This window comes from Serratia sp. ASV30, assembly GCF_016428815.1.
GTDB lineage: Bacteria > Pseudomonadota > Gammaproteobacteria > Enterobacterales > Enterobacteriaceae > Chania > Chania fonticola_C.
On record NZ_JAELTL010000040.1, the window covers coordinates 1 to 53,184 of the forward strand.

The following is a 53,184-nucleotide window of genomic DNA, read 5'->3' on the forward strand; positions in this document are numbered from 1 at the left end:
CCCCCCCCCCCCCCCCCCCCCCCCCCCCCCCCCCCCCCCCCCCCCCCCCCCCTTTTTAGATGTGTATAAGAGACAGGTATAGCAACATAAAGTACGCCTATGCGATTATGAGCAAACGCAATCCTGCCGATTTTGCCATAATTTCCAACAGAACAGAATGGTTTGAATTTTATACCGCCAATAACTATCAATTTATCGATCCGGTCCTCATTACCGCTTCCCACCGGGTAACCCCTTTTTCCTGGGATGAGAATATCGTGATCCGATCCGGGTTAAAGTTGCCCAAGATTTTTGATATGGCCAAAAACTATAATGTCATCAATGGCTATACGTTAGTACTTCACGATCACAATAATAACTTAGTGGTACTATCATTGATCATGGATGACTCCTGTGATGAAAATATCGAAGAGTCGATCAAAGAAAACCAACATAAGCTGCAGATGCTGCTGATCACCGCCCACGATAAATTAACCGCGCTGTATCACGAGTTAAATAACACCAGTGATTTTGACAAGGTCAGCCAAAAAGAGCTGTTCTCCAAACGCGAAAATGAGATCCTTTACTGGGCAAGCATGGGGAAATCCTATCAGGAAATCGCGCTTATCTTAGGGATCAAGCTCACCACAGTAAAATATCATATTGGCAACGTGGTCAAAAAATTAGGCGTTACCAACGCCAAGCATGCCATCAGGCTTGGCGTCGAGCTGAAGCTCATCAGACCGGTGCTTCCCGATCGGGAATGACAGTGGCCAGTTGTTTAAGGCAGCGTTACGGCCTGGTGATTTCTGATTGATGCGGTCGGTCATGATTTGCTGATTATGGCTATCTACCGGCATATAAATCAGATAAATATTCTGTTTCTTTTCCGACAGACCGGTTTCAACAATGGAAATCTGCCAGCCAGAGCGTTGGAAAATGATCATCATCGGATGGCTGACAATCGCATAGATACCTTCATAGCCACGATTTCGTGCGTAGTTAATCATCGACAAGAACAGCATTGAGCTAATCGGGTATTGCCGTAACTGTAGTTCTTGTATCCGCGACTTATCAATGAATAAACGGCTGGCTTCGATAAAGTTGCCATCGGGCAGGTTTAACTTAGGGAAATAAGGTTTGAACGTGTCGATGATCATCGTTGGGTATTGGGTTTCTATAAACCGCAGGCTACAGACGATCAGCCCCTGATAAACACCAAATAGATAGGTGGTGTTTTTATTATCGTAAGCATCAAACTCCATATTTCTTTCGCAGTTTACAATCCAATTTAGGCGATCTTTAAAGGTGGTCTTTCTGAGGGAGAATAATTCATTGGATCTATTATCTGGCAATAAATTATAATCCACATCAAAGAACTCTATCATTTTCATCTTTCCCTAATAAATTTTTAAACTTTACTTTACATGATGCCATTATCTTTGCTCTGCGGACGATCGTATCAGAGCCAATTCAAGAAGCAATGAATAATGCCTGGCTGGAAAATCATCATGATTTCAGGTAAGGGTTATAAGCATTTGGTCTGGAATAACGGTGTTTAATACCACTATACCCGAAGCCTGAGGCAGGTGGAGAGGCATGCAGGTTAGCAACCGTTGGGCTTATGGATGCGCGATTGCGAGCTCCACGGACGGATTTACGGCGTTTCGGCGTTCTGCATGACTCCCACCTGTTGTACTATTCGCCACAGCCATTTAGGCAGGCTATCAACCCGATCTCTTCCTAACTGGCCGCGAAGCGCGCTTTTTTCACGAAGATTGACACTTGCTGCGGGATTCTGGCTGTATATCTTACGGTCAACGGGTATACTGACCCATTCTGTTAAATCCACTTGTATCGCGTGCGAAATCAACATGCAAAAGTTTGATACCAAGACCTTTCAGGGTCTGATCCTGACACTACAGGACTATTGGGCGCGCCAGGGCTGCACCATCGTGCAACCGCTGGACATGGAAGTTGGCGCGGGGACATCCCACCCGATGACCTGCCTGCGTGCACTGGGCCCGGAGCCAATGGCCACCGCCTATGTGCAACCTTCACGCCGCCCAACCGACGGCCGTTACGGGGAAAACCCGAACCGCCTGCAGCATTACTACCAATTCCAGGTGGTGATTAAGCCATCGCCAGAAAACATTCAGGAACTCTACCTGGGTTCCTTGAAGGAACTGGGTCTGGATCCGACCATCCACGATATCCGCTTTGTGGAAGACAACTGGGAAAACCCGACGCTCGGCGCCTGGGGTCTGGGTTGGGAAGTGTGGTTAAACGGCATGGAAGTCACGCAGTTTACCTATTTCCAGCAGGTTGGCGGTATGGAGTGCAAACCGGTCACCGGTGAGATCACCTACGGTCTGGAACGCCTGGCGATGTATATCCAGGGCGTGGACAGCGTCTACGATCTGGTGTGGAGCAACGGCCCGTTGGGCGTTACCACCTACGGCGACGTGTTCCATCAGAACGAAGTGGAGCAGTCCACCTATAACTTCGAATACGCCGATGTCGATTTCCTGTTCTCCTGCTTCGAGCAGTATGAGAAGGAAGCGCAAACGCTGCTGGCATTGGAGAAACCGCTGCCGCTGCCGGCTTATGAACGTATCCTCAAGGCTGCTCATACTTTCAACCTGTTGGATGCACGCAAGGCGATCTCGGTTACCGAGCGTCAGCGCTATATTCTGCGTATTCGCACGCTGACCAAAGCCGTTGCCGAGGCCTACTACGCTTCCCGCGAAGCGCTGGGCTTCCCAATGTGTAACAAGAAGTAGAGGCAGCTATGACACAACAGACTTTCCTGGTGGAAATCGGCACGGAAGAGCTGCCGCCGAAGGCTCTTCGCTCACTGGCAGAAGCCTTTGCTGCCAACTTTACCGCTGAGCTGGACAACGCTGGCCTGGAACATGGCGAAGTGAAGTGGTTTGCCGCTCCGCGCCGCCTGGCGTTGAAAGTGGCGGATTTGAGTGCTGCGCAGGCCGATCGTGAAGTTGAAAAACGTGGTCCAGCCATTGCTCAGGCGTTCGATGCCGAAGGCAAACCGAGCAAAGCGGCCGAAGGTTGGGCGCGTGGCTGTGGTATTACCGTCGATCAGGCCGAGCGCCTGGTGACCGATAAAGGCGAATGGCTGCTGTATCGCGCCCATGTGCCAGGCCAATCTGCCCAGCAACTGCTGGCCGGTATGGTGAGCACCGCGCTGTCCAAACTGCCAATCCCGAAACTGATGCGCTGGGGCGATAAAGAAACCCAGTTCGTCCGCCCTGTGCATACCGTGACCATGCTGCTGGGTGCAGAACTGATCCCTGGTACCGTGCTGGGTATCGACTCAGCCCGCACTATTCGCGGCCACCGCTTTATGGGTGAAGCCGAATTCACCATCGATAACGCCGATCAATACCCGCAGATCCTGTTGGAGCGCGGCAAAGTGGTGGCGGATTATCAAACCCGTAAAGCGTTGATCAAGCGCGATGCCGAGTTGGCTGCACAACAGATTGGCGGTAAAGCCGATCTGAGCGAGAGCCTGCTGGAAGAGGTTACCTCGTTGGTCGAATGGCCAGTGGTGCTGACCGCCAAGTTCGAAGAGAAATTCCTGGCGGTGCCTGCGGAAGCGCTGGTGTACACCATGAAGGGCGATCAGAAGTATTTCCCGGTGTATGACGCCGCGGGCAAACTGCTGCCAAACTTTATCTTCGTCGCCAATATCGAGTCGAAAGATCCGCAGCAAATCATCTCCGGTAACGAGAAGGTGGTGCGCCCACGTCTGGCAGATGCCGAATTCTTCTTCAATACCGACCGCAAGCAACGTCTGGAAGACAACCTGCCGCGTCTGGAAACCGTGCTGTTCCAACAGCAACTGGGCACCCTGCGCGCCAAGACCGACCGTATTCAGGCCATGGCGGGCTGGATCGCCGGCCAGATCGGGGCTGATGTCAACCACGCTACGCGTGCGGGGCTACTGTCTAAGTGCGATCTGATGACCAACATGGTGTTCGAATTCACCGACACCCAAGGCGTCATGGGCATGCACTATGCGCGCCACGACGGTGAAGCCGAAGACGTGGCAGTGGCGTTGAACGAACAGTACCAGCCACGCTTTGCCGGTGATGAACTGCCGCAATCGTTGGTGGCCTGCTCGTTGGCGATTGCCGACAAGATGGACACTCTGGCCGGGATCTTCGGCATCGGGCAACATCCAAAAGGTGATAAAGACCCGTTCGCACTGCGCCGTGCTGCGCTGGGCGTGCTGCGTATTATCGTTGAGAAAAACCTGCCGCTGGATCTGCAAACCCTGACCGAAGAAGCTGTCCGCCTGTATGGTGACAAGCTGACCAACGCCAAGGTGGTGGACGAGGTTGTCGACTTTATGCTGGGCCGTTTCCGCGCCTGGTATCAGGAAGAAGGCCATGCGGTGGATACCATCCAGGCCGTATTGGCACGTCGTCCAACCAAGCCAGCCGACTTCGATGCGCGGGTAAAAGCGGTGACGCATTTCCGTACGCTGGAAGCAGCAGCGGCATTGGCGGCGGCCAACAAGCGCGTTTCCAATATCCTGGCCAAATCCAACGATACGCTGCTGGACCAGGTCCACGCTTCGGTATTGAAAGAACCGGCCGAGCTGAAGTTGGCAACCCACTTGGTGGTGCTGCGCGATAAGCTGCAACCGTTCTTCGCCGAAGGCCGCTACCAGGAAGCGCTGGTAGAACTGGCCGCACTGCGTGAAACCGTGGATGCGTTCTTCGACAGCGTGATGGTGATGGCAGAAGATGAAGCGGTGCGCGTGAACCGCCTGACGTTGCTGAGCAAGCTGCGTGAGCTGTTCCTGCAGGTCGCGGATATCTCCGTGCTGCAATAATGGTGTAAAGCCCAAGAAAAAGCGCCTGCGGGCGCTTTTTCATCTCTGATGGCGGCAGCGAAACGATAGGTTATTCTGAGTACCTCGCATAATCACATTTCGTATCGCTGGCAGTTGATCTATTCTTTAGACGCACGGAGGGCGGCAGACGGCATGGAATCTGATAAAAGACACGTTTATAACAGGAGTTATGTCACATGGCTGTAGGGATCCAGAGCAGAAGTTTCGCGCGTTGGCTGGCACCGGTGTTGGCATTGTTGGTGGTTATGCAACTGACCGCCTGCGGCGATAAAGAGCCGGAGCAGCGCAAGGCATTCGTTGATTACTTACAGAATACGGTCATGCGCAGTGGCGTACATATCCCGACGTTGAGCGAAGATCAGAAACAGAAATTCGGTGCTTATACCGGCGATTACGCCATTCTGGTGGGTTTTTCCCAGCAGTTGACGAAGTCGGTGGACGCCAGCCTGACCCCAGCGCTGGAGCAGGTTAATCAGATCCGCACCGCGCAGGACTACATGAGCAAGCGCGATAGCCTGCAACAGTCAATTGGCGCGTTAAACCTGCTGGGCCAGCAGATCCAGACTGCCAAGGCGCAGGCAGATACCGCTCGTGCGGCGCTGAAACAGCCGGACGATTTGAAAGCGGTATACAACCAGGTGTATGACAAGATCGTTACTGCACCGGCCAATGCGCTGATGCCAGCGATCCCAACCACCGCCGGTTTTGTCCAGGATCTGGTACAGGTAGGGGATTTCCTACAGGCACAGGGCAATCAGGTCAGCTTCAACAACGGCGGCGTGCAGTTCCGTACCCAACAGCAGGCGACGCAGTACAACACCATGATGTCCAATCTGGTGGCCAAACAGCAGGACTTGCTGAACGCACAGAAAACCGTGCAGGCGGTAATGCAGTAACCTTCGTTCTAAACAATGTATGTGGGCCAGCGTTTGGTACCACATACATTATTCCGCTTTTTTCCAACTCCTTGCCCCTCCCTCCCCCACGTATTTTCTGTACTACACTTCACTTATTCATCACATCTCTTAATGTAGTTTTCTTTCATCCACGTCATGGTTATTTCCCGACGGTGTGGATGCCCACAGGGAAGATGCCATTTCAGGCCACGGCACGATGGTCGGATGTAAAATAAATTGTGATGTTTGTCACATTTCAAAAACAAACAGCAGAGATGAAAGTGTGATTAAATTCACGTTTTTGTCGCATTTTGCCGGTATATCTTCTCGTTGTATTTTTTTTACACCGGATAAATGTGATGAATGTCACTAAATTCACCGGGGTATAGGGGCAATGTTAGTGATGGCGATCACAAAAATTCCGTGAAGTTCGCGTAGTAAAAAGAGCGTGGTAGAGTCCGTTTCGCAAACAGCATCAACAGGGCTAGAACGTTACAACAATTATCGCGCGCTCTTATTGTCAGCGCGTAACAATAGGGGTGTGTTTATGTTTTCACCAGACATCAAGGTTAAAGTGCAAAACTTTGGCCGTTTCCTGAGTAATATGGTGATGCCCAACATTGGCGCATTCATCGCCTGGGGTATCATCACTGCGCTATTCATTCCTACCGGCTGGCTGCCAAACGAGACGTTAGCCAAGCTGGTTGGGCCAATGATCACCTACCTGCTGCCACTGCTGATCGGTTATACCGGCGGTAAACTGGTGGGCGGTGAGCGTGGCGGCGTGGTCGGTGCCATCACCACCATGGGCGTGATCGTCGGTGCAGACATGCCGATGTTCCTGGGCTCCATGATTGCAGGCCCGTTGGGCGGCTGGGCGATCAAGCATTTTGACCGTTGGGTCGACGGCAAGATCAAGAGCGGCTTCGAGATGTTGGTCAACAACTTCTCCGCTGGCATCATCGGTATGCTGTTGGCAATCCTGGCCTTTATGGGTATCGGGCCATTGGTCGAAGCGATATCCAAAGTGCTGGCGGCTGGCGTGCATATCATGGTGGTCAACAACCTGCTGCCATTGACCTCGATCTTCGTTGAACCGGCGAAAATCCTGTTCCTGAACAACGCCATCAACCACGGCATCTTCTCACCGCTGGGTATCCAGCAGGCGACGGAAACCGGTAAATCGATCTTCTTCCTGATCGAAGCCAACCCAGGCCCAGGTTTGGGCGTGCTGATGGCCTATATGTTCTTCGGCCGTGGCAGTGCCAAGCAGTCTGCTGGCGGTGCGGCGATCATCCACTTCTTGGGTGGTATCCACGAAATCTACTTCCCATACGTGCTGATGAATCCTCGCCTGATCCTGGCGGTTATTCTGGGCGGTATGACCGGTGTATTCACCCTGACTCTGCTGAACGGCGGTCTGGTATCTCCTGCTTCCCCTGGTTCTATTCTGGCAGTGCTGGCAATGACGCCAAAAGGTGCCTACTTCGCCAACCTGGCGGCGGTATTTGCGGCGTTCCTGGTCTCCTTCGTGGTCTCATCTTTCCTGTTGAAAACCTCAAAAGTGAAAGAGGAAGACGATCTGGAAGAGGCGACCCGCCGTATCCAGGACATGAAAGCCCAGTCTAAAGGTGGTGCCGCGGTAAACGCAGCGGTAGACGGCGATCTGAGCACCGTGCGTAAAATCATCGTAGCTTGCGATGCGGGTATGGGCTCCAGCGCCATGGGTGCCGGCGTGCTGCGCAAGAAAGTGGCGGACGCGGGGCTGAAGAATATCTCCGTAACCAATAGCGCGATCAACAGCCTGCCGGAAGATGTGGATCTGGTGATCACTCACCGCGATCTGACCGAGCGTGCGATGCGCCATGCGCCGCAGGCCCAGCACATCTCGCTGACCAACTTCCTGGACAGCCATCTGTACAGTGATTTGACCGCCCGTCTGGTGGCCGCTAACAAGACCAGCGAAACCGAGCAGAAGGTTATCTCCACCCTGGATGACAGCTTTGACGCCAGCGAACAGAACCTGTTCAAACTGGGTGAAAGCAACGTGTTCCTCGGCTTGCAGGCCATTGATAAAGAGCAGGCCATTCGCTTTGCCGGTGAGCAACTGGTGAAGGGCGGCTATGTCGAGCCAGAATATGTTCCGGCCATGTTGGAACGTGAAAAACTGACCTCTACCTATCTGGGCGAATCCATTGCCGTGCCGCATGGCACCATTGAAGCCAAAGACCGCGTACTGCGCACCGGCGTAGTGTTCTGCCAGTATCCGCAGGGCGTACGTTTCGGTGACGAAGAGGATGAAGTTGCACGCCTGGTTATCGGTATCGCGGCGCGTAACAACGAGCATATCCAGGTGATCACCAGCCTGACCAATGCGTTGGATGATGAAACCGTCATCGAGCGGCTGGCGAATACCACCAGCGTCCAGGAAGTGTTGGATTTGCTGGGCGGTAAGAAGGCCTGATAACAGAATTATTTTAAAGGGTGCAGCTTGCTGCACCTTTCTACATTTAAGAAAGGGTGGAATATGAAAGCATTACACTTCGGAGCCGGTAATATTGGCCGTGGCTTTATTGGCAAACTGCTTGCCGACGCGCACGCCGAACTGACTTTTGCTGACGTTAACCAGACGGTGCTGGACGCGTTGAACCAACGCAAAAGCTACCAGGTGCATGTGGTGGGTGAGCAGGCGCGCGTTGAAGAGGTGAATAACGTCAGTGCTGTTAACAGCGGTAGCGAAGAGGCGGTGGCCCTGATTGCCCAGGCCGATATCGTCACGACCGCCGTTGGTCCGCAGATCCTCGCCAGAATCGCCGGGACTATCGCCAAAGGCCTGACCCTGCGCCATCAGCAAGGCAATACTCAGCCGCTGAATATCATCGCCTGTGAAAACATGGTGCGTGGCACCAGCCAGCTCAAACAGCACGTATTCGACGCACTGCCACAGGATGAACAGGCCTGGGTTGAGCAGCATATCGGTTTTGTCGATTCCGCTGTAGACCGTATCGTGCCGCCAGCCGAGGCGGGCAGCAACGATCCGCTGGAAGTGACGGTGGAAACCTTCAGCGAGTGGATCGTCGATCAGACCCAATTCAAGGGTCAACCGCCAGCCATCGCCGGCATGGAACTGACCGACAACCTGATGGCGTTTGTTGAGCGTAAGCTGTTCACCCTCAATACCGGCCATGCGATCACCGCCTACCTGGGCCAGCGCGCCAAGCTGCTGACCATTCGTGATGCGATCCTCGATCCGGTCATCCGCCAGGTGGTCAAAGGGGCAATGGAAGAGAGCGGTGCGGTGCTGATCAAGCGCTACGGTTTTGACGCCGACAAGCATGCAGCCTATATCAACAAAATCCTGTCCCGCTTCGAAAACCCGTATCTGCACGATGACGTAGAGCGCGTAGGCCGTCAGCCGTTGCGCAAACTGAGTGCGGGCGATCGCCTGATCAAGCCGCTGTTGGGCACGTTGGAATACGGCTTGCCGCACGCCAACCTGATCAAGGGGATTGCCGCCGCCATGAGCTACCGCAGCGAGCAGGACCCACAGGCACAAGAACTGGTAGACTTACTGACAAAGCTGGGTCCAAAAGCCGCGCTGGCGCAAATTTCCGGTTTACCGGCCGACAGCAAGGTTGTGGAAGAGGCGGTTGCTGTGTATAACGCCTTGCAGTAAACGCTGTGATATCAAACCAGTGTAAGCAAACTCATTCCCTTTCCCCACGGATAAGGGGTAGGGTGAGGGGGCAAGGCGTCTTTGCCCCCCATTCGGGCTCACTCCCTGCGGTTAACGGGGAGCGCCCGAGTGACCACACCACCCACGCGATTCGAAAAGCGAAGATGATCGAGACACAGGCATTCGAAAACAAGGTTCTGGAAAAGCTGAACGCTGGCAAGACGGTGCGCAGTTTTCTGATTGCAGCGGTCGAGCTGTTGGCAGAAGCGCTTAACGTCCTGGTGGTGCAGGTTTTCCGTAAAGATGACTATGCGGTGAAATATGCCGTCGAACCTCTGTTGTCCGGTGCCGGGCCGCTTGGTGAACTTTCGGTTCGTCTGAAGCTGATGTACGGGCTGGGGGTGATTTCCCGCCACGAATACGAAGATGCCGAACTGCTGATGGCGATGCGTGAAGAGCTGAACCACGACGGTTCGGAATATCGCTTTATTGATGATGAGATACTCGGCCCCTTCGGTGAGCTCCACTGCGTCAGCGCTTTGCCGCCGGTTCCCACTTTTCTACAGCCCGGCGAGGCGGATGAATCGTTGATCGCCATGCAACACCAGCGTTACCAGCAGATGGTACGCTCCACCATGGTGCTGTCGATTACCGAACTGCTGGCGGAAATCGGCGCCAAACAGCCCTCTCGGCTCTCCCCGCTCGGTGCTCAAAAGCCTTAAGCCATCAGCGTCCGCCATTCGTCAAACAGCAGCCATAACGCGGTTGCTGCCATTAAGCCCGCCATCACGCCGTTAAATAACCGCAGTTTCCAGGTCACACGCAGAGCGTGGCGTAGCCGATCGCCCATCAACGCCCAAATCAAGATGCAGGGGATATTCACCGCGGTGAAGCCTGCAATGGTTAAAAGCGTTTGATGTAGCGACGCTCCCTCATGAGGCGTGAACAGGATTGCCACGTTGATAGCCATCAGCCAGGCTTTCGGGTTGACCGCCTGGAACAAGGCTCCGCCAATAAAGTGCATTGGCCGCGTCTGCTGTTTTGCATCCGGTGAGGCCGCCTTATACAGTTTCCACGATAGCCACAGCAGGTACGCACAGCCCATTACCGCCAGCGGAAAGCGGATGGTATCGGCCCAGTTAAGGATCAGCGCCAGCAATAGCGTGGTGAGGGCTAACTGTGTTGCACAGCCCAGGCTGATACCAAACACCATCGGCAGGGTACGCCGCAGGCCGAAATTGACGCCGGACGAGGCGAGCAGCAGGTTATTGGGGCCAGGAGTAATCGACATCACGGTCACGTAACTGATAAAAGCAGAGTCCAGCATAAGGTTTTTCCATACATGATTGGGGGGTGATCATCAGCATAAGGGCTATGGGGTGATGGTGACAGAACCAGAAATAAGCTATTGTCATGGTTACAGTTACGCTTATTTATAACTGTACCCATTGCCTGGAGAGAAATTGTGACCCTGCTCGACGAGATCCCGGAAACCCGCTACCTGCAACTGGCGGAGACATTATCTGCCGCTATCCACCGTGGCACTTTACCGCCCGGTAGCCGCCTGCCTTCGGTGCGCCGCTGCGCACAGAGCCACAGCGTCAGCATCAATACCGTGGTGGCAGCCTATCGCCAGTTGGAAGACCGGGGGCTGATCGAGGCACGGCCACAGTCTGGTTTTTACGTGCGGGCGACCTTGCCTGCGTTGAAAACGGCGTCGGCACCCAGCAACCGGGTAGAGCAACCGGCGGATGATGTGCTGGCCCTGATCGATACGGTTTTCGCCGCCCAGCAGAACCCGGCCTTCACCAATTTGTCGCTCGCCTGCCCGCAAACCGTGGATTTTTATCCCGGTGGCAAGCTGGGGCGGATGTTGTCATCGCAGTTACGCCGCCAGCCTAATCTGATTGGTCAATACGCTTTGCCGCCGGGCAGTCTGCGGTTGCGTCAACAGATCGTCCGGCGCTCGATGACGTTGGGCATGTTGCTGGAGCCGAATGACATCACGCTGACGCACGGTTGCATGGAAGCCTTGCAGCTGGCGCTCAGGGTGACCACCAAGCCGGGCGACTGCGTGGGGTTGGAGTCGCCTACCTATTTTTACCTGTTGCCGCTGCTCGCCAGCCTGGGGTTGAAAGCGCTGGAAATCCCCACCGACCCGCAGCATGGCCTGTCGCTGGATGCGCTGGAGTTGCTGCTGCAGGAGAAACGGCTGAATGCGGTCATCGCCATGCCGACGATACAGAATCCGCTGGGCTGCACCATGCCGCTGGCGTCGAAAAAACGGCTGGCACGCTTGATGAACGATCATCAAGTGCCGCTGATCGAAGATGGGCTGTATGCCGAGCTGCAATTTGGCAGCGCGCTCAGCCCGGCGGTGAAGGCGTTCGATAGCGACGGCTGGGTACTGTTTTGCTCCAGCTTCACTAAAACGCTGGCACCGGATTTCCGCATCGGCTGGGTGGTCGGCGGGCGGTTCAGTGATGCGCTGCGCAAGCTGAAGGCGGTGTCTTCGATGTCGGAGTCGCACTTGTTGTCAGAGACGCTGGCCATGTTCCTGGAGGCGGGGGGATACGATCATCATCTGCGCAATTTGCGCAAACGCTATGCGGCGCAGGTGGAAGAGGCCAGGGCGCTGATTGCCCGCCATTTCCCGTGCGGGACAAGAGCTACCCAGCCTGCCGGTGGGTTTGTGTTCTGGGTGGAGTTCCCACCAGGGGTGGACACGGTGACGCTGTTCCATCAGTTGCTGGATGAGCAGATCTGTCTGACGCCCGGTACGCTATATTCTCCAAGCGGGCGTTATCATAACGGGCTGCGCCTCTCCTGCTGCTATCCATTTAACGCCCGTTATACCCAGGCGCTGGCGCGGGTGGGGGCAAAAGCCTGTGAGATGAGCGGCCTGCCTGCGGGAATTGCGCAAGGTGAGGAGTAACCTGCCGTGCATTTTGCTACACTAGCGAAATATTTTTTACGCCATAGAACAAAACAGGCCAGAGACGATGAAAGAGAAAGAAAAAGCCGAGATTAAGCGCCTGAGCGATTTGCTGGACGCACTGAACCACAAAGACACCGTGGTGATCCAGCAGGGTAACACCGACCTGATTGCGCAACATCTCAAAGAAAAAGAGAAGTTGAAGACCGAGATTGAGCGCCTGAAAAACGTGCGCGTGGAAAAACTGAGTGCGGAAGCGCAGAAGTTGAGCCAGCTGCCATTCAGCCGTGAGATCACCAAGAAAGAGCAGGCGGATATGGGCACGCTGAAGAAAAGCGCCCGTGGCCTGATCGTGGTGCACCCAATGACCGCACTTGGCCGCGAGATGGGCCTGAAAGTGGTTACCGGCTACGCCAAAAAAGCGTTCTGATAACCAGCCCCGGAGAACATCGTCTTAGCCTGACGAAGTTCTCCGGGTTGTTTTATCCGGCTTTAGTCGTAAAGAACGCGCAGGTCTGGTAAGGCACCGTGAGCGTTTCCTTCCCCCGCAGCTCCTCTTCCTCTGCCACCAGTTGGCGGATTTGTTCGATCACCTGTTCCTGCTGTCGTTGCGGCAACGCGGCGATAAAGCTGGTGGATCGCACACGGTTATAAATCACATCCTCCGGCGCTCCGCTATGCCCCAGCATAAACACCTGTTCCTGCAGCTGGGCAAAACCCGGGTAAGGAAACAGCCTGCGCCATTCACCGGTATAAAAACGCGGCGCATCCCCTTCGTGGCGATCGACTATCTGATTGAGTTTGCGTACCCAGCCAACCCGCGCATCGCGCATATTCCACACCAGGCCAAGTTTGCCGCCGGGTTTCAGCACGCGCTGAATTTCCGCCAGCGCCTGACGTGTGGCAAACCAGTGAAAGGACTGCGCGCACACCACGGCATCCACAGACTCATCCGGCAGCGGGAGTGATTCGGCGGTACCTGCCAGCGTTTTCACCTGAGGGAATGCCGCCGCCAGCTTTTCCAGCATCTGCGCCACCGGTTCAACGGCGATGACGTTGGCACCGGTCTCCAGTAGACGCGGAGTGAACTTGCCGGTGCCTGCACCCAGATCTATGACGGTCTTACCGGGCTGTAGCTCGAGTACCTCACGCAGCCAAACGGTGATTTCCGCCGGATAATCCGGGCGGCCTAAAACGTAGCGATCCGCATTGGCCTGATAGCCAGCCGCAGCCGCGTGATGAATGGAATGAGGTGATGTAGCCATAACGCAGCTCCCTAATCCAGGTCGATAGATGTCTTCTGCCTGGTGCCGATTAACGGCCAAGCAGACGGCGGTTGAGGTCTTCGATTTTGCCGCTGGTGATGCGCGTCAGCATGGTTTTGCTCCAGCTGGCCGACAGCCCCGCCACCGACAGTAAACGACGGTATTGCTCTTCATCGAACGGCATGTGCCAGGCAATGCTGATGGCTTCTGCGACGGAAACATCACTATTGCGGGTTACCAGCTCCAGTGGCTGATCACCACTGACCATCCCAGTTGATACCACGCGATACAGCCAGCCGCAGCGACCGGTTTGCTGCATCAGCACCGAAATATCGTTAATAGCGAAATGGTAATTGAGTTTGAAACACGGAGAGCGCGGTTGGGTCACCTGGATCAGCGCTTCGCCCCAGCGGAAAATATCCCCCATAAACACGTTATGCTCGGTCAGGCCGAGGGTCGAAATATTCTCACCAAAGGCTGGCGCGCAGAACTGTTCTGCCTGTGCGGGGAACTGTTCACGCCAGTGTTCGTAATGCTCGCGCGGGTAGTGGCAAAGGGCGCGGTCAGGCCCGCCGTGGTAGCTTTTTTCTGCCTGCTCATCGCCTGCCAGACCCAATGGAGTAAGCTTCAGCATACCCTCCACCAGGCGTTTGGCGATAGCGCTGGGGCGGCCACCTTCATAGGGTTGAATCGAACCGAGATAGACGTCTGGGTGGTGCATGCTAGCCTCCATTCACGCTCGTTAATGCCGTCTAGCATAGCCTGAGTCGAGGGGGAGGAACAGAATAACCCGCCCGGAGATCACCGGGCGGGCGGAGGGGTTAGAAGGTCGTCCAGTTGTCTTCGGCGTTGGTGCTCGGTTTGGCCATTGATGGCGATTTGAGCTGGGCAGTTTTGGTTTCCACTGGCGCAGCCTTATCTGCCAGGCGGAATACCGAGACGCTTTGCAGTAGCATTTCGGCCTGCTCTTCCAGCGAATCGGCGGCAGCGGCAGACTCTTCCACTAGCGCGGCGTTTTGCTGAGTGGTGTGATCCATTTCCACGATGGCCTGGCCAATCTGCGCGATGCCCCTGGTCTGTTCATCGGAGGCGGCGGCTATTTCAGCCATGATATCGCGCACGTGGGTGACCGAGCGGACGATTTGTTCCATGGTGTTGCCGGTGTTTTCCACCAGTGCGGTACCGCTCTGTACCCGGTTGACCGACTCGGTGATCAACCCTTCGATTTCTTTCGCCGCCTGGGCGCTGCGCTGGGCCAGATTGCGGACTTCGCTGGCAACAACCGAGAAACCGCGCCCTTGCTCGCCTGCCCGGGCGGCCTCTACGGCGGCGTTCAGGGCCAGGATGTTGGTCTGGAAGGCAATGCCGTTGATCAGGGTGGTAATTTCGGCGATCCGCTGCGAACTGTTGGAAATATCCCGCATGGTGCTGACGACGTTGTTGACCAGTTTGCCGCCCTGCTGTGCGGTTTGCGAGGCATCGGTCGCCAGCTGGTTGGCGTGATGGGCGTTGTCGGCATTCTGCTTCACCGTCGCGGTGAGCTGTTCCATGCTGGCGGCGGTTTCTTCCACCGCGGCGGCCTGCTGTTCGGTACGTGAAGAGAGATCGGTATTGCCCGCAGCGATTTCCCCGGCGGCGGTGGAGACCTGGCTGACCCCCATCTGGATTTTCTCAATCATATCGCGCAGGTTCTGGCTCATGGCGGCGACGGCGTTAAGCAACTGGCCAAGTTCATCACGGCGAGTGCTGGTTTGCGCCTGACGTAGATCTCCCTTGGCAATGCGTTCTGCCAGTTCCAGGGTACTGTTGAGTGGGCGAGTGATCTGCAATGTGATACGCCATGACACCAGTAGGCCGGCAAGAATGGCGATTGCCGTGGTGATCCCCATCTGCCACTGTGCGGTATTGATATTATTGTGCGTCTGCGTCAGCTCATCCTTCATGAAATTGTTAACCAGCGTACCGATCTCGTCAGCGTAGCCGCCGAGCTGTTTACTGATCTTGATCTCATTCTCAACGGCGGGCAGGTAGGCCGCGATGTGGCCTTTATACTCGTCAAGCACGGTCAACAGAGGTTGGAGCAACGGGCGCTGTGACTCGTTCAGGCGTTGGCTGAGCGTGTTGGCGGCGCTACGGGCGTCGTCGATAGCGCTGAGTAATGGGATTTCGGAGTCGCGATTGGGTTGCAGCACCAGGCCACGGGCATAGTAGCGGATCTGGGTCAGCTTCTGGTTCAACTGGATAAACGCCAGTTGCAGATCGGCAGCACCCAGTTGGCGTTCAACCTGGCTCAGGCTGTCCTGAACTTCGGACATGTTCCAGCTGGCTCGTACCGCGTCTTTATCCACCACGGCTTTGGCAAACATTTTCTGTTGTTGCTCATAGTTACCCAGCAACACCACCAAAAGTTCCAGATCCTTGCGGCTTTGCGCATCCCAATTCAGGTTTTGCGCGTGGCTGGCCAGCTGCAACGCGTTCTCGATATGTTTGCGGTTACGTTCAAGGTAGTCGGTATTGTAATTTTGGCTAAACATGGCCCGGGTGTATTTAGCCTGACTGATTTCGCCCGTTAACTGATAGCTGAAATCGATGCGGTCGCTGCGTGATTCGATAAGATTGAGGTAGGTTATCCCGGTGCCAGCGATAACGATCGCCAGTATCAACATCAGAGAGAATCCGAGTCCGAGTTTTTTACCTACGGTGAGATGAACGATTTTTCCTGCCAAAGCTTGCAATGCCGCCATGATTTATCCCTCTTTAGGCGTTGGTCAATTGAACAAAGCATCGGCAAGGGGCGGTTAAACTTTAGCGGACAACGGGCAAAAAAATGCCCGCATCAGCGGGCATCATCGGAGATAAGCCAAATTATTTCTTGGCTTCGGCGAAGCGTTTGGCCGCTTCGTCCCAGTTCACCACGTTCCAGAATGCCTTGATGTAGTCAGGGCGACGGTTCTGGAATTTCAGGTAGTAAGCGTGTTCCCACACGTCCAGGCCAACGATTGGCAAGCCTGAAGCGCCGGAGACGGCTTCGCCCATCAGCGGGCTGTCCTGGTTAGCGGTAGATACCACGGCCAGTTTGTCGCCTTTCAGCACCAGCCAAGCCCAGCCAGAACCGAAACGGGTGGCGGCGGCTTTCTCGAACTCTTCCTGGAATTTCTCTACGCTGCCGAAATCGCGCTCGATAGCGGCTTTCAGATCGCCACCCAGCGTGGTGCCGGTTTTCAGACCTTTCCAGAACAGGCTGTGGTTAGCGTGGCCGCCTGCGTTGTTGCGCATAAAGGTGCGCTTGTCTGCAGGGACTTTATCCAGATCCTGGATCAGCTCTTCTACGCTCAGCGAAGCCAGCTCAGGGTAAGCTTCCAGCACGGTGTTGGCGTTGTTGACATAGGTCTGGTGGTGTTTAGTGTGATGGATTTCCATCGTCTGCTTGTCGAAATGCGGTTCTAGTGCGTCGTAAGCGTAAGGTAGGGATGGCAGTGAATAACTCATGATCATCATCTCCAGTAGTGTAGGGCGGCGCAAAATGTGAGCACCGCGTAAGCAGTATGATGCATTATAATTAATTAAATGATATTGAAAATGATTATCAATGCCCTACAGACTGTGTGGTTTAGGAATTAATCGGTAATACGCTGCGGGTGAGTAAACACCGTTGCCCGGCCTGGCTTGCTAAAGCCAACCAATGTCAGGTTGCTGCGCTCGGCGATTTCCACCGCCAGCGAGGTGGCGGCAGACACCACGAACAGGATCTCGGCGCCGCACATGGCGGATTTTTGCACCATCTCGTAGCTGGCCCGGCTGGAAACCAGGATCGCCCCTTGCTGCCAGCCCTGTTTGGCGCGTATGCCGATCATTTTGTCCAGCGCCACATGGCGGCCAACGTCTTCGCAGCCGCCCAGTAGTTCACCCTGCGGTGAGATCCAACCTGCGGCGTGGGTACACCCCGTCAACTGGCCGACGTTCTGCACCTGGCGCAACTGGCTGAGGGCGCGATCGAGATTGGCCAGCGAGAAGGTCTGGGTAAAGGGCAGTGGTGTGACCGGCCGGAAGATATCCGCCAACTGTTCAATGCCACAAACGCCGCACCCTGTGCGGCCAGCCATCGCCCGGCGGCGCTCCTTCAGCCCGGCAAAGCGGCGGCTGGAAAGCTCGATTTGTACTTCCATGCCGTTGCAGGTGGGATTAACCTCTATACTGAAGATATCCCGTGGTGAGTCGATAATCCCTTCCGAGAGGGAAAAACCGAGGGCGAACGCCTCAAGATCCTTTGGCGTACACATCATCACCACGTGAGAAATACCGTTATACACCAGCGCGACCGGCACCTCTTCGGCGAGCCAATCTTGCTCTGTGGTGGTCAGTTGCCCGCGCTGGTACACCGGAGCCTGGATCAGGCCCGTGAGCGCGTTCACATTTGTGGGCTGCTCTTGGTTAATTTTGTTCACTTTCCTGGCACCTGTTTGTAACAACCCTACGCCTGCTATGGTATTATTGCGGCGCCGTTGCGGCCCATTTGGCCAATACCCACATAAGAATAGTGATTTTAGCGCTTCCCGCTTTAAGGGGGAAAGCGTCATTTGAAACAATGTGACAACACGAGAGAGAAAGGAGACCCCCCATGCAGGTCAGCAGAAGGCAGTTCTTTAAGATCTGCGCTGGCGGTATGGCAGGAACCACGGTGGCCGCACTGGGCTTTAGCCCGGCGGTGGCATTGGCGGAAACCCGGCAGTACAAGTTGCTGCGCGCCCGTGAAACCCGTAATACCTGCACGTATTGTTCCGTCGGCTGTGGGCTGTTGATGTACAGCCTTGGTGATGGCGCCAAAAACGCCAAAGAGAGCATCTTCCATATCGAAGGGGATCCAGACCATCCGGTAAACCGTGGTGCACTGTGCCCGAAAGGGGCAGGTCTGGTGGATTTCATCCACAGCGAAAGCCGTCTCCAATACCCAGAATATCGCGCTCCAGGCTCGGACAAGTGGCAACGCATCAGCTGGGACGACGCCTTCACCCGCATCGCCAAACTGATGAAAGAAGACCGCGATGCCAACTTCGAAGCCACCAACGCCGCTGGCGTAACGGTGAACCGTTGGCTCTCCACCGGGATGCTGTGTGCTTCGGCCTCCAGCAACGAAACCGGTATGCTTACCCAAAAATTTAGTCGCGCTCTCGGCATGCTTGCCGTAGATAACCAGGCGCGTGTCTGACACGGACCAACGGTAGCAAGTCTTGCTCCAACATTTGGTCGCGGTGCGATGACCAACCACTGGGTTGATATCAAGAACGCCGACTTAATTATCGTCATGGGTGGGAATGCGGCAGAAGCGCATCCAGTGGGATTCCGCTGGGCGATGGAAGCCAAAATTCATAATAAAGCCAAGCTGATCGTCATCGATCCGCGCTTTACCCGTACTGCATCCGTGGCGGATTTCTACACGCCTATCCGTTCAGGTACCGACATTGCTTTCCTGTCGGGCGTCTTGCTGTACCTGATCACCAATAACAAGATTAACCGCGAATACGTGGACGCCTACACCAACGCCAGCCTGCTGGTGCGGGAAGACTTCACCTTCGACGACGGCCTGTTCAGCGGCTACGACGCGGATAATCGCAAATACGATAAAACCACCTGGAATTACCAGCTCGACGAGAACGGCTTCGCCAAGCGTGATACTACGCTACAGGACCCGAACTGCGTGTGGAACCTGCTGAAAAAGCACATCAGCCGTTATACGCCAGAGGTGGTCACCAACATCTGCGGCACGCCAACCGAGGATTTCCTCAAGGTGTGCGAATATATCGCCGAAACCAGCGCCAACGACAAGACGGCCTCGTTCCTCTACGCCCTGGGCTGGACACAGCACTCGGTCGGTGCGCAGAACATCCGCACCATGGCGATGATCCAGTTGCTGCTTGGCAATATGGGCATGGCAGGTGGTGGTGTGAACGCCCTGCGTGGCCACTCCAATATCCAGGGGCTGACCGATTTGGGTCTGCTGTCACAAAGCCTGCCGGGCTATATGACGCTGCCTTCCGAGAAGCAGGCCGATCTGGAGACCTACCTGAAAGCGAACACGCCGAAGGCGCTGCTGCCGGGCCAGGTCAACTACTGGAGCAACTACCCGAAATTCTTCGTCAGCATGATGAAGAGCTTCTACGGCGACAAAGCGCAGAAAGATAATAGCTGGGGCTTTGACTGGTTGCCGAAGTGGGACAAAGGCTACGACGTGCTGCAGTATTTCGAGATGATGTCGCAGGGGAAAGTGAATGGCTATATCTGCCAGGGCTTTAACCCGGTTGCCTCATTCCCGAACAAGAACAAAGTGGTGGCCTCGCTGGCCAAGCTGAAGTTCCTGGTGACCATCGATCCGCTGAACACCGAAACCGCCAACTTCTGGCAAAACCACGATGAGTTCAACGACGTTGATCCATCGAAAATCCAGACCGAGGTATTCCGCCTGCCGTCCACCTGCTTTGCCGAAGAGAACGGTTCAATCGTTAACTCTGGCCGCTGGCTGCAATGGCACTGGAAAGGGGCCGATGCCCCAGGGGAAGCGCTGAACGACGGTGAAATTCTGGCGGGGCTGCTGATGCACCTGCGCGAAATGTACACCCGTGACGGCGGTGCGGTCCCTGAGCAGTTGCTGAACATGTCCTGGGATTACCTGACCCCGGAAAATCCGAAGCCAGAAGAAGTGGCGATGGAGAGCAACGGCCGGGCACTGGCGGATGTCCTCGATCCGGACGGCAAAGTGTTGGCGAAGAAAGGCGAACTGCTGAGCACCTTCGCGCACCTGCGTGATGACGGCACCACGGCAAGTGGCTGCTGGATCTTCGCAGGCAGTTGGACGCCAGCGGGCAACCAGATGGCGCGCCGTGATAACGCCGATCCTTCTGGCCTTGGCAACACGCTGGGCTGGGCTTGGGCATGGCCGCTGAACCGCCGCATCCTGTATAACCGTGCGTCTGCGGATCCAGCGGGTAAACCGTGGGATGCCAAACGCCAGTTGCTGGAGTGGGATGGTGCCAAGTGGGGCGGGGTTGATATCCCGGACTACAGCGCCGCCGCACCGGGCAGCGACGTCGGGCCGTTTATCATGCAGCCGGAAGGCATGGGCCGCCTGTTTGCCCTCGATAAACTGGCGGAAGGGCCGTTCCCTGAACACTACGAGCCGTTTGAAACGCCGCTCGGCACCAACCCGTTGCACCCGAACGTGGTGTCCAACCCGGCGGCGCGCGTGTTCAAAGACGATCTGGCCGCGATGGGCAAATCCGACAAGTTCCCGTATGTCGGTACTACCTATCGCCTGACCGAACATTTCCACTACTGGACCAAACACGCGTTGATCAACGCCATCGCTCAGCCAGAACAGTTCATCGAAATTGGCGAGAAGCTGGCAGAGAAGAAAGGCATCAAGCAGGGCGATACGGTCAAAGTCAGCTCCAACCGTGGCTATATCAAGGCCAAGGCGGTGGTGACCAAACGTATTCGTACTCTGCAGGTAAATGGCCAGGACGTGGACACCATCGGCATCCCGATCCACTGGGGTTACGAAGGGGTGGCGAAGAAGGGCTTTATCGCCAACACGCTGACGCCGTTTGTCGGCGACGCCAATACGCAAACGCCAGAGTTCAAGGCGTTCCTGGTTAACGTGGAAAAGGTGTAACGGAGACGAATTATGGCAATGCAATCTCAAGACATCATTCGTAAATCCGCCACCAATGGCTTCACCCCGGCACCGCGCGCGCGCGATCACCAGGAAGAAGTGGCCAAGCTGATCGATGTCACTACCTGTATCGGCTGCAAAGCCTGCCAGGTGGCCTGTTCTGAATGGAACGATATCCGCGATGAAGTGGGGCACAACGTCGGGGTTTACGATAACCCCGCCGATCTGACCGCCAAATCGTGGACGGTGATGCGCTTCTCGGAAGTTGAGGAGCACGGCAAGCTGGAGTGGCTGATCCGCAAGGATGGCTGCATGCACTGCGCCGATCCGGGTTGCCTGAAGGCGTGCCCATCGGAAGGGGCCATCATCCAGTACGCCAACGGCATCGTCGACTTCCAGTCCGAACACTGCATCGGCTGCGGCTACTGCATCGCCGGTTGCCCGTTCGACGTGCCACGCATGAATGCGGAAGATAACCGGGTGTACAAATGTACCCTGTGCGTCGACCGCGTTGGCGTTGGCCAGGAACCGGCCTGTGTGAAAACCTGTCCGACTGGGGCGATCCACTTCGGCACCAAAGAAGCGATGAAAAATGTCGCGGCGGAACGTGTCGATGAACTGAAAACCCGTGGCTACCAGAATGCCGGTCTGTACGATCCGGCTGGCGTGGGCGGCACCCACGTGATGTACGTACTGCATCACGCCGATAAACCGCAGCTGTATCACGGTTTACCGGATAACCCGACCATCAGCCCGGCGGTGACCTTCTGGAAAGGGGTCTGGAAGCCGTTGGCCGCCATCGGGTTTGCTGCCACCTTTGCGGCCAGTATCTTCCACTACGTCGGCGTGGGGCCAAACCGCGTTGAAGAAGAGGAAGAGCAGGATCCGAAGGACGAGCATCATGATGAGGAGACGCGCAAATGAGGAAGGAAAAGCCAATTCAGCGCTATAGCGCGCCGGAGCGGATTAACCACTGGATTGTGGCGTTCTGCTTTATTTTTGCCGCCGTCAGCGGGCTGGGGTTCCTGTTCCCGTCCTTTAACTGGCTGATGAATATCTTTGGTACACCACAGCTGGCACGCATCCTTCACCCCTTCACCGGGGTGTTGATGTTCGTCGCGTTCCTGCTGATGTTCCTGCGCTACTGGAAGCACAACCTGATCAACCGGGAAGATATCGTCTGGGCGAAAAACATCCACAAAATCGCCATGAATGAGGAAGTGGGTGACACTGGGCGTTATAATTTCGGTCAGAAGTGCGTATTCTGGGCGGCGATCATCAGTCTGGTGCTGTTGCTGGCCAGTGGTATCGTTATCTGGCGGCCATACTTTGCCCCATCCTTCTCCATTCCGCTGATCCGCATCGCGTTGGTGGTGCATTCGTTGGCAGCGGTGGGGTTGATCATCGTGATTATGGTGCACATTTACGCCGCGTTGTGGGTAAAAGGCACCATTACCGCGATGGTGGAAGGTTGGGTGCCGGCTGCCTGGGCCAAGAAGCATCATCCGCGCTGGTACCGTGAGGTCCGCGAGAAACAACAGGAAGACAAACCCAGATGAGTATCCGCATCGTTCCTAAAGAGCAGTTAGGGGCACAGCGTGAAAAGTCTTCAACGGCGGAAACTATTCCGCCGTTACTTTTCGCCAACTTGAAGAGCCTTTATACCCGCCGAGCCGAACGTCTGCAGCAACTGGCCGTAGACCATCCGCTGGGTGACTATCTCAATTTTGCTGCCAGCATTGCGCAAGCGCAGAACAACGCTTGCCACGATAATCCGCTGGAGCTGGATCTCGGTGAAACTCTGACTCAGAGCGCCGCCAGCGGTAAGCCGCCGTTGGACATCAGCGTCTATCCACGCAGCGAACACTGGCACAAGCTGCTGGCATCGCTGATCGCAGAACTGCGCCCGCAGGCACCGGAGCACGTGCTGGCGGTGTTGGATAACCTGGAGAAATCCTCGTCCCATGAGCTGGAGCTGTTGGCCAGCGCCCTGCTGAAAGGCGAGTTTGCCAAAGTAGGCAGTGACAAAGCCCCGTTCCTTTGGGCGGCGCTGTCGTTGTACTGGGCGCAGATGGCCAGCCAGATCCCTGGCAAGGCACGGGCCGAGTACGGCGAGCATCGCCAATTCTGCCCGGTTTGCGGCAGTATCCCGGTTTCCAGCGTGGTGCATCTTGGTACCGTGAACGGCCTGCGCTATCTGCACTGCAACCTGTGCGAGAGCGAATGGCACGTGGTGCGGGTGAAATGCAGCAACTGCGAGCAAACCGGCGATCTCAACTACTGGTCACTGGAAAGTGAGCAGGCGGCCGTGAAAGCGGAAAGCTGTGGCGATTGCGGCACCTACCTGAAGATCCTCTATCAGGAGAAGGACCCGAAGGTCGAGGCGGTGGCTGACGATCTGGCTTCGCTTATCCTCGATGCCAAGATGGAAGAGGAAGGCTTTGCGCGCAGCAGTATCAACCCGTTCCTGTTCCCTGGGGAGTAATTACAGTTGGGCTTATTCGTTCGCCCCTTGCCACTGTAATTGCTCAACTCAAGTCCATCACTTTTGCAGCTCCCTCTCCCTGTGGGAGGGGGCCGCAACGACTTTCGGATTAGACATCTGGCAAACCGGGAAGCGAGTTGCTACCGTTACGTCAAGACGCGTAACGCGAAAGGAAGACATGATGTTGAAGACCCTTGCCAAAGGCGCGGCGCTGGCCGTGCTGCTTACCGGGCTGGTAGCCTGCGATAACCAGGACAGCAAAAAGCCGGAAGTCCCCGCCCCCGCGCCAAAACCGGTTGTGACACAACCCGTAACGCCAGCCCCAGCGCCACCGGTGGAAGAACCCAAGCCCACCCCCGGCCTGAATGTCTCGCTGCAAAAAGGCCAAATCACCTTTGAACTGCCACCGGGTTTCAGCGATCAGACCAAGCTGAGCGGCATCATCAACGACGACAAGTCGACCATTCAGCTGTTCCTCGACAGCAAATCGCGCCAGCGCACCGTCGCTTCGGAAGTGATCCCGCCAGCAGACATGAAGATCAATACCAGCGATGCGATGCTCAAAGAGCTGACGCAAAGTATCATTACCGAACTGTCTGACCGCTATCAGAACATCAAGAAAACCAAAGAAGAGAATTTCACCGTCGGTAAGCAGAAGTTCCATCGTTTGGATACCGAACAGACGGTCAACGGGCAAAAACTGGTTTCCACCATCGTGTTGACGGTGTTCAATAAACGGGTCGTGACGTTGCAGCTGTTAACGCCAGCTAAAACACCGGATCTACATCATGCCCTGGTACAGCGAATTATTGATACCATGCAGGTTAAATAACCTGACTGGTTTAGCTCGGCACGCCAATAAGCCAGTTTGCCGATAACCGGACACTGAAAAATCGAGTGACCATGAGCACTGAATTCCAGCACCTTTACAGCCAGTTACCTGCCATCGACCGCCTGCTGCGCGACCCTGCGATTGAAACCGCCGTCGCCAAACATGGCCAGACGCTTATCAGTGAACTGCTGCGCCAGATGCAGGCGCAGGCGCGTGAAGCCATCAAGACGCAGCAACAGTTGCCCGCCTGGTGTCAGGACTGGCCGCAGGCGCTACATGTCCGCCTGGACCAACAGCAGCGCCCGGCGTTGCAACCCGTGTTTAACCTCAGCGGCACCGTTTTGCACACCAACCTGGGGCGAGCGCTATTGGCGCAACCGGCAGTTGATGCGGTGGTCAGTGCCATGAGCAGTGCCGTGACGTTGGAATATGATTTGGATGGCGCAGGCCGTGGGCATCGCGATCGGGCCATCGCGGACTTGCTCTGCCAGCTCACCGGGGCGGAAGATGCCTGTATCGTCAACAATAACGCGGCGGCGGTGCTATTGATGCTGGCGGCAGTGGCTCCGGGCCAGCAGGTGGTGGTATCACGTGGCGAGCTGGTGGAGATTGGCGGCGCGTTCCGCATCCCGGACGTCATGCGCCAGGCGGGCTGCCAACTGGTGGAGGTCGGCACCACCAACCGTACACATCTGAAAGATTATCGTGCCGCCATCAACGAGCAAACCGGCCTGTTGATGAAGGTACACACCAGTAATTACAGTATTCAAGGGTTTACCGCTGCGGTCGATGAAAGCGAACTGGCAGTGTTGGGCCATGAACACGGCATTCCTGTGGCGACCGATTTGGGCAGTGGCTCGCTGATCGACATGGCGCAATACGGCTTGCCCGCCGAACCGATGCCGCAACGTCTGATTGCCGCAGGTGTCGATCTGGTGACCTTCTCCGGTGATAAACTGCTGGGCGGGCCACAGGCCGGGATTATCGTCGGTAAAAAAGATCTCATCGCCCGTCTGCAACAGCACCCACTCAAGCGCGCCCTGCGCGTAGGCAAAATCACGCTGGCGGCGCTGGAAGCCACGCTGCGGTTGTATCAACAGCCTGAGCTACTGGCAGAACACTTGCCTACCTTGCGCTTACTAACCCGTCCACAGCAACAGATGCAGGAAACTGCCGAACGTTTGCAAAGCCAGTTGGCTCCGCGGTTTGCTGGCCGCTTCGAGTTGCGCAGCGAGCCATGCTGGTCACAGATTGGCAGCGGTTCGTTGCCGGTAGATCGTCTGCCGAGCTACGCGTTGACCTTTGCCCCACTTGATGGACGAGGCGCTACGCTAGAAGGTTTGGCCCAGCAGTGGCGCGGTTTGCCGCAGCCGGTCATTGGCCGTATCAACGACGGCAAGCTGTGGCTCGATCTGCGTTGCCTGGAACAGGAGGGCGCACTGGTTGAGGCGCTGAGCGCATGATTATTGCCACCGCTGGCCATGTCGACCACGGCAAAACCACCCTGCTACAGGCGATCACCGGCATCAATGCCGATCGCCTGCCGGAGGAACAACGCCGTGGCATGACCATCGATCTTGGTTATGCCTATTGGCCGCAGCCAGATGGCCGCGTGCTGGGGTTTATCGACGTTCCCGGCCATGAAAAATTCCTCGCTAATATGCTGGCGGGCATTGGCGGCATCGACCATGCGCTGCTGGTGGTGGCCTGCGACGATGGCGTAATGGCACAAACCCGCGAGCACTTGGCGATCCTGCGCCTGAGCGGTAGAGCGCAGTTGACGGTGGCGCTAACCAAAGCCGACCGTGTGGAGCCTGCACGAGTCGCTGAAGTGCAAACCCAGGTGTTGGCTGAATTGGCGCAGCAGGGCTGGCATGATGTGCCAGTATTTGTTACTGCGGCGGCCATGGGGGAAGGTATTGATGAGCTGCGCCAGCATCTGTTGGCGCTGCAACCCGGTGAGCACTTACTATCACGCCGTTTTCGCTTGGCGGTGGATCGCGCCTTCAGCGTCAAGGGTGCCGGGCTGGTGGTGACAGGGACGGCACTGGGCGGCAGTGTGGCGGTAGGCGATACGCTATGGCTGACCGGTGCGGATGTGCCGGTACGGGTGCGCGGCATGCATGCGCAGAATCAGGCGGCAGAACAGGCGGTTGCCGGACAGCGCATTGCGCTGAATATCAGCGGTGACGTCAGCAAAGATCAGCTAACGCGCGGCGACTGGCTGTTGGCGCAACAACCGCCAGCGGCGGCAGAACGTATTCTGGTGGCGATAGAGGCCGATGTGCCGCTCAAGCACTGGCAGTCGCTGCATATTCACCATGCTGCCAGCCATATCACCGGGCGCATTGCGTTGCTGGCCGACAACCTGGCGGAGCTGATCCTCGATCGCCCGCTGTGGCTGGTGGAAAACGATCGGCTGGTGCTGCGTGATATCAGCGCACGCCAAACGTTGGGGGCTGCCCGCGTGCTGGGGCTCTCCTCGCCGAAACGGGGCAAGCGTCAGCCGGAGTATCTGGCCTGGCTGGCCGCGCTGTCTCAGGCATCCAGCGATGGACAGGTGCTGGATTTGCGTTTGCCGGGTGGCGCACTGGATTTGGCCGCGTTTGCCTGGGCGCGACAACTGACGGATGAGGGCCTGCAGGAACTGCTGGCGGGTTATGCCCTGATGATCTCTGGCGAGATGGCGTTGGCCCCGGCCAATGTGCAGGCGCATGAGCAGCGCCTGTTACAGGTGTTGGCCGAATACCATCAGCAACATGCCGATCAGCTAGGCCTGGGGCGCGCTCGTCTGCGCCGTATGGCGTTACCGGCGCTGCATGAGCCGCTGGTATTTATGATGATCGATCGGCTGCTGGCGGCGGGTTTGCTGCGTAATACGCGCGGCTGGCTGCATCTGCCAGACCACGGTTTGGCATTCAGCAGCGAGCAACAGGCGCTGTGGAGCCGCATTGAGCCGCTGTTTGGTGAAGAGCCCTGGTGGGTGCGCGATCTGGCCGCCTCGTTGGGCGAAGAGGAAAACAGCGTTCGCGCCGCGTTGCGCAAAGCGGCACAGCTTGGCTACGTCACCGCCGTGGTGGTCGATCGCTACTACCTCAGCCAGCGTATCGAACAGTTTGCCGCGATGATCCGCGAGCTGGACGCCACGCAAGGCAGCACCAATGCCGGTGATTTCCGCGATCGGCTGGGGGTTGGCCGCAAGCTGGCGATCCAGGTGCTGGAATTTTTCGATCGCAGCGGCTTTACCCGGCGTAAGGGGAACCAGCATCTGCTGCGGGATCGCGGGCTGTTTGGCGGTTGAAATTATGGGTGCATATTGTTGCACCCAGTTTAAAAGATTGTGACACCCCTCATGCGTTTGAGCATTGTTTCGCCATTTCTCCTCATAAACCCCTATCATTCCGGCTAGAGATAGTTCACCGCTTCTTAAGTTTGAACACCGGATCTGCGGCCATGGTGCCGTGAACCTGCTTACCGTCTGCGGGCGGTAAGGTTGCAGCCTCGTTAAAAGGAGATACTAATGGCGAATACTACTACGGCAAGTCACCTCACGCCTGAAAACACCGGGTTTCCTCTCAAACTGAAAAAACGTTACGACAACTTTATCGGTGGTGCCTGGGTGGCGCCGGTACAGGGCGAGTATTACACCAACCTGACGCCGATCACCGGCCAGACGCTGTGCGAAGTGGCCAGCTCCTCCTTCCAGGATATCGAGTTGGCGCTGGATGCGGCCCACGATGCCAAAGGGGCATGGGGGAAAATGTCGGTGCAGGTGCGCGCCAACCTGCTTAACCGGGTCGCCGATCGCATGGAGCAGAATATCGATCTGCTGGCGGCGGCAGAAACCTGGGATAACGGCAAACCGATCCGCGAAACCGTTAATGCCGACGTTCCGTTAGCTATCGACCATTTCCGCTACTTTGCTGCCTGCGTACGAGCGCAAGAGGGCGGCATCAGCGAGATCGACTCCGAAACCGTCGCCTATCACTTCCACGAACCGCTGGGCGTGGTGGCACAAATCATTCCGTGGAACTTCCCGCTGCTGATGGCCTGCTGGAAGATGGCTCCGGCGCTGGCGGCGGGTAACTGCATTGTGTTGAAACCGGCCAAGCTGACGCCACTATCGGTGCTGGTGCTGATGGAACTGATCCAGGACATCCTGCCGCCAGGGGTGATCAACGTGGTCAACGGCGCAGGCGGTGAAATCGGGGAATATCTGGCGACCTCGAAGCGTATCGCCAAAGTGGCCTTTACCGGTTCGACCGAGGTGGGCCGCCAAATCATGGGCTACGCCACCCAGAACATCATTCCGGTGACGCTGGAACTGGGCGGCAAGTCACCCAACATCTTCTTTGCCGACGTGATGGACAAAGAGGATTCGTTCTTCGACAAGGCGCTGGAAGGCTTTGCGCTGTTTGCCTTTAACCAGGGGGAAGTCTGTACCTGCCCGAGCCGGGCGCTGGTGCAGGAATCGATCTACGAGCGCTTTATGGAGCGGGCGATCAAACGGGTGGAGAGCATCCGTAGCGGCAACCCGCTGGACGCCAGCACCCAAATGGGGGCGCAGGTCTCCGAAGGGCAGATGAAGACCATCCTTAACTACATCGAGATCGGCAAGCAGGAAGGGGCCAAGGTGCTGACCGGTGGCCGACGCAAGGCGCTGGATGGCGGGTTGGCGCAAGGGTACTACATGGAGCCCACCATACTGTTCGGCAAGAACAGCATGCGGGTATTCCAGGAAGAGATTTTCGGCCCGGTGCTGGCGGTGACCACCTTCAAAGACATGGATGAAGCGCTGGCGCTGGCTAATGATACCGATTTTGGCCTCGGAGCCGGGGTGTGGAGCCGCAACGGTAACATTGCTTACCAGATGGGGCGCAACATTCAGGCGGGCCGCGTCTGGACCAACTGCTACCATGCCTACCCGGCACATGCGGCGTTCGGCGGCTACAAACAGTCGGGGATCGGGCGGGAAACCCATAAGATGATGTTGGAGCACTATCAGCAGACCAAGTGCCTGCTGGTGAGCTACTCCGAAAAACCGATGGGGCTGTTCTAAACCCTCACACCAGTCCTCTCCCTTTGGGAGAGGACTGGTTAACCATTACACTGTGGCACTCGGTGCGGGAGTGGCGCCACCACGGTGTTTGCTGAGGAACAGCGCCGTCAGCATCAGCCAGCACAGGCCACTGACCAGATTGAACAGGCTAAATAACCCGTTACCGCCCCAGACATAGGCCACCTTGGCCAGCTCGATCCCGATGGTGAATACCGACATACTCAGCATGCCCATCACGGCCGAAACGGCACCTTTGCTCACGTTGCTGGAAAACAGCGTCAGGCGATACAGACCGGCGTTCGCCAAACCAATGCCGTAAGCATAAAGGCTCAGCCCGGCGGTCATCCACAGATAGGCGTGGGCGGAAAATACCGTGGCCAGCGCGGCGAGCAGCAGGCCCAGTAGCATCGGCCATGCGCCCAGCTTGATCGGGCGTTCAATACTGAGTTTGCCAGTCACGCGGGCCAGCGTCAGGTTGCCGAGGATCAGCGCGCCAAACACCGGGATCTGCAACAGGCCATAGTCCAGCGCCGAGAGCGACTCACCCTTAATCAGGATCACCGGAGACTGGGCAATCCAGGCCAACAGCGGCAGGCTGGCAAAGCCGATAGCCAATGAACCACAGATAAAGCGCCGATTGACCAGCACCTGGCGATAGTCCCGCCACAGGTTGGCCGCCGAGAAGGCTTCCCCTTGTAGCGTGGCGGTTTCAGGCATGGCTTTCCACAGACCAACAAAGGCAATGGCGGCCAGCGCGGCAAACAGCACAAACATGCTCTGCCAGGAGGCTACGTGAACCCAGGCGGCCCCGGCCAACGGCCCCAGCAGCGGGGCGATCAACGCCACGTTAGCCATCAGCGCGGTGATTTTGATACATGTCGCCTCTTCAAACGACTCCTGAATGGTGGCATAGCCCACCGCGCCGATAAAGCACAGGCCGATCCCTTGCAGGAAGCGCATCACGATAAACTGCTCGATATTGGTGACCAGCAGAATGGCCAGGCAGGTGACGATAAAGAACAGCACCCCGGCCAGCATCACCGGGCGGCGGCCACGGCGATCTGACAGCGGGCCAAGCAGCCACTGCAGGAAAATGCCGCCAGCCAGATAGGCGGTCATTGAGGTGGGCACCCATTCCACACCGGCGTTGAAGTCGGCCACGACCGCCAGCATACCGGGCTGGATCATATCGTTGGCGATATAGGTCGCAAATTCGAACAGCACCAGACAAAGTGGGAATAAAAGCGCCTGTCGGCCTAAAAGTGCCGCAGGGGGTAATGATGTTTTCATTTTTATTTTACTGATAGTAAAGAAGAAATAAGGAACTGTCAGGGCGGGGGTGCGCAAACTGAGCGAGTTGTGGCGGCTATTTTGCCGCCAATTGTTCACCTTGGCAATCATAAGGTGATTTTGAGGCTCATTCTTAATAGTGCGTTTAAGCGTTGTGCTGCACTCCCCTGAGCTATAACCTCTTATTAACATTTCTCTATGACAGAATTATAGGCAACCGACGGGCAGCAATGAGCAATAAAATTGGTTGGATAGATAACTTGCGTGCGCTGGCGTGCATGATGGTGGTGATGATCCACGCGACCACCTACTACGTCGCTAACGGTGTGGCAGTGGGTGAACATAACTGGGATATGGCTAACGTATTGAACTCGATTTCACGGGCTGCGGTGCCGCTATTCTTTATGATTTCCGGCTTTCTGTTTTTTGGGGAGCGCAGTGCCAACCAAAAACACTTTATCCGCATTACCTGCTGTATTTTGTTCTACAGCGCCATTGCCCTGATTTATATTGCCTGTTTTACCCGCATCGGCTTTTGGCCCTCGTTACGCGCCATCCTGCAAAAGCCGGTGTTTTATCACCTGTGGTTCTTTTACGCCATTGCGGTGGTCTACCTGCTTTCGCCGCTGATCAGCGTCAAACCGGTCTCTGGCCTCTATCTGGCCGGGGTAATTGTCATTCTGGCGATTATCGCCAACCCGAATACCAGCAAGCTGACCCTGGATAACGTGCATCTGCTGCCGGTGAACCTGTACATCTATGGCGATACCTTCTATTACCTGCTGTATGCCCTGGCAGGGCGAGCGATCGGCATGATGGCTACCCAACGGCGCGGTATGAGCCTGTTGGCAGTGCTGTGCTTTGTCGCTAGCGTGGTACTGATTATCCGTGGTACCAAAAGCCAGATGTTTATCAACGGCAGCTTCGCCGATACGTTTTATATGTATACCGGCCCCTTGGTATTTGTGGCGGCGGTCTCGCTGCTGGTGTGGTGCAAAAACTGCCTGCCGAATCCAATCGGCTGGTTAGGCGTGATCTCCCGTCATTCGCTGGCGATCTACGGTTTTCACGCCCTGATCGTTAACGTGATGCGTAACCGCCACTGGGAGTTTCCGGCCTACCCGCTGCTGGATATCTTCTGGGTGTTTGGCATGGCGCTTGGCGTGAGCCTGCTGCTGTCGATGGGGTTACAGAAAGTCGATACCCGGCGGCTGGTGTCTTAAGCCTGCCAGCGCTGCTGTGCCCGCCGCAGTTGGCGGCCAGAGGAGAAGCCTGCGGTTAGCGCGGCCTTTTCCAGACCGTAGCCCTGTTGCAGCCGTTGCTGTGCGACCGCCAGCCGCAGCTGTTCATGATATTCCCGTACGCTGAGGCCGATATGCAGGCGGAACAGCCGTGCCAGATGGCGGCTGCTGACGTGGGCTTTCTCCGCCACCTGGGGGACCGACCATTCGGCCTCTGGCTCGGCGGCCATGACATCCTGCGCCCGGTGCACGGCAGGATGCAGATGATTTCGATAGCGTAGCCACGGGGAAAGCTGCGGATCGTCGCCGGAGCGGCGGAAATAAACCACCATCTCACGGGCAATCTCCAACGCGCGGTCAGCCCCACAGTGTTGATTGACCAGGTGCAGGGCCAGATCGATACCGGCGGTGATACCCGCGCTGGTAAACACCCCACGATCCTCAACGAAAATACGGTTTTCCTTCACCTGCGCGGCCGGCGCCTGCTGGCGCAGACGGTCGAGCACGGCGTGGTGAGTGGTGCAGTGATAGCCGTCGAGCAAGCCTGCCTGGGCGGCCAATAGCGCACCGGAACAGACGCAAACCAGGTCAATCTGCCGCTGGGCCAAAGCCGGGCGCAAGACCCGGAGCCAATTGCGTGCCAGAGCCGCTTCCTCGCTAGCAAAGTAATGCGTTGAGTCCGCCACCCCCGGTATCACCAGAATATCCCCTTCGTTCCACTGTTGCGGTAAGGGGGCCAACTGGCCGATCGTCATGCCGATGGAACAGGTAATCTGCGGCACCGGGCTGACATAGTGCAGTTGGAACTGCCCGGTAAGCCGCAATACCTCAGCCGGGCCGCTGACATCCAGTAACAGCACGTTGGGGAGCATCAGAAAGTAAACGGCCTTGGGCATGATTATTCCTGTGAAAGTTGTGTCAATGCTTCATCGACGCTGGCAATGGTGGCAAAGCGGTCGACCAGCACGGTTTCAGTATGCCGCTTTAGCTGCTCGGGGGTAAAGAGGCTGCCGTCCGGGTGATGCATCGGGAAAGTGAGCGTCGCTTCGGTCACAAACGTCACTTTATAGCCTAGATCCGAGGCGACGCGGGTGGTGGTTTCACAGCATTGCTCGGTGCGAATGCCGCTGATAATCAGATGGTCGATCTGGCGTTCACGTAGCCAGGCATCCAGGCCAGATTCGGTCAGCGCATTGTGTACTCGCTTTTGCACCGTAACGTCAGCCTGATGGCTCAGAAACGGCAGGCGTTTCACGTAGCCAGACGCCAAAGAGAACGGCCCCTCAGGCGAGACATGGAACACGTCGACCAGCGGCACCCCTTGTTGCTGGCAACCCGCGATCAGGCGTGTCAGCGCCTGTTGAAATGCAGGCAGATCGTCTTCCTGCCAGAACGGGCGGTGTTGAAAGGATTGTTGAACATCGATGATCAATAGTGCGCTATGTGACATTTTCGGCCCTCCTAAATTTGGTGTAACACCATACTGTTCCAGTAGTCAGTCTGAAAGAAGGCCAAAAACGGCCATCATGATGGCAACAACGGACCAACGTTGAAGGGAGGTAAACCCCTCATCGATTGAGAGGGGTTATGTGCAGTTAGGGAGGGGTTACATCAGCGGCTGCAGGCAGCGGTAAAGCTCGCGGAAGGTGTTGCGTTGGGCGGTGTAATATTGATGCCGTTCGGTATCCGGCTCATGCACCTGCTCTAACGGCAATTCGGGCAGTAGGGTGCTCAATGACACGCCAGGGTTCAGCGCAATCTGTGCCAGACGCGCGGCGCCTAATGCCGGGCCAACGTCACCACCGGTGCGGTATTCCAGCCGCTGGCCGCTGATATCCGCCAGCATCTGGCGCCAGAACGGGCTGCGTGCGCCGCCGCCAATCAAGGTGATAGCCGTGGGTTGCAGGCCGCTGGCATGCAGCACGTCCATGCCATCTGCCAGTGCATAACCCACCCCTTCCAGCACCGCTCGTGCGAGATCGTTCGGCCCATGTTGATGAGTGAAGCCCCAGAAGGCCCCTTTGGCATTCGGGTTGTTGTGCGGCGTACGTTCGCCGGAAAGATAGGGCAAGAACCACAGCGGCGTTTCAGCAGGAGCAGCCTGCTCAACGTTACGCAGCAGGGTGGCAACGCTGTCGACATTGGTTAACTGGCAGGCCCAGTCCAGGCAGGACGCCGCGCTGAGCATCACCGACATCAGGTGCCAGGTCTGCGGCAGCGCATGGCAGAAGCTGTGTACCGCGCTGGCCGGGTTACTGAGGAAGCCGTCGCTGACGGCGAAGTAGACGCCAGAGGTTCCCAGTGACAGCATCGCCTGCCCGGCCTGATACAGCCCGACGCCGATCGCTCCGGCGGCATTGTCACCCCCGCCAGCCACCACCGGCACCGGTGCCATCCCCCAACGTTGGGCCAGCTCGCTATGCACTTGCCCGGTGATCTGGTTGCCCTCAAACAGCGCAGGCATTTGCTCACGCGTCAGCTCGCAGGCATCAAGCATGGCATCGCTCCAGTCACGTTTGGCGACGTTCAGCCACATTGTCCCTGCGGCATCGGACATATCGCTGGCAAACTCGCCGGTGATGCACCAGCGCAGGTAATCCTTCGGTAATAACACCTTATCTATCTGACGAAAAATCTGTGGTTCGTGCTCCTTGACCCACAATAGCTTGGGGGCGGTGAAGCCGGGCATCATCAGATTGCCGGTGATTTCCCGTGAGCTAGGTACGGTTTGTTCCAGTGCCTGGCATTGCGCAAAGCTGCGGCCATCGTTCCACAGGATGGCCGGGCGCAATACCCGTTGCTGTTTATCCAGTAACGTTGCGCCATGCATTTGCCCGGTCAGGCCAATGGCTTTGACCTGTTGCAGGCTATGCTGTTTAGCTAATGCCAACATGGCGCGGTCGGTGGCCTGCCACCAATCTTGCGGGTCTTGTTCAGACCATAGGGGATGGGGGCGCGAGATGGGCAGAGGTTCGCTCTGGCTGGCCAGCAGTTGGCCTTGCTCGCCTAGCAGAATGACTTTCACGCCGGAAGTACCGAGATCGATTCCAATATACATGAGCACGGATCCTTTGAAGCGCGATGAGATGACCCACCGCGCTGTAGAGAGTTAGCCGAAGAGGTAGCGGTTGACCAGGTTCTCCAGCTTTTCCTGATGCCCACTGGCATGTTGTGGTGCCAGCACCTGTTGCTCGGCGTGCTGTGCCAGTGCTTCGAGCGACAGTTTCCCTTGCAGGATCTGTTGGCCCAGCTCACCGTTCCAACCGGCATAGCGTTTGGCAACCTGCTGATGTAGCTGACCATCTTCGATCATGCGGGCGGCCACTTTCAGCGCCAGCGCCATGGTGTCCATCGCGCCGATATGGCCGTAGAACAGATCATATTTGTCGGTACTTTGGCGGCGTACCTTCGAGTCAAAGTTCAGCCCGCCGGTAGTGAAGCCGCCGGCCTTGAGGATTTCGAACATCACCAGCGCGTTTTCTTCCACGCTGTTCGGGAACTGATCGGTATCCCAACCTAGCTGTGGATCGCCCCGGTTGGCATCGACCGAGCCGAAAATCCCCAGCGCGATGGCGGTGGCGATCTCATGGTGGAACGAATGCCCGGCCAGCGTGGCGTGGTTGGCCTCGATGTTCACCTTGATCTCTTTTTCCAGGCCGAACTGTTTAAGGAAACCGTAAACGGTGGCGACGTCGTAATCGTACTGATGCTTGGTCGGCTCCTGGGGTTTGGGCTCGATCAGCAGCGTACCCTGGAAGCCGATCTTATGTTTGTGCTCAACCACCATCTGCATAAAGCGGCCAATCTGTTCACGCTCCTGACGCAGATCGGTATTGAGCAGGGTTTCATAGCCTTCACGCCCGCCCCACAGCACATAGTTTTCACCGCCCAGCTTGTGGGTGGCATTCATGGCCGTGAACACCTGAGTTGCTGCCCAACTGAAGACTTCCGGATCCGGGTTGGTCGCCGCCCCGGCACCGTAACGTGGATGGGTGAAACAGTTGGCGGTACCCCACAGCAGCTTCACGCCGCTGCTTTGCTGTTTCTCTGCCAGCACGTCGGTCATGACCGCAAAGTTGTTCAGATACTCTTTTAGCGTGGCCCCTTCCGGTGATACGTCGATATCGTGGAAGCAGTAGTAAGGCACGTTCAGCTTATGGAAAAACTCGAACGCCACATCGGCCTTGCGTTTGGCCAGCTCCAGCGCTTCACCCGGCTGTTGCCAGGGACGATCGAAAGCCCCGATGCCGAACATGTCTGCCCCGTTCCAGCAGAAGGTGTGCCAGTAGCAGGCGGCGAAGCGCAGGTGGTCGGCCATACGCTTGCCGAGGATGATTTCATCGGGGTTGTAGTGGCGGAAAGCCAACGGGTTATTGCTGCTGGTGCCTTCGTAACGAACCTGTTCTAGCTGATCAAAATAGGATTGCATGAGTGACTCCTTGGTAACGGTGCCCGGCGTAAGGGATGCGGGATGCGCTCATCTTCGGAGTAAGTGGCGGAATGCTCAATTACGTTATTTCACACTTAAATTCACAGAATTATTAAATGTGCGCGGGATCTCATAATTCAACGAAGGGCCTGTTTTGCTGGTCTCGGGATATTTCACAGGTTTAAAACATGACCGCCATCATAAAATCAACATTAAACTAAAAACCGTAATTCACTGGTGAAAATCTGTAATTGCTGAATATCGCATAAGCGACAACAATCCACGGGAAGTTTCGTGTTTTATCTCGTCACCTTTCAATTTTGCCGTTTGAAAGCGTATGGATAACTATTTCCCTACACAACTCAAGGGTTATAAAATGAAATTCAAACCACTCTTGCTTTCTGCTTGCGCACTGCTGCTACTGGCCAGCCAACCGGGCTACAGCCAACAGATTAAAATCGGTATGGCCATCGACGACCTGCGTCTGGAGCGTTGGCAAAAAGACCGCGATATTTTTGTCAAGAAAGCCAACGCCCTGGGGGCCGATGTGTTTGTTCAGTCGGCCAACGGCAATGAAGAAACCCAAATGGCGCAGATCGAGAATATGATCAACCGCGGCGTCGATGTCCTGGTGATCATCCCTTATAACGGCCAAGTGCTGAGCAACGTGATCAGCGAGGCGAAGCGCGAAGGCATCAAGGTCCTGGCTTATGACCGCATGATCAACAATGCCGATATCGATTTCTACATCTCGTTTGATAATGAGAAAGTGGGTGAGATGCAGGCGGAAAGCCTGGTGCAGCGCGTGCCGCAGGGCAACTATTTCCTGATGGGCGGCTCGCCGGTGGACAATAACGCCAAGCTGTTCCGCAAGGGGCAGATGACCGTGCTACAACCGCTGATCGACAGCGGCAAGATCAAGGTAGTGGGCGATCAGTGGGCCGACGGGTGGCTGCCGGAAAACGCGCTGAAGATTATGGAAAACGCCCTGACGGCCAACAATAACCAGATCGATGCGGTAGTGGCCTCCAACGATGCCACCGCGGGTGGAGCCATTCAGGCACTGGCTGCGCAAGGGTTGGCGGGGAAGGTGGCGATTTCTGGCCAGGACGCCGATCTGGCGGCGGTAAAACGCATCGTGGCGGGCACCCAGACCATGACGGTCTATAAACCGATCAGCAAACTGGCCGACGAAGCGGCGGATATCGCCGTGCAACTGGGCAAAGGGGAACAACCCAAGTCCAACGCCAAATTAAATAATGGCAGTAAAGAGGTTTCGGCCTGGCTATTAACCCCAGTACAGGTGGATAAAACGAATATCGAGAGTACGGTTATTGCCGATGGTTTCCATAAGCAATCGGACCTTAATTAATGGCAACGCCATCTGGGGGGAGTGAATAATGCCCTGCCTGTTAGAAATGCGAAATATCACTAAACAATTCGGCGCAGTGAAAGCCGTGGATAATGTCAGCCTGCACTTGGAAGCGGGGCAGGTATTATCCTTGTGCGGTGAAAATGGCTCAGGAAAATCCACCTTGATGAAAGTGCTGTGCGGAATATATCCGCACGGCAGTTATCAGGGCGATATTTATTTTTCGGGCGAGATCGTTTCGGCGAAAACCATTCGCGATACCGAGCAGAAAGGTATCGCCATCATTCACCAGGAATTGGCCCTGGTGAAGCAGATGACGGTGCTGGAGAACCTGTTTCTCGGCAACGAGTGGGGCCGCTATGGGGTGATGGATTACGACAACATGTACCTGCGCTGCCAGCGCATGCTGGCACAGGTCAAGCTGGAGGTTGACCCCAATACCCGCGTGGGTGAACTGGGGTTGGGCCAACAGCAATTGGTGGAGATCGCCAAGGCCTTGAACAAACAGGTGCGCCTGTTGGTACTCGATGAGCCCACCGCCTCATTGACCGAAAGTGAAACCGCCACGTTGCTGGCGATCATTGCGGATCTGCGCGATCACGGGATCGCCTGTATCTACATTTCGCACAAGCTCAACGAGGTGAAAGCGATCTCGGACTTTATCTGCGTGATCCGCGATGGCAAGCACATTGGCACCCGGCCTGCGGCGGAGATGAGCGAGGACGATATCATCGCCATGATGGTTGGCCGTGAGCTGACCGAGCTGTATCCGCAGGAACCCCATACCATCGGCGAGGTGGTCCTGCAGGTGGAAAACCTCACTGCCTGGCACCCGGTCAACCGGCATATCCGCCGGGCCGATAATGTGTCTTTTACCCTGCGGCGTGGGGAGATCCTCGGCGTGGCCGGGCTGGTTGGCTCCGGGCGTACCGAAACCATGCAGTGCCTGTTTGGCGCCTATGCGGGGCGTTGGCAGGGCAATATCACCATCGCAGGGCAGGCGGCCACCATCACCAACTGCCGCGAGGCAATGCGATATGGCATCGCCATGGTGCCAGAAGACCGCAAGCGCGATGGCATTGTGCCGGTGATGGGCGTGGGGGCCAACATGACGTTGGCGGCGCTGGGGGATTTAAGTGGCGCGTTGACGGTGCTGGATGATGCGCAGGAGCAGGCCACTATCCAACAATCGCTGGCACGGTTGCGGGTAAAAACGTCTTCTGCGGAGCTGGCTATCGCGCGTCTCAGCGGGGGTAACCAGCAGAAAGCCATCCTGGCGAAGTGCCTGTTGCTGAACCCGCAAATCCTCATTCTGGATGAGCCAACGCGCGGCATAGATATCGGGGCCAAGCAAGAGATTTACAAACTGATCAATCAATTGGCACAACGGGGGCTCGCGGTGATTGTGGTGTCCTCCGAATTGCCGGAGGTGCTGGGGTTAAGCGATCGGGTATTGGTGATGCACCAAGGGCAGATCAAAGCCGATTTGGTGAACCGCGATCTGACCCAGGAACAGGTAATGGAAGCGGCCTTGAGGAGTGAAACACATGTTGAAAAGCACGCAATCTGAAGCCAGCCTGCCGCCAGTGGAGGCAAAAAAGCCGCCGTTCGGGCTGAAAACCGTCAACCTGCAGGTGTTCGTGATGCTGGCGGCGATCGCCGTCATCATGCTGTTCTTTACCTTTACCACCGAAGGGGCCTATCTCAGCGCCCGTAACATCTCTAACCTGCTGCGCCAGACGGCGATCACCGGCATTCTGGCGGTGGGCATGGTGTTCGTGATTATTTCGGCGGAGATCGACCTTTCCGTTGGCTCAATGATGGGGCTGTTGGGGGGCGCGGCAGCGATCTTTGACGTCTGGTTCGGCTGGCCGCTGCCGTTGACCATTGTGGTCACGCTGTTGGCGGGGCTGTTGCTGGGGGCGTGGAATGGCTGGTGGGTAGCCTATCGTAAAGTCCCTTCGTTTATCGTCACTCTGGCGGGGATGTTGGCGTTTCGCGGTATTCTGATCGGCATTACCAATGGCACCACCGTGTCACCCACCAGCAATGCCATGTCACAGATTGGCCAGAGCTACCTGCCCAACGGAGTGGGTTTTGGCATTGGCGCGGTCGGTCTGATGCTGTTTGTGGCCTGGCAGTGGCGGCGGCGTAGTAGACGTACGCAACTGGGCTTGCCGGTAGCGGCAGCGAGCGGCGATGTCACCCGGCAGAGCATCATGGCAATCCTGGTATTAGGGGCGATTTACCTGCTGAACGACTATCGTGGGGTGCCAACGCCGGTGCTGATCCTGACCGCATTGATGCTGGCTGGGATCTTTATGGCGTCGCGTACCGCCTTTGGCCGCCGTATTTATGCCATCGGCGGTAATATCGATGCCGCGCGGCTTTCCGGGGTTAACGTTGAGCGTACCAAGCTGGCGGTGTTTGCCATCAACGGCCTGATGGTGGCGATTGCCGGGCTGATCCTCAGTTCGCGCCTTGGGGCCGGTTCGCCTTCTGCCGGTAACATTGCCGAGCTGGATGCTATCGCCGCCTGCGTGATCGGTGGCACCAGCCTGGCGGGGGGGATTGGTAGCGTGGCGGGAGCGGTGATGGGGGCGTTTATCATGGCCTCATTGGATAACGGCATGAGCATGTTGGACGTGCCGACGTTCTGGCAATATATCGTCAAAGGCGCGATCCTGCTGCTGGCGGTGTGGATGGATTCCGCGACCAAACGCCGGGTCTAGGCGCGGCTTTACACTTGTAGCTGTGACCGTATTTATTGCTGGGGAGCCCCCATGTTTAAGAAGCGCTACCGTATTACGCTGCTGTTCAACGCCAATAAAGTGTATGACCGCCAGGTGGTGGAGGGCGTTGGGGAGTATTTACAGGCGTCGCAAAGTGATTGGGATATCTTTATCGAAGAGGATTTTCGCTGCCGCATCGATAATATCAAGGACTGGTTGGGGGACGGCGTGATCGCCGATTTCGACGACCGGAATATTGAGCAGCTGTTGCGTAATGTCCAGGTGCCGCTGGTTGGCGTCGGGGGCTCTTATCATCGGGAGGCGGATTACCCGCCGGTGCATTACATCGCGACCGATAACCATGCGCTGGTGGAAGCGGCGTTTATGCACCTGAAAGAAAAAGGGCTGAACCGCTTTGCGTTCTATGGCCTGCCGGCCGAGGGGGGGAAGCGTTGGGCGCAGGAACGTGAACAGGCTTTCCGCCAGTTGGTGGCGGCGGAACAGTATCAAGGGGTGGTGTATCAGGGGATGGAAACCGCGCCGGAGAACTGGCAATACGCCCAGAATCGCCTGGCGGACTGGGTGCAGACTTTGCCCCAGCAGACCGGGATTATAGCCGTTACCGATGCGCGGGCGCGCCACCTGTTACAGGTGTGCGAGCACCTGGATATTCCCGTGCCGGAAAAACTCTGTGTGATTGGCATCGATAACGAAGAGCTGACGCGTTATCTCTCACGCGTGGCGTTGTCGTCGGTGGTGCAGGGGACGCGCCAGATGGGCTATCGTGCCGCCAAGCTGTTACATCAACTGCTTGATCAGCGTGATCTGCCGCTACAGCGTATTCTGGTGCCGCCGGTGAAGGTGATTGAACGGCGGTCTACTGATTTCCGTTCACTGCGTGACCCGGCGGTGATCCAGGCCATGCACTATATCCGTTACCATGCCTGCAAGGGGATCAAGGTGGAGCAGGTACTGGATGCGGTGGGCATGTCCCGTTCCAATCTGGAAAAGCGCTTCAAGGATGAAACCGGCCAGACGATCCATAACGCCATCCACCAAGAAAAGCTCGATCGCGCCCGCAATTTACTCACCGCGACCTCATTGCCCATCAATGAAATTTCCCAGATGTGTGGCTACCCATCGTTGCAGTACTTCTATTCGGTGTTCAAGAAAGGCTATGACATGACACCCAAAGAGTGCCGCGACCGTTTTGGGGAGGTCGGCTATTGAAACCGCAGTACCGGCACTGTTGGTCACGCGGCACATAATATTTCTGTCATTACGGCTCCCTATAGTGGCGTTGCTTTTTACCTTTGGGCAAAACCATTATCAGGGAGTACATAATATGCATAATTTACCATCCCGCCTGGCACTGCTGGCCAGTTGCCTGGCATTCAGCACCACGCTATGGGCGCAGGCTCAGGAAGTCCCCGCCGTGCTGGCCGGACACGCCGTATTTCCGGTGAAGTCCAGCGTCACTGCCCCCCAGGATGCACCAACCGATCTGCAACAGAGTGGTAAATACACCAGTGGCAAACGCATCACCGAACTGGGTAGCGTAGCGGGGAAATCTGCCGATCGGCTGACCGGCATCGGGCTACCCATCAATGGCCAGCCGTTGCAGGGGCATTCCGGTATCAAACACATGCCGGATGGCACCTACTGGGTGCTGACCGACAACGGCTTTGGCAGCAAGGCCAACTCGCCGGACGCCATGCTGTATCTCAACCATTACCGTATCGATTTCAAGGAAGGCACGGTAACGCCGCTAAAAACGCTGTTCCTGCACGATCCCGATAAAAAAGTGCCGTTCCATATCGTCAATGAAAGCAGCGACAAACGTTACCTGACCGGCAGCGATTTCGACCCGGAAAGCTTCCAGTTTGCCGACGATGCCCTATGGATCGGCGATGAATTTGGCCCTTACCTGATTAAAGCGGATTTGAACGGCAAGGTGCTGGCGGTATTTGATACCCAGGTTGACGGCAAGGTAGTGAAATCGCCGGATAACCCGACGCTGACGCTGCCAGGTGCGCCGGATGGCAAGCAGAACTTCCAGGTGGCGCGCTCCAAGGGCTTTGAAGGAATGGCGGTGTCACCAGACGGTAGTAAGCTGTATCCCCTGTTGGAAGGGGCGCTGTGGGATGGCGAAGAGTTCGAGAACGTGGCGGGCAAACGCTACCTGCGGGTGCTGGAGTTTGACGTCAAACAGCAGGCATGGACTGGCCGCAGCTGGCAGTATGTGTTGGAAGACAATCAGAACGCCATCGGTGATTTCAATATGATCGACGCCAATCATGGCCTGGTGATCGAACGTGATAATGGTGAAGGCACAGCCGATAAAGCCTGTGCGGCAGGCGCGCCAACGGATAACTGCTTCAGCCAGATCGCCAAATTCAAACGGGTCTACAAAATAGCGTTTTCCGACGCCAACGTCGGCAAACCGGTAGAAAAACTGGCGTATATCGATTTGCTGAACATTCAGGACCCGCAGAAGCTGGCGCGTAAACCGCTGAATAACGGCGTGCTGACCTTCCCGTTCTTCACTATCGAGAATGTCGACGTGGTGGATGGCAGCCATATCATCGTGGGGAACGACAATAACTTCCCGTTCTCTTCCAGCCGCGAACCCAACGTGGCGGATGATAACGAATTTATTTTGCTGGATGTGAAAGCCCTGCTACAACCGTAAAATTTTCCTTTATCGCCAAGCCTTCTCCTGATGGGGTGAAGGCTTTTTTATTCCGGTGATAAAGGAATACGTTAAGTAACTCCGTTTGGGTGGAAGCATAGTAGATATAGACGCAGTCATTTTCAGGTAAGTATATTAATAAAACGTTACTTTCAATCTTGCCGCTTCAGGTTGGCTTTCTGGTAGTCTGCTCTGGGCGTTTTACACTATGTCGCCATTTGCATTGTGAATAATGGCACCAAGGATTGAAGGTGGGAAAATGTCTCGTGTCAGTACCGAAAGTATTATTGCGAAATTAAATTCGTTAGCTATTGCTATTCCTTTGGAGATCTTGATTGCGTGGGAGTCTAGTGATGAGGCTTGGTGTTTAAAGGACGTGCATAAAAAGCCGGTGTATGCCAATGCCAGATATGGCCTGTTACTGAAACCGGAAGGAAATGGGAGACCTTCTGCACTGGCCCCTTTTAAGCCCTTTATCTCAATCCATGACCAACGCGTTATTGATGAGGTGAGGAAGATTGAGGCAGTAGGGATCCTCCCTATTGATAGCAAACGCATATTCAGCGTGTTTTATTGTGAACGCATGCCCTACTACGACAAACAGGCTCATTGCTCCGGTATTATCAGCCATATCAAGCCACTGCACTCCATCACACCGCGTTTTTTTGTCTCTGGTGACGGCATCGGTAAATTAACCGTTGCTTGTCCCTCCGAGATTTTATCCGCTAAGGAATGGGTCGTGGCTTTTCTGTTGTTACAAGGCATGGCGGAGAAGGAGATTGCCGGTATTCTCAACAGAACGCTGAGAACGGTAAAGTTCCATAAAAGTAACATTCTGGCGAAAGTCCATTGTGAAACCACACGGGAGTTTATATTTTTTGCCAGAAAGCAGCAATGGCAATTCTATATCCCACCGTTATTTTCTAAACCCTGTTATATCATCCGCTAATCATCTCACTACAAAACTGTACCTTTGGTACAGTTTATTGTTTACGCTTCAAGAGTATGCTCGCTTTCATCATCTGGCATCCCAGTTGATATCTCAATGACATGGATGAGAAGAGGTCATACAATGAGTTATGCAAGCAATCTTGATTTTCCCATATTAATTGTTTCTGTACGCGATAATAAAATACAGGTCGATGATAGCTATCATGCGATAAAGGAGGTGCTGGCATTAAATAACTACCATTTTATCCACGCGGAAACCAATGAAACGGCCCTGGCGATGGCCAGAAAAGAAGCGGGTATCGGTTGTATCATTATTAATGAGTGTGATGGGGCTAACCTGGGTGAGGGGTCTCCCATTATCAAGGAGATTATTCGTGTGATCCGCGCTAAAAACAGCCGGGTGCCTATCTTCTTTTCGTCAAGTGTGCCTTTGTTAGGGCGTTTATCGACGGAGGTGATTCAAGAGATCCATGAGTACATCAACATCAGCGAAGATACGCCCAAGTTTATTGCTGGCCGCATTCATCTGGCTATACGTCAGTATGTTGAGAACCTGCTGCCGCCTTACTTCGCCGCGCTAAAAAGTTACGCGTTAGACAGCCCTTACTATTGGGATTGCCCGGGGCATCAAGGGGGCGTTGCCTATCTTAAGCACCCGGTAGGCCGTGAGTTTATCAATTACTTTGGCGAAAACCTGATGCGGGCAGACATCGGTATCTCTACGCCGGAAATGGGGGACTGGCTTGAACATAAGGGAGCGCCGGGCGAATCGGAAACGCGAGCCGCCAAACTGTTTGGCGCGGACAAAACCTTCTATGTGACAGGGGGCTCATCCCAGTCTAACCAGATAGTGGGCCACTCAATTGATTTAAAAGATAAAATCATCCTGGTTGACCGCAATTGCCACAAGTCCGTCAACCATGAGCTGACCATCACCCAGGCTAAACCGGTCTATTTCCAGCCTGCGCGTAATGGGCTCGGCATTATTGGCTTGATCTCTCCCGATCAGTTTGAAGCCAGAGCGATCCAGCAAAAAATTGATGACAGCGTGCTGGCTTATCAGGCAGAAGACCGCTGCCCCGCCTATGCCATCATCACTAACTGCACTTACGACGGTTTGATTTATGACGTCACCGCCGTCACCCAAACGCTGGCCAAGTCGGTACCCCGGATCAAATTTGATGAAGCCTGGTATGCCTATGCGAAATTCCACCCCCTCTATCAGGGGCGTTTCGCCATGGATGTCCCCGAGGATAAAGACAACGGCCCAACGCTGTATGCCGTGCAATCGACACACAAGATGCTGGCGGCCTTTTCTTCAGCCTCGATGATACATATCCGCAATTCCAAGCGTGCGCCGGTGGATTACGACATTTTCAACCAGGCTTTTATGATGCACGGCACCACGTCACCGTTCTATCCGATTATTGCCTCGATGGATGTGGCGACCGCCATGATGGAGGGACAAGCCGGTAAGACATTGGTCGATGAAGCTATTCACGACGCTATCAGCTTCCGCAAGACGCTGGTGACCGTTGCAGACAAGCTCAAAGCGGAAAAAAGTGACAGGGGATGGTTCTTCGATGTCTGGCAGCCGAGCACGTTGCTGCAGGAGGGCAAAAAGGTTCCCTTCACCCAGGTTGCCGACGAGGTGCTAGCCAACGATCCCACCTGCTGGCAGCTGCGAGCGGGAGAGGCATGGCACGGCTTCGGCGATTTGCCGGAAGGTTATGCGATGTTGGATCCCATCAAGGTCACCATTACCTGCCCTGGGTTGAACGCGCAAGGAAAGATGAATGTTTTCGGCATCCCCGCGCCGGTAGTGGCAAAATTCCTGGATACCCAGCGAATTATCCCGGCCCGCAACGGCGACTACACCATTCTGGTATTATTTGCATTGGGTTCTACCCAGGGCAAATGGAATACCCTGATCGACATGCTGATGATATTTAAACATCACTATGACGAGAATACCCCGTTGACCTTGGTGCTTCCGCAGGTTGCGGCCAGCTTCCCCGCCTATCACAACATGGGCATCGGTGATTTATGCCGGTCGATCCATCAGGCCAATATCGAGCTGAAAATTGCCGAGCTTTTGGAGCTTGCCTGTTCTGCAGAGGCCATCCCCGTTCTTACCCCCTCCCAGGCCTATCAATGCCTGATCTCCGACCAAACCGAGCAGGTCAAGGCTGCCGACATAAACAACCGCACGCTGGGCGTGATGATAACCCCTTACCCACCGGGCATTCCGCTCATCATGCCGGGTGAAAAGGTGACGTCAGAATCACGGGCCATCGTCGATTACCTGGTGGCCTTGCAGACCTTCGGCCAGCGCTTCCCCGGCTTTGAACATGAACTGCAGGGGGTGGAAGTGGATGAGAACGGCACTTATTGGGTACGGTGCATAAAAGAAACGCCTGCCAGCGCTGCCGACAAGGTTCCTGTTTCCACCATGCGTTAATCAGCCTGCGCATTATCCCCATGGGTGCGATCCGCACCCTCTTCAAGATTTGTATCAACGCAATAATGATGGGAAATATCATGGCTTCTGTTAATACTGCCTCCGTAAAAAAAATGGGGTTGGTCGCCCTGACGTTGGTGACTGCCTCTAACATGATGGGATCCGGGGTCTTTATGCTGCCAACCAATCTGGCGGGCATCGGGTCTATCTCTTTATTTGGCTGGGTGATTACCATTGTTGGCGTGATTGCCTTGGCGCTGGTGTTTGCCAAGAACAGCATGGTGACACCGCGTGATGGCGGCATTATTGCCTATGCCAGCGACGCATTTGGGCCATTTATTGGCTTTCAGACCACCATCTGTTACTGGATCAGCGCCTGGGTGGGTAACGTGGCGCTGCTGGTGGCGGGTGTGGGTTACCTAAGTTATTTCTTCCCCATTCTCAAAGATCCGCTTGTCAGCTCTATCACCGCCATTGTTATCCTCTGGGGGTTTATCGCTCTGGCTTCTTTGGGGGCAAGGGTGGCCGGGCGCTCCCAATCATTCACCGCCTGCTGCATGCTGGTGGTGGTATTGGGGATCGGTTTTATTGGCTGGTTCTGGTTCAAACCCGCGTTGTTCACCGAAGTTTATAATGGCACCAAGGGTAGCGACGCTTCGGCAATCCTCTCCGCCGCATCTTTGGCTTTGTGGGGCTTCCTGGGTGTGGAATCCGCAGTGGTGTCCAGCGGACAGGTGGAAAACCCCGAATCCACCGTGCCCAAGGCGACGGTATTGGGGCTGCTGATTGCCGCCGTGTGTTATGTCACCAGCTGTTCGGTGATTATGGGATTGGTACCGCATAGTGAATTGGTGAATTCCGCCGCCCCCTTTGCCGACGCCGCTCGTTATATGTTTGGTGAATTTGCCGGGGAAGTGGTTTCCGCACTGAGCATTATCGCCTGTTTCGGCTCGATCTCTGGCTGGCTGATCTTGCAGTCTGAAGCCCCAAAAGCTGGCGCGAAGCAGGGGCTATTCCCGAAATTCTTTGCCGTGGTGAACAAAAACGATGTACCGATGAAGGGGCTGATTTTTACCGGCGTGCTGATGACCGTGGTATTACTGACCACGGCTTCGCCTAATCTGGCAAAACAGTTTCAGGTGATTGTGCTGATGTCGGTGTTTGCCTCTTTACTGCCCTATATCTATGCGCTGGTCGCGCTACCGATCATCATGGTGGCCAAATCTATGAATAAGGGCGGGGGCTTCATTTTCTACTGCACGTTGGCGGTGATTGGCATTCTCTACAGTCTGTTTGCCCTGTTCGGATCGGGAGGCAATGCCATGTTCTGGGGGGTATTGATGATGATGCTCACCATCCCGTTATATGCACTGGTTGCGGCAAAACGCAGCAAAAGCGGGATAAAAACACTGTACCTGGATAGCGAGGAGTAGCTGTAAAAAAACAGAAAGCGCGGTAACAATGAAGGCGTTACTGCAACAGTGAATGGCTCTTTTATCTCAAAGCCTTCTCCTTGGGGGGAGGCTTTTTATAAAGGTGACAAATAAAATACAGCGAATCACCCCTTTTCGGGGAGATATAAAACCCTGCCATTATTAGTTGTTCATTTTAACTAAACGCGTTACTTTCAATTTTGCGTAATATCCTAGCGGTGAGGCTAAGTGGCAATTCTACATTTCGCCGTTATTTGCCAAACCTTGCTATATCATCAGGTAATAGTCCCACTAAAAATAGTACCTTTGCGACTATTCAGATATTGGCAAGGTCCGACAGTAAGGCTAGAACATTGATCTAATAAGATTAGTGGCGGATCTGTGCCAGCTCGTCTTCGGTCAGACCGGTCATTTTCATGACGGTGTTGCGATCGAGACCGTTCTGCAGCATGGTGCGGGCAATTTTCAGCGTAGCATCGCGCTCGCCTTCTGAATGCCCTTCCTGCCGACCAAGCTGAATGCCCTTCTCGATACCCTTCTCAATGCCCTTCTGTTCAAGCTGTTGTGCGATGGTCATCAGTGTGTCCCCATGTTGCGGCACTCGCTGTGCCAGTTGGCGTACAAAGGCTTCGGCGTCTGACGTTTCGCCCGCCTGTACAATATAGTGTACCAGCGATACTACCTGTGATGAAGAGAGATATCCGGCCAGTAGGATGGGAGCGAGCCTATCCACCAGTTCCGCCAGATCCCGATGATGAATGTGCTTCTGCAGTAGTGTCAGAGCCGCCATGCTGCGATGGCCTGCGATTTCGTCATCAGGGATGACGGTGACATCGACAAGCGGAAAAGCAGCGCTGTAAAGTTTACCGGCCAGCTCTGGGTTAGCAAACTCATCCAGCCACCGGGTGGAATAGGGGTATGGGCTGCGCTTACCGGTATAGAATAGCATCGGTATTACCAAAGGTAGCTTTTTGTGGCCCGCCTCCAGATGGCGCTGCATGGCCGCTACAGCGTACCTGATGAGCCTGAAAGCCATGTGCTGATCCGGGGTGGACTGGTGTTCGATGAGCACGTGGACATAACCGTCATCCCCAGCAGTGGTTTTCAGGCTGTAGAGCACGTCGCTGAAGTACTGGCGGAGGTTATCTTCCACAAAGGAGCCTGATTCCAGTTTCAGGGTATTAAGGTCGCAGATGGCACGCAGCTCTGCCGGGAGGTGTAGTTCCATGAAATCACGGGCAACCTCTGGCTGGGTCAGGAACTGTCTGAATGTGGCATCGTGGGGTGTTGGCGTGTTGTTTTTCTTTTTCATCATAATCATTTCACTCCGATACTGATTTTAAGCTGACGTTATTATTTTTCGCATGTCTCTCCATTGATTTATCTGAGGCAGGCTCCGGCGAACCTGTATTCAGGACATTTATTAATTCACCGATGTTTTTATTAAGATGTGAAATTAATTCAGATTTTGTTTGTGGCATACCCATAAAGAACCCCCTCTCTTTTTTAGCATAGATCCCGTGAAGGCATTGCATGGTGTAATTATGGACTACCGACTATTACAGGGGAAGAGGTATTGGCGACGTCACGGTTCCTTCAACCAAATACACACCTGCGGTCAAATATATTTGCACGGAAAAATTCAGGATAATAGCTATGTTGTCATCAATATGAATAATTTCTGCCAAAGATGCAGCCAATTCTCACATTTCTTTTTCGTGGTTAAAAAATGATGGGCCGGTTAGGGAGGATTTTTACCAGCGTACTGATGACCGTGGTATTACTGACCACGGCTTCGCCCTAATCTGGCAAAAAAGTTACAGGTAAGTGTTATGCGTTGGTTGTCGCTAAACGCAGTAAAAGCGGGATCAAAACGTTGTACCTGGTTAGCGAGGAATAGCCGTAAAAAACAGAAAGCGCGGTAACAATTTTCGTTCCCGGTCAACAACCGGAAAACGCAAACTGTGCCGCGCCTAGTTAGCAGCAGTAGCGATTAATGCACTGCCTGTGGGGCTTGCCAGTTTTCGTGATAGATATGTACGGCTTGCTCTTGCGTGGTAGTGCGATCGCCGGTCAGGCGGTAGGCCACGGTGAAGGCAAAATCAAACGCGGCCCCCAACCCTTGGCCACTGATCAGATTGCCATCTTCCACAACCCTTTCAGCCACGTAGGTACCATCTTCGATCTCCTGATGCAGATCGCCAGAACAGACATAACGGCGGCCTTGCAGCAGTTTGTTGGCAGCCAGCACGCGAGCGGCGGCAGAACACAGTGGGCAGATCAGCTTGGCAGCACGATCGTGGCGGCGGATAAACTCCACGACCAGCTCGTTTTCCGCCATTGCGGCAGTAGCCTGCGGCCCACCGGGGATCACCACGGCATCGTACAGTTGGTCCATGCGGCGTTCCAACAGAGCATCGGCAAACATACGTATCTGGTGATAGCTGCGCAGCTCCAGCCTATCCTGGCAGGACAGCAGCTCTACCTCTATCTCCATACGACGTAACACGTCGATCACGATAACCGCCTCGGCCTCTTCAAATCCTTCGCTCAGCAGGACGGCAACTTTCTTGGTCATAGCATCTCCAGCAATGTACGGGTTAATAACCCGGGCTCGGCTAGGGTAGCAGATAAAAGGCGGGAGTTTTGTGCGGGAGAGCAAGTGTAAGAAGGGGATCGCGGAAACTTGAATTCCCTCTTAGCAGGTAGGGGGATTCGCGCTATAATCTGCGACTTGCTTCCTGTATCCAGAGGAAGATCCTCGTCCCCGGTGGGGCGGCTGGACTTCAAATCCAGTTGGGGCCGCCAGCGGTCCTGGGCAGGTTCGACTCCTGTGATCTTCCGCCATTCGATGTCTTCTGAACTCTCCCAACGTCAACTAAACCCACGTTAAACCCTTGTGTATCAAGCCTTCCTTGTATTCCGAAGTCAACAGGAGTCTACTGGTATCAATATGCCCCTGGGGGCACTATTGGGCAAACCGACCACTGTGGGTAAAATCACATGCCACCAAAACAGCTGAAAACCATTAACAATCAAACAATAGCGTCACTTGATGCCCGTAGCAAACCCTATAAGTTTTCTATCGGTAGGGGGCTCTATCTGCTGGTAGTGCCTACAGGCTCAAAATACTGGCGTCTGAAGTACCGCATAGACGGAAAGGAAAAGAGCCTGGCATTCGGGACATACCCTGCTGTCACGATTAGCGAGGCCATCATGTTAAGGGAAGAGGCCAGAGCGAAGATCAAAGATGGTTACGATCCCGCGATTGATAAAACTCTGGAGAGGGAACAACGCCGCCAGGAACGTACTAAACAAGCTTTCCAGCTTTCGCTCACCGAACCCGGTGGGCTTATCATCAAAACAACTAAGCAAACCCTATCGCTTACGCCAGAGCAAACTCAGGCCGTCAAAGCATTCTTGCTTTCAGGAGGAAACAACGATGCCATTAACTGATGCAAAAGTTCGGGCATTAAAGCCCAGAGATAAGCCGTACCGCTTAGGTGACGCCGGGGGGCTATACGTTGAAGTGGCAACGAATGGATCGCGTTACTGGCGCATGAAATACCGGGTTGCCGGTAAAGAGAAGCGTCTTGCCTTTGGCGTTTACCCCGATGTTTCACTGGCAGATGCTCGTGAAAAGCGCGATGCGGCCAAAAAGATCCTTGCGGCAGGCGGTGACCCTAGTGAAACCAAAAAGGCGGAGAAGCTTGCTCAGAAGCTGAATTCGGAAAACACCTTTGAAGCTATCGCCCGCGAGTGGCATCAGACCAAAGCTGACCGCTGGTCACTGCGCTACCGTGATGAAATCATTGATACCTTCGAGAAAGATATCTTCCCTTATATCGGCAAGCGGCCTATTGCCGATCTCAAGCCGATGGAGTTGCTGGAAGCACTACGCAAAATGGAGAAACGCGGAGCGCTGGAGAAAATGCGTAAGGTTCGCCAACGCTGCGGAGAAGTCTTTCGTTTTGCTATTATCACCGGCAGAGCTAATTACAATCCTGCCCCCGATCTCGCCAGCGCTTTGGCAACGCCGAAGAAGGAGCACTTCCCCTTCCTGACAGCTCAGGAACTGCCATATTTCCTCAAAGACCTATCTGGTTACACTGGCAGTGTCATCACTAAAACCGCAACCAAGATCATCATGCTGACGGGTGTAAGAACCCAGGAGCTGAGATTCGCGTGTTGGCAGGATATCGACTTCGATAATGGCGTATGGAGCATTCCGCCTGAAGTGATGAAAATGAAGCGACCGCATGTCGTTCCATTATCAACGCAGGTTATCGAGCTGTTCAGTTCTCTCAAGCCGATTACTGGAGGCTATCCCTTGGTGTTCATTGGTCGGAACGATCAGCGTAAGCCAATCAGTAAGGAAAGCATCAATCAGGTCATCGAGCTATTGGGTTACAAGGGGCGACTGACTGGCCATGGCTTCCGCCACACCATGAGTACCATCTTGCATGAGCAGGGCTATAACTCTGCCTGGATTGAGACGCAGCTTGCGCATGTGGATAAGAACAGCATCCGTGGCACGTACAACCATGCGAAGTATCTGGATGGACGGCGTGAGATGCTGCAGTGGTATGCCGATTACATGGATAACCTGGAGCGTGATGGGAATGTGGTGCATGGTGAGTTTGGGTGTCGTGCTTAGGGTGAGGTGATTTTTCTGAAGGGGGGTCGGCAGTGCCAGTAGTGATGCTGGTGCTGTTGGTTTTTTCGATGAAATAAATCGAAAAATGGAACGGGTTTTTCTATTAAAATAAACTTGTTATAGTTAATCCGTTGAAGCATGAGTGTAATGGGATAATCTGTCTCTTATACACATCTGACGCTGCCGACGATGCCAACTAAAGAGGGGGGGGGGGGGGGGGGGGGGGGGGGGGGGGGGGGGGGGGGGGGGGG

The 53,184-nt window shown here is 55.4% G+C and carries 42 protein-coding genes, 1 tRNA gene and 1 pseudogene; 29 read left to right on the forward strand and 15 right to left on the reverse strand.

The window, feature by feature from the left end; all coding sequences use genetic code 11:
• Positions 1-74: 74 nt before the first annotated feature.
• A pseudogene (locus JHD74_RS17230) lies at positions 75-746 on the forward strand (LuxR family transcriptional regulator); the annotation flags it as partial.
• On the opposite strand, the gene JHD74_RS17235 reads toward JHD74_RS17230, so the two are convergent.
• A complete protein-coding gene (locus JHD74_RS17235) occupies positions 663-1,367 on the reverse strand; it encodes an acyl-homoserine-lactone synthase (protein ID WP_024527332.1) in 705 nt (234 codons plus the stop codon). The pseudogene JHD74_RS17230 and the gene JHD74_RS17235 sit on opposite strands and share 84 nt — an antisense overlap.
• A 486-nt stretch (positions 1,368-1,853) precedes the next feature.
• On the opposite strand from JHD74_RS17235, the gene glyQ reads away from it, so the two are divergent.
• From glyQ to JHD74_RS17265, 6 genes are all read left to right on the forward strand, one after another.
• Positions 1,854-2,762, forward strand: a complete 909-nt coding sequence (glyQ, locus tag JHD74_RS17240) for a glycine--tRNA ligase subunit alpha (protein WP_024483285.1) — start codon at positions 1,854-1,856, stop codon at positions 2,760-2,762.
• Positions 2,763-2,770: 8 nt separating this feature from the next.
• The gene (glyS, locus tag JHD74_RS17245) at positions 2,771-4,840 is read left to right on the forward strand and encodes a glycine--tRNA ligase subunit beta (RefSeq protein WP_199063167.1); all 2,070 of its coding nucleotides are present in this window, start codon (positions 2,771-2,773) and stop codon (positions 4,838-4,840) included.
• Positions 4,841-5,037: 197 nt separating this feature from the next.
• Positions 5,038-5,757: a DUF3053 domain-containing protein gene (locus tag JHD74_RS17250; protein WP_024527328.1), complete on the forward strand. Its 720-nt coding sequence runs from the start codon at positions 5,038-5,040 to the stop codon at positions 5,755-5,757.
• 547 nt (positions 5,758-6,304) lie between these two features.
• On the forward strand, positions 6,305-8,221 hold the full coding sequence (locus JHD74_RS17255) for a PTS mannitol transporter subunit IICBA (RefSeq protein ID WP_024527327.1): 1,917 nt from the start codon (positions 6,305-6,307) through the stop codon (positions 8,219-8,221).
• Positions 8,222-8,284: 63 nt separating this feature from the next.
• Positions 8,285-9,433 (forward strand): mannitol-1-phosphate 5-dehydrogenase, encoded by a 1,149-nt coding sequence (locus JHD74_RS17260; protein ID WP_074030860.1) that lies wholly within the window; start codon positions 8,285-8,287, stop codon positions 9,431-9,433.
• 164 nt (positions 9,434-9,597) lie between these two features.
• On the forward strand, positions 9,598-10,155 hold the full coding sequence (locus JHD74_RS17265) for an MltR family transcriptional regulator (RefSeq protein ID WP_024483278.1): 558 nt from the start codon (positions 9,598-9,600) through the stop codon (positions 10,153-10,155).
• On the opposite strand, the gene JHD74_RS17270 is transcribed toward JHD74_RS17265, so the two are convergent.
• Positions 10,152-10,760, reverse strand: coding sequence for a LysE family translocator (locus tag JHD74_RS17270; RefSeq protein ID WP_024527325.1), 609 nt, complete (start codon positions 10,758-10,760; stop codon positions 10,152-10,154). The two genes, JHD74_RS17265 and JHD74_RS17270, sit on opposite strands and share 4 nt — an antisense overlap.
• A 138-nt stretch (positions 10,761-10,898) precedes the next feature.
• Between JHD74_RS17270 and JHD74_RS17275 the strand changes: the two genes are divergently transcribed.
• Both JHD74_RS17275 and JHD74_RS17280 read left to right on the forward strand, forming a co-directional pair.
• Complete coding sequence (locus JHD74_RS17275; RefSeq protein ID WP_199063168.1) at positions 10,899-12,368, forward strand: PLP-dependent aminotransferase family protein; 1,470 nt, start codon at positions 10,899-10,901, stop codon at positions 12,366-12,368.
• 67 nt (positions 12,369-12,435) lie between these two features.
• The gene (locus tag JHD74_RS17280) at positions 12,436-12,798 is read left to right on the forward strand and encodes a YibL family ribosome-associated protein (RefSeq protein ID WP_024483275.1); all 363 of its coding nucleotides are present in this window, start codon (positions 12,436-12,438) and stop codon (positions 12,796-12,798) included.
• 52 nt (positions 12,799-12,850) lie between these two features.
• Here the strand turns inward: JHD74_RS17280 and JHD74_RS17285 are convergent, their stop codons facing one another.
• From JHD74_RS17285 to fdhD, 5 genes are all read right to left on the reverse strand, one after another.
• Positions 12,851-13,633, reverse strand: a complete 783-nt coding sequence (locus JHD74_RS17285; protein ID WP_024527323.1) for a class I SAM-dependent methyltransferase — start codon at positions 13,631-13,633, stop codon at positions 12,851-12,853.
• 49 nt (positions 13,634-13,682) lie between these two features.
• A complete protein-coding gene (gene yiiM, locus JHD74_RS17290) occupies positions 13,683-14,354 on the reverse strand; it encodes a 6-hydroxyaminopurine reductase (RefSeq protein ID WP_199063169.1) in 672 nt (223 codons plus the stop codon).
• A 100-nt stretch (positions 14,355-14,454) separates the two neighbouring features.
• Positions 14,455-16,377: a methyl-accepting chemotaxis protein gene (locus JHD74_RS17295; RefSeq protein WP_024527321.1), complete on the reverse strand. Its 1,923-nt coding sequence runs from the start codon at positions 16,375-16,377 to the stop codon at positions 14,455-14,457.
• A 121-nt stretch (positions 16,378-16,498) separates the two neighbouring features.
• Entirely contained in the window at positions 16,499-17,122 is a 624-nt protein-coding gene (gene sodA, locus JHD74_RS17300; protein WP_024483271.1) for a superoxide dismutase [Mn], read from the reverse strand.
• A gap of 128 nt (positions 17,123-17,250) precedes the next feature.
• On the reverse strand, positions 17,251-18,078 hold the full coding sequence (gene fdhD / locus JHD74_RS17305; protein ID WP_037434388.1) for a formate dehydrogenase accessory sulfurtransferase FdhD: 828 nt from the start codon (positions 18,076-18,078) through the stop codon (positions 17,251-17,253).
• A 173-nt stretch (positions 18,079-18,251) separates the two neighbouring features.
• Here fdhD and fdnG point away from each other — a divergent pair, with 173 nt between their 5' ends.
• The 8 genes from fdnG (at position 18,252) to JHD74_RS17345 (ending at position 29,675) form a co-directional block, all read left to right on the forward strand.
• Positions 18,252-21,299, forward strand: a complete 3,048-nt coding sequence (fdnG, locus tag JHD74_RS17310; RefSeq protein ID WP_199063170.1) for a formate dehydrogenase-N subunit alpha — start codon at positions 18,252-18,254, stop codon at positions 21,297-21,299.
• A 12-nt stretch (positions 21,300-21,311) separates the two neighbouring features.
• The gene (gene fdxH / locus JHD74_RS17315; RefSeq protein WP_021807291.1) at positions 21,312-22,223 is read left to right on the forward strand and encodes a formate dehydrogenase subunit beta; all 912 of its coding nucleotides are present in this window, start codon (positions 21,312-21,314) and stop codon (positions 22,221-22,223) included.
• Positions 22,220-22,858: a formate dehydrogenase cytochrome b556 subunit gene (gene fdoI, locus JHD74_RS17320; RefSeq protein ID WP_024527318.1), complete on the forward strand. Its 639-nt coding sequence runs from the start codon at positions 22,220-22,222 to the stop codon at positions 22,856-22,858. Before fdxH ends, fdoI begins: the two co-directional genes overlap by 4 nt.
• Positions 22,855-23,784, forward strand: a complete 930-nt coding sequence (fdhE, locus tag JHD74_RS17325) for a formate dehydrogenase accessory protein FdhE (protein WP_024527317.1) — start codon at positions 22,855-22,857, stop codon at positions 23,782-23,784. The genes fdoI and fdhE overlap by 4 nt, the downstream gene beginning before the upstream one ends.
• Positions 23,785-23,965: 181 nt before the next feature.
• A complete protein-coding gene (locus tag JHD74_RS17330; RefSeq protein ID WP_024527316.1) occupies positions 23,966-24,616 on the forward strand; it encodes a DcrB-related protein in 651 nt (216 codons plus the stop codon).
• Positions 24,617-24,687: 71 nt separating this feature from the next.
• Positions 24,688-26,079: an L-seryl-tRNA(Sec) selenium transferase gene (gene selA / locus JHD74_RS17335; protein WP_024527315.1), complete on the forward strand. Its 1,392-nt coding sequence runs from the start codon at positions 24,688-24,690 to the stop codon at positions 26,077-26,079.
• Complete coding sequence (gene selB / locus JHD74_RS17340) at positions 26,076-27,917, forward strand: selenocysteine-specific translation elongation factor (protein ID WP_024527314.1); 1,842 nt, start codon at positions 26,076-26,078, stop codon at positions 27,915-27,917. Before selA ends, selB begins: the two co-directional genes overlap by 4 nt.
• A 219-nt stretch (positions 27,918-28,136) precedes the next feature.
• Positions 28,137-29,675 carry an aldehyde dehydrogenase family protein gene (locus JHD74_RS17345; protein ID WP_024527313.1) on the forward strand — a complete coding sequence of 513 codons (1,539 nt, stop codon included), beginning with the start codon at positions 28,137-28,139 and terminating at the stop codon, positions 29,673-29,675.
• Between the two features lie 45 nt (positions 29,676-29,720).
• Here JHD74_RS17345 and JHD74_RS17350 read toward each other — a convergent pair whose 3' ends face one another.
• Positions 29,721-30,965 carry an MFS transporter gene (locus JHD74_RS17350; protein WP_024527312.1) on the reverse strand — a complete coding sequence of 415 codons (1,245 nt, stop codon included), beginning with the start codon at positions 30,963-30,965 and terminating at the stop codon, positions 29,721-29,723.
• Positions 30,966-31,195: 230 nt separating this feature from the next.
• Here JHD74_RS17350 and JHD74_RS17355 point away from each other — a divergent pair, with 230 nt between their 5' ends.
• Positions 31,196-32,188, forward strand: coding sequence for an acyltransferase (locus JHD74_RS17355; RefSeq protein ID WP_199063171.1), 993 nt, complete (start codon positions 31,196-31,198; stop codon positions 32,186-32,188).
• Here JHD74_RS17355 and JHD74_RS17360 read toward each other — a convergent pair.
• From JHD74_RS17360 to xylA, 4 genes are all read right to left on the reverse strand, one after another.
• Positions 32,185-33,102: a GlxA family transcriptional regulator gene (locus tag JHD74_RS17360; RefSeq protein ID WP_024527311.1), complete on the reverse strand. Its 918-nt coding sequence runs from the start codon at positions 33,100-33,102 to the stop codon at positions 32,185-32,187. The genes JHD74_RS17355 and JHD74_RS17360 overlap by 4 nt on opposite strands.
• 2 nt (positions 33,103-33,104) lie before the next feature.
• On the reverse strand, positions 33,105-33,656 hold the full coding sequence (locus JHD74_RS17365) for a cysteine hydrolase family protein (RefSeq protein ID WP_199063172.1): 552 nt from the start codon (positions 33,654-33,656) through the stop codon (positions 33,105-33,107).
• A 156-nt stretch (positions 33,657-33,812) separates the two neighbouring features.
• Positions 33,813-35,264, reverse strand: a complete 1,452-nt coding sequence (xylB, locus tag JHD74_RS17370) for a xylulokinase (protein ID WP_199063173.1) — start codon at positions 35,262-35,264, stop codon at positions 33,813-33,815.
• Between the two features lie 51 nt (positions 35,265-35,315).
• Positions 35,316-36,635 carry a xylose isomerase gene (gene xylA / locus JHD74_RS17375; protein ID WP_074030879.1) on the reverse strand — a complete coding sequence of 440 codons (1,320 nt, stop codon included), beginning with the start codon at positions 36,633-36,635 and terminating at the stop codon, positions 35,316-35,318.
• A 376-nt stretch (positions 36,636-37,011) separates the two neighbouring features.
• Here xylA and xylF point away from each other — a divergent pair, with 376 nt between their 5' ends.
• From xylF to JHD74_RS17415, 8 genes are all read left to right on the forward strand, one after another.
• On the forward strand, positions 37,012-38,007 hold the full coding sequence (gene xylF / locus JHD74_RS17380; RefSeq protein WP_024527307.1) for a D-xylose ABC transporter substrate-binding protein: 996 nt from the start codon (positions 37,012-37,014) through the stop codon (positions 38,005-38,007).
• Between the two features lie 28 nt (positions 38,008-38,035).
• Positions 38,036-39,577: a xylose ABC transporter ATP-binding protein gene (locus JHD74_RS17385; protein ID WP_024527306.1), complete on the forward strand. Its 1,542-nt coding sequence runs from the start codon at positions 38,036-38,038 to the stop codon at positions 39,575-39,577.
• Positions 39,555-40,739, forward strand: coding sequence for a xylose ABC transporter permease XylH (gene xylH / locus JHD74_RS17390; RefSeq protein WP_024527305.1), 1,185 nt, complete (start codon positions 39,555-39,557; stop codon positions 40,737-40,739). The genes JHD74_RS17385 and xylH overlap by 23 nt, the downstream gene beginning before the upstream one ends.
• Positions 40,740-40,790: 51 nt before the next feature.
• A complete protein-coding gene (gene xylR / locus JHD74_RS17395; RefSeq protein ID WP_024527304.1) occupies positions 40,791-41,969 on the forward strand; it encodes a D-xylose utilization transcriptional activator XylR in 1,179 nt (392 codons plus the stop codon).
• A gap of 115 nt (positions 41,970-42,084) precedes the next feature.
• Positions 42,085-43,431: an esterase-like activity of phytase family protein gene (locus JHD74_RS17400; RefSeq protein WP_024527303.1), complete on the forward strand. Its 1,347-nt coding sequence runs from the start codon at positions 42,085-42,087 to the stop codon at positions 43,429-43,431.
• 259 nt (positions 43,432-43,690) lie between these two features.
• Positions 43,691-44,380, forward strand: a complete 690-nt coding sequence (locus JHD74_RS17405; protein WP_029710806.1) for a helix-turn-helix transcriptional regulator — start codon at positions 43,691-43,693, stop codon at positions 44,378-44,380.
• A gap of 123 nt (positions 44,381-44,503) precedes the next feature.
• The gene (locus tag JHD74_RS17410; RefSeq protein ID WP_199063174.1) at positions 44,504-46,843 is read left to right on the forward strand and encodes an Orn/Lys/Arg decarboxylase N-terminal domain-containing protein; all 2,340 of its coding nucleotides are present in this window, start codon (positions 44,504-44,506) and stop codon (positions 46,841-46,843) included.
• Positions 46,844-46,923: 80 nt separating this feature from the next.
• Complete coding sequence (locus JHD74_RS17415; RefSeq protein ID WP_024527302.1) at positions 46,924-48,276, forward strand: amino acid permease; 1,353 nt, start codon at positions 46,924-46,926, stop codon at positions 48,274-48,276.
• 367 nt (positions 48,277-48,643) lie between these two features.
• Here JHD74_RS17415 and JHD74_RS17420 read toward each other — a convergent pair whose 3' ends face one another.
• The 3 genes from JHD74_RS17420 to JHD74_RS17430 all read right to left on the reverse strand — a co-directional run bounded on the left by JHD74_RS17420 (position 48,644) and on the right by JHD74_RS17430 (position 50,854).
• Entirely contained in the window at positions 48,644-49,588 is a 945-nt protein-coding gene (locus JHD74_RS17420; protein ID WP_024527301.1) for an Rpn family recombination-promoting nuclease/putative transposase, read from the reverse strand.
• A gap of 10 nt (positions 49,589-49,598) precedes the next feature.
• Entirely contained in the window at positions 49,599-49,763 is a 165-nt protein-coding gene (locus JHD74_RS17425; protein WP_161629476.1) for a hypothetical protein, read from the reverse strand.
• Positions 49,764-50,269: 506 nt separating this feature from the next.
• A complete protein-coding gene (locus JHD74_RS17430; RefSeq protein ID WP_021181316.1) occupies positions 50,270-50,854 on the reverse strand; it encodes a DJ-1/PfpI family protein in 585 nt (194 codons plus the stop codon).
• Positions 50,855-51,028: 174 nt separating this feature from the next.
• Here JHD74_RS17430 and JHD74_RS17435 point away from each other — a divergent pair.
• From JHD74_RS17435 to JHD74_RS17445, 3 genes are all read left to right on the forward strand, one after another.
• Positions 51,029-51,123: transfer RNA gene (locus JHD74_RS17435), tRNA-Sec, on the forward strand.
• A 156-nt stretch (positions 51,124-51,279) separates the two neighbouring features.
• Positions 51,280-51,732 carry an Arm DNA-binding domain-containing protein gene (locus tag JHD74_RS17440; protein WP_199063175.1) on the forward strand — a complete coding sequence of 151 codons (453 nt, stop codon included), beginning with the start codon at positions 51,280-51,282 and terminating at the stop codon, positions 51,730-51,732.
• A complete protein-coding gene (locus JHD74_RS17445) occupies positions 51,719-52,933 on the forward strand; it encodes an integrase arm-type DNA-binding domain-containing protein (RefSeq protein ID WP_199063176.1) in 1,215 nt (404 codons plus the stop codon). The genes JHD74_RS17440 and JHD74_RS17445 overlap by 14 nt, the downstream gene beginning before the upstream one ends.
• The last annotated feature ends 251 nt before the right edge of the window (positions 52,934-53,184 follow it).

What these genes read in the sequence shown, in the direction of transcription:
- JHD74_RS17235 (WP_024527332.1), bottom strand. Translation starts at nt 1,367, where the DNA reads ATGATAGAGTTCTTTGATGTGGATTATAATTTATTGCCAGATAATAGA.
- glyQ (WP_024483285.1), top strand. Translation starts at nt 1,854, where the DNA reads ATGCAAAAGTTTGATACCAAGACCTTTCAGGGTCTGATCCTGACACTA.
- glyS (WP_199063167.1), top strand. Translation starts at nt 2,771, where the DNA reads ATGACACAACAGACTTTCCTGGTGGAAATCGGCACGGAAGAGCTGCCG.
- JHD74_RS17250 (WP_024527328.1), top strand. Translation starts at nt 5,038, where the DNA reads ATGGCTGTAGGGATCCAGAGCAGAAGTTTCGCGCGTTGGCTGGCACCG.
- JHD74_RS17255 (WP_024527327.1), top strand. Translation starts at nt 6,305, where the DNA reads ATGTTTTCACCAGACATCAAGGTTAAAGTGCAAAACTTTGGCCGTTTC.
- JHD74_RS17260 (WP_074030860.1), top strand. Translation starts at nt 8,285, where the DNA reads ATGAAAGCATTACACTTCGGAGCCGGTAATATTGGCCGTGGCTTTATT.
- JHD74_RS17265 (WP_024483278.1), top strand. Translation starts at nt 9,598, where the DNA reads ATGATCGAGACACAGGCATTCGAAAACAAGGTTCTGGAAAAGCTGAAC.
- JHD74_RS17270 (WP_024527325.1), bottom strand. Translation starts at nt 10,760, where the DNA reads ATGCTGGACTCTGCTTTTATCAGTTACGTGACCGTGATGTCGATTACT.
- JHD74_RS17280 (WP_024483275.1), top strand. Translation starts at nt 12,436, where the DNA reads ATGAAAGAGAAAGAAAAAGCCGAGATTAAGCGCCTGAGCGATTTGCTG.
- JHD74_RS17285 (WP_024527323.1), bottom strand. Translation starts at nt 13,633, where the DNA reads ATGGCTACATCACCTCATTCCATTCATCACGCGGCTGCGGCTGGCTAT.
- yiiM (WP_199063169.1), bottom strand. Translation starts at nt 14,354, where the DNA reads ATGCACCACCCAGACGTCTATCTCGGTTCGATTCAACCCTATGAAGGT.
- JHD74_RS17295 (WP_024527321.1), bottom strand. Translation starts at nt 16,377, where the DNA reads ATGGCGGCATTGCAAGCTTTGGCAGGAAAAATCGTTCATCTCACCGTA.
- sodA (WP_024483271.1), bottom strand. Translation starts at nt 17,122, where the DNA reads ATGAGTTATTCACTGCCATCCCTACCTTACGCTTACGACGCACTAGAA.
- fdxH (WP_021807291.1), top strand. Translation starts at nt 21,312, where the DNA reads ATGGCAATGCAATCTCAAGACATCATTCGTAAATCCGCCACCAATGGC.
- fdoI (WP_024527318.1), top strand. Translation starts at nt 22,220, where the DNA reads ATGAGGAAGGAAAAGCCAATTCAGCGCTATAGCGCGCCGGAGCGGATT.
- fdhE (WP_024527317.1), top strand. Translation starts at nt 22,855, where the DNA reads ATGAGTATCCGCATCGTTCCTAAAGAGCAGTTAGGGGCACAGCGTGAA.
- JHD74_RS17330 (WP_024527316.1), top strand. Translation starts at nt 23,966, where the DNA reads ATGTTGAAGACCCTTGCCAAAGGCGCGGCGCTGGCCGTGCTGCTTACC.
- selA (WP_024527315.1), top strand. Translation starts at nt 24,688, where the DNA reads ATGAGCACTGAATTCCAGCACCTTTACAGCCAGTTACCTGCCATCGAC.
- selB (WP_024527314.1), top strand. Translation starts at nt 26,076, where the DNA reads ATGATTATTGCCACCGCTGGCCATGTCGACCACGGCAAAACCACCCTG.
- JHD74_RS17345 (WP_024527313.1), top strand. Translation starts at nt 28,137, where the DNA reads ATGGCGAATACTACTACGGCAAGTCACCTCACGCCTGAAAACACCGGG.
- JHD74_RS17350 (WP_024527312.1), bottom strand. Translation starts at nt 30,965, where the DNA reads ATGAAAACATCATTACCCCCTGCGGCACTTTTAGGCCGACAGGCGCTT.
- JHD74_RS17355 (WP_199063171.1), top strand. Translation starts at nt 31,196, where the DNA reads ATGAGCAATAAAATTGGTTGGATAGATAACTTGCGTGCGCTGGCGTGC.
- JHD74_RS17360 (WP_024527311.1), bottom strand. Translation starts at nt 33,102, where the DNA reads ATGCCCAAGGCCGTTTACTTTCTGATGCTCCCCAACGTGCTGTTACTG.
- JHD74_RS17365 (WP_199063172.1), bottom strand. Translation starts at nt 33,656, where the DNA reads ATGTCACATAGCGCACTATTGATCATCGATGTTCAACAATCCTTTCAA.
- xylB (WP_199063173.1), bottom strand. Translation starts at nt 35,264, where the DNA reads ATGTATATTGGAATCGATCTCGGTACTTCCGGCGTGAAAGTCATTCTG.
- xylA (WP_074030879.1), bottom strand. Translation starts at nt 36,635, where the DNA reads ATGCAATCCTATTTTGATCAGCTAGAACAGGTTCGTTACGAAGGCACC.
- xylF (WP_024527307.1), top strand. Translation starts at nt 37,012, where the DNA reads ATGAAATTCAAACCACTCTTGCTTTCTGCTTGCGCACTGCTGCTACTG.
- JHD74_RS17385 (WP_024527306.1), top strand. Translation starts at nt 38,036, where the DNA reads ATGCCCTGCCTGTTAGAAATGCGAAATATCACTAAACAATTCGGCGCA.
- xylH (WP_024527305.1), top strand. Translation starts at nt 39,555, where the DNA reads ATGTTGAAAAGCACGCAATCTGAAGCCAGCCTGCCGCCAGTGGAGGCA.
- xylR (WP_024527304.1), top strand. Translation starts at nt 40,791, where the DNA reads ATGTTTAAGAAGCGCTACCGTATTACGCTGCTGTTCAACGCCAATAAA.
- JHD74_RS17400 (WP_024527303.1), top strand. Translation starts at nt 42,085, where the DNA reads ATGCATAATTTACCATCCCGCCTGGCACTGCTGGCCAGTTGCCTGGCA.
- JHD74_RS17405 (WP_029710806.1), top strand. Translation starts at nt 43,691, where the DNA reads ATGTCTCGTGTCAGTACCGAAAGTATTATTGCGAAATTAAATTCGTTA.
- JHD74_RS17410 (WP_199063174.1), top strand. Translation starts at nt 44,504, where the DNA reads ATGAGTTATGCAAGCAATCTTGATTTTCCCATATTAATTGTTTCTGTA.
- JHD74_RS17415 (WP_024527302.1), top strand. Translation starts at nt 46,924, where the DNA reads ATGGCTTCTGTTAATACTGCCTCCGTAAAAAAAATGGGGTTGGTCGCC.
- JHD74_RS17420 (WP_024527301.1), bottom strand. Translation starts at nt 49,588, where the DNA reads ATGAAAAAGAAAAACAACACGCCAACACCCCACGATGCCACATTCAGA.
- JHD74_RS17425 (WP_161629476.1), bottom strand. Translation starts at nt 49,763, where the DNA reads ATGGGTATGCCACAAACAAAATCTGAATTAATTTCACATCTTAATAAA.
- JHD74_RS17430 (WP_021181316.1), bottom strand. Translation starts at nt 50,854, where the DNA reads ATGACCAAGAAAGTTGCCGTCCTGCTGAGCGAAGGATTTGAAGAGGCC.
- JHD74_RS17440 (WP_199063175.1), top strand. Translation starts at nt 51,280, where the DNA reads ATGCCACCAAAACAGCTGAAAACCATTAACAATCAAACAATAGCGTCA.
- JHD74_RS17445 (WP_199063176.1), top strand. Translation starts at nt 51,719, where the DNA reads ATGCCATTAACTGATGCAAAAGTTCGGGCATTAAAGCCCAGAGATAAG.